This window comes from Methyloversatilis discipulorum (assembly GCF_018780585.1).
GTDB classification, from domain to species: Bacteria; Pseudomonadota; Gammaproteobacteria; order Burkholderiales; family Rhodocyclaceae; genus Methyloversatilis; species Methyloversatilis discipulorum_B.
The window spans coordinates 1-55,821 of sequence record NZ_JADMJL010000034.1 but is presented as its reverse complement, the minus strand read 5'-3'; the positions used below and the strand labels follow the sequence as shown (position 1 = coordinate 55,821).

The 55,821-nt window shown below is 65.5% G+C and carries 55 protein-coding genes and 1 pseudogene (1 of these 56 only partly in view); 34 read left to right on the top strand and 22 right to left on the bottom strand.

The features are described 5' to 3' along the window. On the top strand, positions 1-1,838 hold the 3' portion of the coding sequence (locus IV112_RS14930; RefSeq protein ID WP_304004535.1) for a cyanophycin synthetase. It extends 343 nt beyond the left edge of the window; only the last 1,838 of its 2,181 coding nucleotides appear in the window; its start codon lies off the left edge, out of view; it ends in the stop codon at positions 1,836-1,838. Positions 1,839-1,858: 20 nt separating this feature from the next. Next, on the top strand, positions 1,859-4,438 hold the full coding sequence (gene cphA, locus IV112_RS14925; RefSeq protein ID WP_304004532.1) for a cyanophycin synthetase: 2,580 nt from the start codon (positions 1,859-1,861) through the stop codon (positions 4,436-4,438). Here the strand turns inward: cphA and IV112_RS14920 are convergent. Together IV112_RS14920 and IV112_RS14915 are read right to left on the bottom strand one after the other, a co-directional pair. Then, on the bottom strand, positions 4,427-5,305 hold the full coding sequence (locus IV112_RS14920; RefSeq protein ID WP_304004590.1) for a nitrate- and nitrite sensing domain-containing protein: 879 nt from the start codon (positions 5,303-5,305) through the stop codon (positions 4,427-4,429). The two genes, cphA and IV112_RS14920, sit on opposite strands and share 12 nt — an antisense overlap. A gap of 93 nt (positions 5,306-5,398) precedes the next feature. Further along, on the bottom strand, positions 5,399-6,070 hold the full coding sequence (locus IV112_RS14915; protein ID WP_304004529.1) for a TetR/AcrR family transcriptional regulator: 672 nt from the start codon (positions 6,068-6,070) through the stop codon (positions 5,399-5,401). A 170-nt stretch (positions 6,071-6,240) separates the two neighbouring features. Between IV112_RS14915 and cobA the strand changes: the two genes are divergently transcribed. Together cobA and IV112_RS14905 are read left to right on the top strand one after the other, a co-directional pair. After that, the gene (gene cobA, locus IV112_RS14910; protein ID WP_304004527.1) at positions 6,241-7,023 is read left to right on the top strand and encodes a uroporphyrinogen-III C-methyltransferase; all 783 of its coding nucleotides are present in this window, start codon (positions 6,241-6,243) and stop codon (positions 7,021-7,023) included. Positions 7,024-7,481: 458 nt separating this feature from the next. Continuing rightward, positions 7,482-8,426, top strand: coding sequence for an IS110 family transposase (locus IV112_RS14905; protein WP_368500537.1), 945 nt, complete (start codon positions 7,482-7,484; stop codon positions 8,424-8,426). Positions 8,427-8,739: 313 nt separating this feature from the next. Here the strand turns inward: IV112_RS14905 and bamC are convergent, their stop codons facing one another. The 3 genes from bamC to IV112_RS14890 form a co-directional block, all read right to left on the bottom strand. Beyond that, positions 8,740-9,894, bottom strand: a complete 1,155-nt coding sequence (gene bamC / locus IV112_RS14900) for an outer membrane protein assembly factor BamC (protein WP_020163884.1) — start codon at positions 9,892-9,894, stop codon at positions 8,740-8,742. Between the two features lie 22 nt (positions 9,895-9,916). Continuing rightward, positions 9,917-10,795, bottom strand: a complete 879-nt coding sequence (gene dapA / locus IV112_RS14895) for a 4-hydroxy-tetrahydrodipicolinate synthase (RefSeq protein ID WP_029143586.1) — start codon at positions 10,793-10,795, stop codon at positions 9,917-9,919. Positions 10,796-10,898: 103 nt separating this feature from the next. Next, positions 10,899-11,777, bottom strand: coding sequence for a histone deacetylase family protein (locus tag IV112_RS14890; protein WP_304004587.1), 879 nt, complete (start codon positions 11,775-11,777; stop codon positions 10,899-10,901). A gap of 203 nt (positions 11,778-11,980) precedes the next feature. On the opposite strand from IV112_RS14890, the gene IV112_RS14885 reads away from it, so the two are divergent. The 8 genes from IV112_RS14885 to IV112_RS14850 all read left to right on the top strand — a co-directional run bounded on the left by IV112_RS14885 (position 11,981) and on the right by IV112_RS14850 (position 21,758). Next, positions 11,981-12,895, top strand: coding sequence for an AAA family ATPase (locus IV112_RS14885; protein WP_304004521.1), 915 nt, complete (start codon positions 11,981-11,983; stop codon positions 12,893-12,895). Continuing rightward, positions 12,895-13,848, top strand: coding sequence for a DUF58 domain-containing protein (locus IV112_RS14880; protein ID WP_304004519.1), 954 nt, complete (start codon positions 12,895-12,897; stop codon positions 13,846-13,848). The genes IV112_RS14885 and IV112_RS14880 overlap by 1 nt, the downstream gene beginning before the upstream one ends. After that, positions 13,845-15,848, top strand: coding sequence for a transglutaminase TgpA family protein (locus tag IV112_RS14875; protein WP_304004518.1), 2,004 nt, complete (start codon positions 13,845-13,847; stop codon positions 15,846-15,848). Before IV112_RS14880 ends, IV112_RS14875 begins: the two co-directional genes overlap by 4 nt. Beyond that, positions 15,845-16,873, top strand: a complete 1,029-nt coding sequence (mltB, locus tag IV112_RS14870; protein WP_304004516.1) for a lytic murein transglycosylase B — start codon at positions 15,845-15,847, stop codon at positions 16,871-16,873. The genes IV112_RS14875 and mltB overlap by 4 nt, the downstream gene beginning before the upstream one ends. Positions 16,874-17,368: 495 nt before the next feature. After that, positions 17,369-17,701 carry a hypothetical protein gene (locus IV112_RS14865; protein ID WP_304004514.1) on the top strand — a complete coding sequence of 111 codons (333 nt, stop codon included), beginning with the start codon at positions 17,369-17,371 and terminating at the stop codon, positions 17,699-17,701. Positions 17,702-17,860: 159 nt separating this feature from the next. Next, positions 17,861-18,346, top strand: coding sequence for a DUF4844 domain-containing protein (locus tag IV112_RS14860; RefSeq protein WP_304004512.1), 486 nt, complete (start codon positions 17,861-17,863; stop codon positions 18,344-18,346). 666 nt (positions 18,347-19,012) lie between these two features. Then, positions 19,013-20,326, top strand: coding sequence for an ATP-dependent nuclease (locus IV112_RS14855; RefSeq protein ID WP_304004509.1), 1,314 nt, complete (start codon positions 19,013-19,015; stop codon positions 20,324-20,326). A 97-nt stretch (positions 20,327-20,423) separates the two neighbouring features. Further along, on the top strand, positions 20,424-21,758 hold the full coding sequence (locus IV112_RS14850) for a ferredoxin reductase family protein (RefSeq protein ID WP_304004507.1): 1,335 nt from the start codon (positions 20,424-20,426) through the stop codon (positions 21,756-21,758). A gap of 36 nt (positions 21,759-21,794) precedes the next feature. On the opposite strand, the gene IV112_RS14845 is transcribed toward IV112_RS14850, so the two are convergent. Continuing rightward, positions 21,795-22,241: an HIT family protein gene (locus tag IV112_RS14845; protein WP_304004505.1), complete on the bottom strand. Its 447-nt coding sequence runs from the start codon at positions 22,239-22,241 to the stop codon at positions 21,795-21,797. 332 nt (positions 22,242-22,573) lie between these two features. Between IV112_RS14845 and IV112_RS14840 the strand changes: the two genes are divergently transcribed. From IV112_RS14840 to draG, 3 genes are all read left to right on the top strand, one after another. Further along, positions 22,574-22,726 (top strand): hypothetical protein, encoded by a 153-nt coding sequence (locus IV112_RS14840; RefSeq protein ID WP_304004504.1) that lies wholly within the window; start codon positions 22,574-22,576, stop codon positions 22,724-22,726. A gap of 88 nt (positions 22,727-22,814) precedes the next feature. Further along, entirely contained in the window at positions 22,815-23,756 is a 942-nt protein-coding gene (locus tag IV112_RS14835; RefSeq protein ID WP_304004503.1) for an NAD(+)--dinitrogen-reductase ADP-D-ribosyltransferase, read from the top strand. A gap of 20 nt (positions 23,757-23,776) precedes the next feature. Beyond that, entirely contained in the window at positions 23,777-24,712 is a 936-nt protein-coding gene (gene draG / locus IV112_RS14830; RefSeq protein ID WP_304004502.1) for an ADP-ribosyl-[dinitrogen reductase] hydrolase, read from the top strand. A 61-nt stretch (positions 24,713-24,773) separates the two neighbouring features. Here draG and IV112_RS14825 read toward each other — a convergent pair whose 3' ends face one another. Continuing rightward, complete coding sequence (locus IV112_RS14825) at positions 24,774-25,571, bottom strand: GlcG/HbpS family heme-binding protein (protein ID WP_304004500.1); 798 nt, start codon at positions 25,569-25,571, stop codon at positions 24,774-24,776. A gap of 103 nt (positions 25,572-25,674) precedes the next feature. Here IV112_RS14825 and IV112_RS14820 point away from each other — a divergent pair, with 103 nt between their 5' ends. Beyond that, positions 25,675-26,583, top strand: a complete 909-nt coding sequence (locus IV112_RS14820; RefSeq protein ID WP_304004498.1) for a LysR family transcriptional regulator — start codon at positions 25,675-25,677, stop codon at positions 26,581-26,583. Between the two features lie 304 nt (positions 26,584-26,887). After that, positions 26,888-27,796 (top strand): 2Fe-2S iron-sulfur cluster-binding protein, encoded by a 909-nt coding sequence (locus IV112_RS14815; protein WP_304004496.1) that lies wholly within the window; start codon positions 26,888-26,890, stop codon positions 27,794-27,796. Between the two features lie 125 nt (positions 27,797-27,921). Here IV112_RS14815 and IV112_RS14810 read toward each other — a convergent pair whose 3' ends face one another. Genes IV112_RS14810 through IV112_RS14790 form a run of 5 tightly spaced genes read right to left on the bottom strand, consistent with a single transcriptional unit; the run spans position 27,922 to position 30,680 of the window. After that, positions 27,922-28,401 (bottom strand): cupin domain-containing protein, encoded by a 480-nt coding sequence (locus tag IV112_RS14810; protein ID WP_304004494.1) that lies wholly within the window; start codon positions 28,399-28,401, stop codon positions 27,922-27,924. A gap of 44 nt (positions 28,402-28,445) precedes the next feature. Then, positions 28,446-28,787: an antibiotic biosynthesis monooxygenase family protein gene (locus IV112_RS14805; RefSeq protein WP_304004492.1), complete on the bottom strand. Its 342-nt coding sequence runs from the start codon at positions 28,785-28,787 to the stop codon at positions 28,446-28,448. After that, complete coding sequence (locus tag IV112_RS14800) at positions 28,784-29,224, bottom strand: PaaI family thioesterase (RefSeq protein ID WP_304004491.1); 441 nt, start codon at positions 29,222-29,224, stop codon at positions 28,784-28,786. Before IV112_RS14800 ends, IV112_RS14805 begins: the two co-directional genes overlap by 4 nt. Continuing rightward, on the bottom strand, positions 29,202-29,804 hold the full coding sequence (locus tag IV112_RS14795; protein WP_304004489.1) for a 2-hydroxychromene-2-carboxylate isomerase: 603 nt from the start codon (positions 29,802-29,804) through the stop codon (positions 29,202-29,204). The genes IV112_RS14800 and IV112_RS14795 overlap by 23 nt, the downstream gene beginning before the upstream one ends. 9 nt (positions 29,805-29,813) lie before the next feature. Continuing rightward, positions 29,814-30,680: a CmcJ/NvfI family oxidoreductase gene (locus IV112_RS14790; RefSeq protein WP_304004487.1), complete on the bottom strand. Its 867-nt coding sequence runs from the start codon at positions 30,678-30,680 to the stop codon at positions 29,814-29,816. A 142-nt stretch (positions 30,681-30,822) separates the two neighbouring features. On the opposite strand from IV112_RS14790, the gene IV112_RS14785 reads away from it, so the two are divergent. Further along, the gene (locus tag IV112_RS14785; RefSeq protein ID WP_304004485.1) at positions 30,823-31,833 is read left to right on the top strand and encodes a GlxA family transcriptional regulator; all 1,011 of its coding nucleotides are present in this window, start codon (positions 30,823-30,825) and stop codon (positions 31,831-31,833) included. A 103-nt stretch (positions 31,834-31,936) separates the two neighbouring features. On the opposite strand, the gene IV112_RS14780 is transcribed toward IV112_RS14785, so the two are convergent. Beyond that, positions 31,937-33,400, bottom strand: coding sequence for an efflux transporter outer membrane subunit (locus tag IV112_RS14780; protein ID WP_304004483.1), 1,464 nt, complete (start codon positions 33,398-33,400; stop codon positions 31,937-31,939). A 92-nt stretch (positions 33,401-33,492) separates the two neighbouring features. On the opposite strand from IV112_RS14780, the gene IV112_RS14775 reads away from it, so the two are divergent. From IV112_RS14775 to IV112_RS14755, 5 genes are all read left to right on the top strand, one after another. Further along, positions 33,493-34,110 (top strand): TetR/AcrR family transcriptional regulator, encoded by a 618-nt coding sequence (locus IV112_RS14775; RefSeq protein ID WP_304004481.1) that lies wholly within the window; start codon positions 33,493-33,495, stop codon positions 34,108-34,110. A 50-nt stretch (positions 34,111-34,160) separates the two neighbouring features. After that, positions 34,161-35,351, top strand: coding sequence for an efflux RND transporter periplasmic adaptor subunit (locus IV112_RS14770; protein WP_304004479.1), 1,191 nt, complete (start codon positions 34,161-34,163; stop codon positions 35,349-35,351). Continuing rightward, positions 35,348-38,473, top strand: coding sequence for an efflux RND transporter permease subunit (locus tag IV112_RS14765; protein ID WP_304004477.1), 3,126 nt, complete (start codon positions 35,348-35,350; stop codon positions 38,471-38,473). The genes IV112_RS14770 and IV112_RS14765 overlap by 4 nt, the downstream gene beginning before the upstream one ends. Positions 38,474-38,514: 41 nt before the next feature. Next, entirely contained in the window at positions 38,515-39,321 is an 807-nt protein-coding gene (locus IV112_RS14760) for an oxidoreductase (RefSeq protein ID WP_304004475.1), read from the top strand. Positions 39,322-39,400: 79 nt separating this feature from the next. Beyond that, on the top strand, positions 39,401-40,846 hold the full coding sequence (locus tag IV112_RS14755) for an MFS transporter (RefSeq protein ID WP_304004473.1): 1,446 nt from the start codon (positions 39,401-39,403) through the stop codon (positions 40,844-40,846). Between the two features lie 249 nt (positions 40,847-41,095). On the opposite strand, the gene IV112_RS14750 is transcribed toward IV112_RS14755, so the two are convergent. The 3 genes from IV112_RS14750 to IV112_RS14740 all read right to left on the bottom strand — a co-directional run bounded on the left by IV112_RS14750 (position 41,096) and on the right by IV112_RS14740 (position 42,457). Then, positions 41,096-41,749: a laminin B domain-containing protein gene (locus IV112_RS14750; protein WP_304004471.1), complete on the bottom strand. Its 654-nt coding sequence runs from the start codon at positions 41,747-41,749 to the stop codon at positions 41,096-41,098. 114 nt (positions 41,750-41,863) lie between these two features. Continuing rightward, on the bottom strand, positions 41,864-42,160 hold the full coding sequence (locus IV112_RS14745; protein WP_304004469.1) for a type II toxin-antitoxin system RelE/ParE family toxin: 297 nt from the start codon (positions 42,158-42,160) through the stop codon (positions 41,864-41,866). 15 nt (positions 42,161-42,175) lie between these two features. Further along, positions 42,176-42,457 (bottom strand): CopG family ribbon-helix-helix protein, encoded by a 282-nt coding sequence (locus IV112_RS14740; protein ID WP_304004467.1) that lies wholly within the window; start codon positions 42,455-42,457, stop codon positions 42,176-42,178. A gap of 373 nt (positions 42,458-42,830) precedes the next feature. On the opposite strand from IV112_RS14740, the gene IV112_RS14735 reads away from it, so the two are divergent. Genes IV112_RS14735 through IV112_RS14725 form a run of 3 tightly spaced genes read left to right on the top strand, consistent with a single transcriptional unit; the run spans position 42,831 to position 44,196 of the window. Further along, positions 42,831-43,190, top strand: a complete 360-nt coding sequence (locus tag IV112_RS14735) for a type II toxin-antitoxin system RelE/ParE family toxin (protein ID WP_304004465.1) — start codon at positions 42,831-42,833, stop codon at positions 43,188-43,190. Between the two features lie 28 nt (positions 43,191-43,218). Further along, positions 43,219-43,677: a helix-turn-helix domain-containing protein gene (locus tag IV112_RS14730; RefSeq protein ID WP_304004464.1), complete on the top strand. Its 459-nt coding sequence runs from the start codon at positions 43,219-43,221 to the stop codon at positions 43,675-43,677. A gap of 9 nt (positions 43,678-43,686) precedes the next feature. Further along, positions 43,687-44,196 (top strand): hypothetical protein, encoded by a 510-nt coding sequence (locus IV112_RS14725; RefSeq protein ID WP_304004463.1) that lies wholly within the window; start codon positions 43,687-43,689, stop codon positions 44,194-44,196. A 1,244-nt stretch (positions 44,197-45,440) separates the two neighbouring features. On the opposite strand, the gene merR is transcribed toward IV112_RS14725, so the two are convergent. After that, positions 45,441-45,875, bottom strand: a complete 435-nt coding sequence (merR, locus tag IV112_RS14720; protein WP_005798840.1) for an Hg(II)-responsive transcriptional regulator — start codon at positions 45,873-45,875, stop codon at positions 45,441-45,443. A gap of 71 nt (positions 45,876-45,946) precedes the next feature. Here merR and merT point away from each other — a divergent pair, with 71 nt between their 5' ends. The 7 genes from merT to IV112_RS21575 all read left to right on the top strand — a co-directional run bounded on the left by merT (position 45,947) and on the right by IV112_RS21575 (position 49,717). Continuing rightward, on the top strand, positions 45,947-46,297 hold the full coding sequence (gene merT, locus IV112_RS14715) for a mercuric ion transporter MerT (protein ID WP_005798838.1): 351 nt from the start codon (positions 45,947-45,949) through the stop codon (positions 46,295-46,297). 13 nt (positions 46,298-46,310) lie between these two features. Then, positions 46,311-46,586, top strand: coding sequence for a mercury resistance system periplasmic binding protein MerP (gene merP / locus IV112_RS14710; protein WP_018228484.1), 276 nt, complete (start codon positions 46,311-46,313; stop codon positions 46,584-46,586). A gap of 28 nt (positions 46,587-46,614) precedes the next feature. Then, entirely contained in the window at positions 46,615-47,040 is a 426-nt protein-coding gene (merC, locus tag IV112_RS14705; protein ID WP_018228483.1) for an organomercurial transporter MerC, read from the top strand. 38 nt (positions 47,041-47,078) lie between these two features. Next, positions 47,079-48,764 (top strand): mercury(II) reductase, encoded by a 1,686-nt coding sequence (gene merA / locus IV112_RS14700; RefSeq protein WP_018228482.1) that lies wholly within the window; start codon positions 47,079-47,081, stop codon positions 48,762-48,764. A gap of 17 nt (positions 48,765-48,781) precedes the next feature. Next, positions 48,782-49,147 carry a mercury resistance co-regulator MerD gene (gene merD, locus IV112_RS14695; protein ID WP_018228481.1) on the top strand — a complete coding sequence of 122 codons (366 nt, stop codon included), beginning with the start codon at positions 48,782-48,784 and terminating at the stop codon, positions 49,145-49,147. Beyond that, a complete protein-coding gene (merE, locus tag IV112_RS14690) occupies positions 49,144-49,380 on the top strand; it encodes a broad-spectrum mercury transporter MerE (protein ID WP_018228480.1) in 237 nt (78 codons plus the stop codon). The genes merD and merE overlap by 4 nt, the downstream gene beginning before the upstream one ends. 172 nt (positions 49,381-49,552) lie before the next feature. After that, entirely contained in the window at positions 49,553-49,717 is a 165-nt protein-coding gene (locus IV112_RS21575) for a DUF3330 domain-containing protein (RefSeq protein ID WP_438362243.1), read from the top strand. A 38-nt stretch (positions 49,718-49,755) separates the two neighbouring features. On the opposite strand, the gene IV112_RS14680 is transcribed toward IV112_RS21575, so the two are convergent. The 4 genes from IV112_RS14680 to IV112_RS14665 are packed head-to-tail and all read right to left on the bottom strand — an operon-like array spanning position 49,756 to position 54,238. Beyond that, complete coding sequence (locus IV112_RS14680) at positions 49,756-50,370, bottom strand: recombinase family protein (protein WP_018228479.1); 615 nt, start codon at positions 50,368-50,370, stop codon at positions 49,756-49,758. A gap of 60 nt (positions 50,371-50,430) precedes the next feature. Then, a complete protein-coding gene (locus tag IV112_RS14675; protein ID WP_026187900.1) occupies positions 50,431-51,648 on the bottom strand; it encodes a TniQ family protein in 1,218 nt (405 codons plus the stop codon). Next, positions 51,645-52,553 (bottom strand): TniB family NTP-binding protein, encoded by a 909-nt coding sequence (locus IV112_RS14670; RefSeq protein WP_018228477.1) that lies wholly within the window; start codon positions 52,551-52,553, stop codon positions 51,645-51,647. The genes IV112_RS14675 and IV112_RS14670 overlap by 4 nt, the downstream gene beginning before the upstream one ends. 2 nt (positions 52,554-52,555) lie before the next feature. Further along, entirely contained in the window at positions 52,556-54,238 is a 1,683-nt protein-coding gene (locus IV112_RS14665) for a Mu transposase C-terminal domain-containing protein (protein ID WP_011494284.1), read from the bottom strand. 183 nt (positions 54,239-54,421) lie between these two features. On the opposite strand from IV112_RS14665, the pseudogene IV112_RS14660 reads away from it, so the two are divergent. Then, positions 54,422-54,505 (top strand): annotated as a pseudogene (locus IV112_RS14660) (type II toxin-antitoxin system YhaV family toxin); the annotation flags it as partial. A 417-nt stretch (positions 54,506-54,922) separates the two neighbouring features. Here IV112_RS14660 and IV112_RS14655 read toward each other — a convergent pair. Further along, positions 54,923-55,735, bottom strand: coding sequence for a CAAX protease (locus IV112_RS14655; protein ID WP_296809816.1), 813 nt, complete (start codon positions 55,733-55,735; stop codon positions 54,923-54,925). Positions 55,736-55,821 lie beyond the last annotated feature (86 nt).

Genomic DNA, 55,821 nt, shown 5'->3' with positions numbered 1-55,821 from the left:
TGGTGGTGATCTCCGGCAACCACACGGTCAGCCGCGCCGCGATACTGGCCGCCCGCGAACTGGTGCTGTCGGCGATGGACGACCGCCCGTTCGACGTCAAGGCAGCCGTTTCGGAACTGCGCGATCTGGTCGACGAACACTGCCTCGGCCCGAGCACCGGCTGCATCGTCGAGGCGGCGCAGGACCGCCGCATCCCGTCGATCCGCCTGAACGACGGCAATCTGGTGCAGCTGGGCTACGGCCGCAAGCTGCGCCGAATCTGGACCGCCGAAACCGACCGTACCGCCGCCATCGCCGAAGGCATTTCGCGCGACAAGGACCTGACCAAGCGCCTGCTCGCCGGCTGCGGCGTGCCGGTGCCGGAAGGCCGCGAAGTCAGCGACGCGGACGACGCCTGGGCGGCGGCCGAGGACATCGGCGTGCCGGTGGTCGTCAAGCCGGCCAACGCCAATCACGGCCGCGGGGTGTCGGCCGAACTGACCACGCGCGAAGAAGTCGCCACCGCCTACGAACTGGCGCGCCGCTACAGCAAGTACGTGCTGGTCGAGCGCTTCATCCCGGGCAACGAACACCGCCTGCTGGTGGTCGGCAAGCAGATGGTCGCGGCGGTCGCCGGCGAAACCGTCTGGATCACCGGCGACGGGCGATCCACCGTCCGCCAGCTGCTCGACAGCCAGATCAACATCGATCCGCGCCGCGGACCGGAGCAGGAATTTCCGCTCGACCTGCTGATTCCCGAACGCGACGCCAAGCTGCGCTTCGAACTGGAGCGCCAGGGCTACAGCGCCGACGCGGTGCCGGCCGACGGCGCCCGCGTGCTGGTGCAGCGCAACGGCAACATCGCCTACGACGTGACCGACCAGGTCCATCCGGACACCGCCCGCCTGGTGGCGCTGGCCGCCCGTGTGGTCGGCCTCGACATCGCCGGCATCGATCTGGTGGTCGAGGACATCCGCCGCCCGCTGCGCGAACAAGGCGGCGCCATCGTCGAAGTGAACGCCGGCCCCGGCCTGCTGATGCACCTGAAGCCGGCCATCGGCGCGCCGCGTCCGGTTGGTCGCGCCATCGTCGATCACCTGTTCGCCACCGCCGACGACGGCCGCATTCCGGTCATCGGCGTCAGCGGCACCCGCGGCAAGACCACGGTCGCCCGGCTGATCGCGCACCTGATGCGCTTTTCCGGCCAGCGCGTCGGCCTCGCCTGCAGCGACGGCCTCTACCTCGACAGCCGCCGCCTCGAAGACGGCGACGCCGCCCGCTTCGAGCCGTCGCAGCGCGTGCTGATGAATCCCGGTGCCGAAGTGGCGGTGATCGAGAACAGCTTCGAAACGATACTGAAGGAAGGTCTGGCCTACGACCGCTGTCAGGTCGGCGTGCTCACCCGCATCGATCCGGAAGCGCATTTCGGCAACTACTACATCGACTCGTCCGACCGCGTGTTCAACGTGCTGCGCAGCCAGATCGACGTCGTGCTGCGCCGCGGCACCGGCGTGCTGAACGCCGACGATCCGCTGCAGGCCGAGATGGCCGATCTGTGCGACGGCGAGGTGATCTGGTACAGCACGCACGCCGACAACGGCATCGTCGCCAGCCACGTGCAGTCCGGCGGCCGTGCGGTCATCGTGCGCGACGGCCAGATCCGCCTGCTCGAAGCCGAGCGCACCGAAGTGCTGTGTCCGCTCGCCAGCCTGCCGCTGACCGACGGCGAACCGCTGCACGCGACCGAAAACCTGCTCGCCGCACTGGCGGCGGCGTGGTCGCTCGGCCTGTCGCCGGCGGCGTTGCGCACCGGCGCCGAAACCTTCGATCCCCCGGTGCCCGTCGCGGTACCGGCCTGAAACACCGCCCGAACGCTTTCATGGACATCACCCGCCTGCGCGCCCTCCGCGGCCCCAATCTGTGGAGCCGCCACACCTGTATCGAAGCCATCGTGTCGTGCTCCGGCGAACACTGTTCGCTGGACGCGATGCCCGGTTTCGCCGAGCGTCTGCGCGCCCTCTTCCCCGGCATCCGGCCGCTGCGCCCGACCGCACGCAGCGGTCCGCTGGCCATGGCCGACGCGCTGGAACTGGCCGCGCTCGGCCTGCAGGCCAGCGCCGGCTGTCCGGTCACCTTCAGCTGCACGATGCAGACGGTGGACGCCGGCGTCTATCAGGTCGTCGTCGAATACACCGAAGAGGCGGTCGGCCGCCTGGCCTTCGAACTGGCCGAACAGCTCTGTCGTGCCGCCGCCACCGGCGGCAGTTTCGACCTCGCCGGCGCGCTGCACCAGCTGCGCGAACTGGACGAGGATATCCGCCTCGGTCCCAGCACCGGCGCCATCGTCGAAGCCGCCGTCGCGCGCGGCATCCCGTTCCGTCGGCTGACCGACGGCTCGTTGGTGCAGCTCGGCTGGGGCAGCCGGCAGCGTCGCATCCAGGCGGCCGAGACCGACCGCACCAGCGCGGTCGCCGAATCGATCGCCCAGGACAAGGAACTGACCAAGGCGCTGCTGCACGCCGCCGGCGTGCCGGTACCGCTCGGCCGCACGGTGAGCGACGTCGACGAGGCGTGGGCCGCCGCGCTCGAAGTCGGTCTGCCGGTGGTCGTGAAGCCGCGCGACGGCAATCAGGGCAAGGGCGTGACGGTGAACATCGTCAGCCGCGAGCACATGGAGATCGCGTTCAACGCCGCCTACGAAATCAGCCGCGAAGTGATGGTCGAGCGCTTCATCCCGGGCGCCGACTACCGCTTCCTGGTGGTCGGTGACCGCGTGGTCGCCGCCGCCCGCCGCGAACCGCCGCAGGTGATCGGCGACGGCAGCCGCACAGTGCGCGAACTGGTCGACGAGGTGAACGCCGACCCGCGCCGCGGCGACGGCCACGCCACTTCGCTGACCAAGATGCGCATCGACGACATCGCGCTCGCTCGCCTGGCCGTCCAGGGCCACTCACCGGACAGCGTGCCGGCGCTGGGCGAACGCGTCGTGCTGCGCAACAACGCCAACCTGTCGACCGGCGGCAGCGCCACCGACGTGACCGACGACGTGCACCCGGAACTGGCGGCGCGCGCGGTCGAGGCGGCGCGCACGATAGGGCTGGACATCGCCGGTGTCGACATCGTCTGCCGCACCGTGCTCAAGCCGCTGGAGGAACAGGGCGGCGGCATCGTCGAGGTGAATGCCGCCCCCGGCCTGCGCATGCATCTGGCGCCCTCCTTCGGCAAGGGACGCGCAGTCGGCGAAGCCATCATGTCGACCATGTTCGGCCCCGGCGACGACGCACGCATTCCGCTGGTCGCCGTCGCCGGCACCAACGGCAAGACGACGACGGTGCGGCTGATCGCCCACCTGATGGCACAGACCGGCCTGCGCGTCGGCATGACCACCACCGACGGCGTGTTCGTCGGCAACGAATGCATCGATACCGGCGACTGCAGCGGCCCGAAGAGCGCGCGCAACGTGCTGGCCCACCCGGACGTCGATGGCGCGGTGCTGGAAACCGCGCGCGGCGGCGTGCTGCGCGAAGGTCTGGGTTTCGACCGCTGTCACGTGGCGGTGGTCACCAATATCGGCAGCGGCGACCACCTCGGCCTCGCCTATATCAATACCGTCGAGGACCTGGCGGTGGTGAAACGGGTGATCGTGCAGAACGTCGCGCCCAAGGGCATGGCGGTGCTGAACGCCGCCGACCCGGTGGTGGCGGCGATGGCCGAGCACTGCCCCGGCTCGATCACCTTCTTTGCGCAGGACCGCACCCATCCGGTCATCGCCACCCACCGCGCCCGCGGCCGCCGCGTCATCTACGTGGACGACGGCGCGCTGGTGGCTGCCGAAGGCAGCAGCGCGGTGCGCATTCCGCTGTCGCAGGTGCCGCTGACCCGTGGCGGCAAGCTGGGTTTCCAGGTCGAGAACGCGATGGCGGCGCTCGGCGCAGCCTGGGCGCTCGGTTTCGACTGGTCGTCCATCCGCGCCGCACTCGCCAGCTTCGTGTCGGACGCGGCGACCGCGCCCGGCCGCTTCAATGTATTCGACTACAAGGGCGCGACGCTGATCGCCGATTACGGCCACAATCCGGACGCCATCAGCGCGCTGGTGCAGGCCATCGACGCGCTGCCGGCGAAGCGCCGCAGCGTGGTCATCAGCGGCGCAGGCGACCGCCGCGACGAGGACATCCGCAAGCAGACGCAGATCCTCGGTGCCGCCTTCGACAGCGTGGTGCTTTACCAGGACCAGTGCCAGCGCGGGCGCAAGGACGGCGAGGTGATCGCGCTGCTGCGTGAAGGTCTGGAGGGCGCGAGCCGTACACGCGAGGTGTGCGACATCAATGGCGAATTCGTCGCCATCGACCACGCGCTCGAACGGCTGGAAGGCGGCGACCTGTGTCTGATCCTGATCGATCAGGTCGAGGAGGCGCTGGCCCACATCGGCCGGCGCGTCGCTGAAAGTTCAGCCGGCTGACACGGCCTGCTGCGCGAGCACACCGCGCAGCGCGTCTTCGCAGCTGGTCATCCAGGCGTAGATGGCGTCGATCGCCGCGGTGGCTTCGGCGAAGTACAGCTCCGCGGTCATCCGGTCGGTCGCGCCGAGCAGATCGCTGCGCAGCAGACCGAGCAGACGGACGATGCGCTCGGTGGCCGGCAGCGCGCCCGGCAGACGGGGCGTGTCGGCGATCGCCTGGTGCATCAGCGACTCGGCGCGCGACGCCAGATACATCAGACGCATGCGCTCGGCCGCCGTGCAGACCCCGCGGGCCGCGGCCGCGCTGCCGACCGCCCTCGCCTGACCCAGCTGCTCGCCCAGCGCCGGCAGCGTGCTGATCCAGGTGCGCAGCAGGCCGCTGCCTGACGACGCGGCAACCGGTGCGATACGGCGATTGCCGACGGCCGCCAGCCAGCCCAGCACGTGCGACACCAGCAGGCTGTGCCGCGTCAGATTCTCGTCGGCACTGATCGCAGCCGGACTGCCGTCCAGCGCGGCACACAACTCCTTCCACTGCGCGTCGAGCAGCGCCAGTTCGTACGGCGTGATGCACGGCCCCTCCAGCGCCATCTCGGCGCGTGCGGTCGTCTCCAGCGCTTCGATGTCGTGCTGCACGGCACGCCGCCGGGCGCGCATCGGCGATTCGAACAAGGCGTCGCCGGCCAGCCAGGCGGTACTCATGCCGCGGTGCTGCTGCAGCGAATGGACAAGCTGCAGCAGCCGCTCGCAATCGCCGAAAGCGCGCTGCGCGTCGTCGCCCGGCGAGCTGTCGCCCGCGCGCTCCGGGCGCAGGAACACCAGCGCCAGGGCGATGGCCAGCGCCAGCAGCACCATGACGAGGGGCACGCTCAGCAAGGCGGGTGATCCCGGGCGAATAAGGCGGACAGGAGTGCGCTCATGACGCAACACGAGCAATTCGCGCGCCAAGCATCGGCGGCCTCACGCCGACGGCGGGGCTTCAAGACCTCCGACGATGAAAGGCACCAGTGCGCGCAGCAGGCTTTCGGGGTCGTTGCGGGCGGCCGGTGAGCAGCGGCCGAGCAGATGCATCACGTCGCGCCCGGCCATCACGTAGGCCACGATGCCGACGAAGAAGTACATGCGGCGCAGCAGTTCGTCCTCGGGCAGCGCCGGCAGCGCGCGCATCAGCGCCTTGCGATACCAGTCCATGATACGGACGTACTCTTCGGGGATGAAATCGTCGCCCGGCTCGAAGTAGGCGCGGCCGATCAGCTGCTTGAACACGGCGCCGGACACCGTGTCCTTGCGCGACAGGCGCAGCGTCGACTCGACGAAGGTTTCAACGATGCGGGTGACGCTCAGCGGCGCCTCGACCGCCTCGCGTTCGAGCTTGGCGAGATAACCGGAGCGTGTGCCGTCGGCCCCAAGCACGCGCTGATACACGCTCTCCATCAGGTCGCGCTTGGACCCGAAGTGGTAATTGATCGACGCCAGCGGCACACCGGCCGCCGACGCGATCATGCGCATCGAGGTCGCCGCGTAGCCCTGCTCGGTGAAGAGCTTCTCGGCCGCCGCGAAAATGCGTTCCTTGGCATCGCCGCGCGTGCGCGCCTCGGCAGTTCGGTCGGATTTCAGGGTTTCGTTCGGCACGGCGCGTCATTTCCTGGGACACAGTCTGACTGTAGCACTGGCTGCACAGCGACGGTGCGCGTATGCACCCGTCGCGGGCATGGCAGGCGGCCGCAACGCCCGAGCGCGGTGAAATCGCGGCCTCGGCGCGACGTATCGGGGGCTGGCACCGGACTTGCAAGGTACTCGTCATGACGACTTACGCACCCCGGACCGGAAAGGTCTATCTGATAGGCGCCGGCCCCGGCGACCCCGAACTGCTGACGCTGAAGGCCGTACGCGCGCTCGGCCGCTGCGACGTACTGTTGGTCGACGACCTGGCCGACACCGCTGTGCTCGAACACGCGCGCAGCGACGCCCGCATCGTGCGCGTCGGCAAGCGTGGCGGCTGTCGCAGCACGCCGCAGGCCTTCATCGAACGCCTGATGCTGCGCTATGCGCGCGCCGGCTTCACGGTCGGCCGGGTCAAGGGCGGCGACCCCTTCGTGTTCGGCCGCGGCGGCGAGGAAATGCAGACGCTGCGCCGGGCCGGCATCGAATGCGAGGTGGTGAGCGGCCTGTCGGCCGGCATCGCGGTACCGGCCACGCTGGGCGTGCCGGTCACCCACCGCGACATGGCCTGCGGCGTCACCTTCGTCACCGGCCACGCACGCGAAGACGGCCAGCCGGGCCGCGAGCCCGACTGGGCGGCACTGGCCCGCTGCGGTACGACCCTGGTCATCTACATGGGCATGCGCAAGCTGGCGTCCATCGCCGAAGCGCTGCACGCCGGCGGCCTCGCCGCCGACACCCCCGCCTGCGCAATCCAGAACGGCACCCGCGACAGCCAGCGTGCCGTCGTGTCCACGCTGCGCGACCTGCCGCAGGCCGTCGCCGACGCCAAGCTGGGCAGCCCGGCCATCGTCGTCATCGGCGAAGTGGTCAATCTGGCCGAAGTCGCCGAACAGGCTGAAGCGCTGTCGATGAGGGCCTGAAGGCTGCCGACCGGGCCTTCACCCGGCGCGCCGCACTGCCCACCGCCGCTGTCGGGGTCAGAAGACCCCTCCCACAAAACCCCCCGCTCCAACCGCGGCTGCGGATCGGGCACGACTTGTTAGAGCGGCCCCTGTGGAAGCGGCGTTGGCCGCGACGCGCCTGTCGCTGGCTGTCGGCTTCGATCAAGGCCGCAATCGCGAGCAAGCTCGCTTGTATGTTCTGCCCTGGCAAGCGTAGGAATAGCTTGTCGGGCGGAGGGACCGAGCTCGGATCTGACGGCAAGCACGTACAGACAGTGGGAGAGATGTCCCGCCCTCACCCCAAGCACCGATCAGGAATCCATCGGACCGTGACCGCGGTACCGTCCATACCCTGCAAGCCAGTGCTGTGGTGAATCCCGACAAGCCTTTTGAACCTTAGTCGGGAGGGCCCCATCGTGACAAGTCAGAACGAGGCAGTGTGCTTTGGCATCGACGTCTCCAAGCATTGGCTGGACATCGCCGAGTACCCCAGCGCGCAGGTGACGCGCATCGACAACACCGCTGCGGCCATCCGCGGCTGGTTGCGCACGCTGCCGAGAGGTGCCCAGCGCATCGCCTGCGAATCGACCGGCAGCTATCACTGCACGCTCGTCGAGTTGCTCATCAAGGCCGGACATCAGGTGTTTCTGATCGACGGCTTCAAGCTGTCCAGGTACCGCGACACCGTGGGCCAGCGCGCCAAGACCGATCGGCACGACGCACGCCTGATCGCCCGCTACCTCGCGCACGAGGGCACGGATCTGCGCCCCTTCTCCATGCCAGCCCCCGCGGTCACCGAACTGCGCAGCCTGCTGCGTCGTCGCGCAACCGTGGTACGCAGCCTGGGTCGCATCCGTCAGAGCATGGAAGATCTGCCCGGCTTTGGTCGCGAAGTGCGTGTGGCTCTCGCGCGGCTCACCGCCTTGATCAAACGGTTCGAGCAGCGCATCGCCTCGCTGATCAACGAGAGCGGATGGACTGAACCGTACCGGCGCATCCTGAAGATCGAAGGCGTCGGCGCGCTCACCGCCGCTGGCCTGTGCGCGGCGTTCCATCGCGCTCCCTTCAGCGGTGCGGACGCCTTCATCGCCTTCCTTGGCATGGACGTCAGCGTGCGCGACTCGGGCAAGAAGACCGGACGCCGTGCGCTGAGCAAGAAGGGTGACTCGGAGATGCGCCGCCTGCTCTACAACGCCGCCATGGCGGCCAGCAGATCCACGACCTGGCAGCCGTTCTACCAGCGCATGCTCCAGCGCGGATTCAGCCGCACCCAGGCGCTGGTTGCGCTGGCAAGAAAACTCGCTCGCGTTGCCTTCTCGCTGATGAAGAACGCCGCCGACTATGTCCCGAAACAGCACGAAAACGCTTGCGCCGGAACATAGAATCTCCCACAACAAGCTCGGTCCCACAGTTTTCGGCGCAGGCCTGAGCAAAGTACCCTGGGGGAGGCGGGCATTGCTGCCGACGGGGCCGCAAGCTGGCGCCCCACACTGCCCGCCGCTGCTGTCGGGGTCGGAAGACCCCTCCCACAGAACCCCCAGGCTCCAGCCACGGCCGCGGATCGGGCACGATCCCTGTGAGAGCGGCCCCTGTGGGAGCGGCCTTGGCCGCGACGGGGCTTTGACGGGACGCGGAAAGAACAAAAGGCGCCGTGGGCGCCTTTTGTTCCTGCACGGGGCAGCGTTGCCGCGCCGCTTACTTCAGCTGTTCGTGCAGCAGCGACAGGATGCGTTTCGCGGTGCGGGTGTCGTCGAGGCCGCCTTCGCGGGTGAGCACCTGCACCGAGCTCTGCTTGCCCTCGCCCTTGACCAGGATGCGGTACTGGCTCTGGCCCGCCTTCGGATCCGGCTTGTCGTCCGGCATGAAGAACAGCAGCTTGGACAGGATGCCGCCGTCCTTCTTGCCCGTGGCGTCGACTTCCGGGTCGACGTAGCGCACGAAGTACACACCCTGCGAACGGTCGCGGTCCTCGACGGTGAAGCCGACGCGGTCCAGCGCGAGGCCGACGCGGCGCCAGGCGCGGTCGAAACCTTCGTACACCTGCAGCGTGCTGCCCTTGTCGGCCGACACCAGTTGCGCGCGCTCGGCCACCGGTTGCGCGGCCAGCAGCACCTTGGCGCGCTCGTTGTCGGCGCCCAGACGCACCATCAGGCGACGCAGCATTTCGGCTTCCAGCTCGGGGTCGGCCGGACGCGGTTGCCATACGGTGTTGTCGCTGCGCTCGTTGGTGTAGACCTCGACCACGCCGCGATGGCTGACATAGATTTCGGTGGTGCCGGGCTCGGCGCCCGGCTCCAGACGGGTGCGGAACTTGTCGCGCTCGGGCGTCGAGTAGAGCTGGTCGATCAGGCGGCCGATGGTGTTGCGGATGATGTCGTTCGGGAGCTTGGCGCGGTTCTCGTTCCAGTCCGTTTCCATCACGCCGGCTTCCGGCTGTTCGATGTCGATCAGGAAACCGGTTTCCTGCCAGAACTCCTTCACCTGCGGCCACAGATCGTCAGGGCTGGCATTGACCACCAGCCAGCGCTGGCTGCCGGCACGCTCGATGCGCATCTTGTCGACCTGCGGCAGCACGCCTGACGACTGCGGCTGCACCACACCGCCGGTGTTCGTGCGGTCGGCGTTGTAGGCCGACATGGTCGCCGTGCCCTTGCCGCCGGAATCCGGCACCGCGAAGCGGTCGGTCTGCTGCGGCAGCGTCAGGTCGGGCGGCAGGTCGAGGCGCGGCGTGCGCTTGGCCTGGGCCTTGTAATCGACCTTGCCGGAATCCATGACCTTGTCGAACATCGAGCAGCCGGTGAGCGCGCTCACCAGTGCCACGCACAGCGCGGAAAACTTCAGCAGATTCATCGAACGGGATACCAGAGGACGATCAGGCAAGCACGCCGGCCTGCTTCATCGCGGCGCGGACCTGCTCGTGGAATTGCGGCTGCAATTCGGTCAGCGGCAGACGCAGCGTCGGGCCGCACAGGCCCATCTGCTGCACGGCCCACTTGACCGGAATCGGGTTGGCTTCACAGAAAAGCTGACGGTGCAGGCCGATCAGCTTCGCGTTGATCGCGCGCGCCTTGACCGCGTCGGCGGCCAGCGCTGCGGCGTTCATTTCGTGCATCAGGCGCGGCGCCACGTTGGCGGTAACCGAAATCGAGCCGTGGCCGCCCATCAGGATGAAGGCGGCGGTCGAGGCGTCGTCGCCGCTGTACAGCGCGAAGCCCTCGGGTGCGCGGTTGATCAGTTCGCCAGCGCGGTCGAGATTGCCGGTGGCGTCCTTGATGCCGACGATGTTCGGAATTTCCGACAGGCGGATGGTCGTGTCGTTGGCCAGATCGGCCACCGTGCGGCCGGGCACGTTGTACAGGATGAAAGGCACATCGACCGCTTCGGCCTGGGCGCGGAAGTGACGGTACAGGCCTTCCTGCGTCGGCTTGTTGTAGTACGGCACGACGGTCAGGCAGGCATCTACGCCGACCGACTTCGCGTGCTGCGCCAGTTCGATCGCCTCGCGCGTCGAGTTGGCGCCGGTGCCGGCGATGACCGGGATACGGCCGGCGGTGTGCTCGACCGTGAAGCGGATCAGTTCGCAGTGCTCGTCGAAATCGACGGTGGGCGACTCGCCGGTGGTGCCGACGATGACGATGCCGTCGGTGCCTTCGGCGACGTGGAAATCAATCAGGCGACGCAGGCTGGCGTAGTCGAGACTGCCATCCTCGTTCATGGGGGTGACGATGGCGACGAGCGATCCGGTAATCATGTGCGAAACAGTGGCTTCGGCAGGAAACGCGCCATTCTACCGGAGCGCGGGTGCAAGCCCAACAGGCGCAACTGGATCAGTCTGTAACAGCCCCCCCGGCCACTCAAAGCTCGGCCAGCGCCCGGATGTGCTCGACCGCGCTGCGCCCCAGCGCCGACAGCGCGTAGCCGCCTTCCAGCATCGACACGATGCGGCCCTTGCCGTGCTTCCTCGCGACCTTCATCAGTTCGGTGCTGACCCAGGCGTAGTCGGCCTCGACCAGCCCGAGCGAGGCCATGTCGTCCTCGTAGTGCGCGTCGAAACCGGCCGAGATGAAAATCATCTGCGGCGCGAAGGCGTCGAGTCGCGGTAGCCACTTCGTCGTCACCGCCTCGCGGAAGCCTTCGCCGCGGGTGCCGGCCGGCAGCGGCACGTTGCACAGATTGTCGGCCAGCGGCTCCGCCCCGGAATACGGGTAGAAGGGGTGCTGGAAGATGCTCACCATCAGGATGCGCTTGTCGTGGGCGACGATGTTTTCGGTGCCGTTGCCGTGGTGCACGTCGAAATCGATGATGGCAACGCGCTCCAGCCCGTGCTTCTCCAGCGCGTGGCGGGCGGCGACCACCACGTTGTTGAAGAAGCAGAAACCCATGGCGCGGGCGTATTCGGCGTGATGGCCGGGCGGGCGCACCGCGCAGAAGGCATTCACCGCGGCGCCCGACATCACCAGATCGGTCGCGTGCACGCCGGCGCCGGCGGCGCGCAGTGCGGCGCGCAGCGAATTCGGGCACATCGCGGTATCCGGGTCGAGATGGACGATGCCGCTGCCCGGCACCGCGTCGAAGATCTGCCGCAGGTACTCCGGCGAATGCGCGCGCGCCAGCATGTCGATGTCGGCCGCGGGCGCGTCGTGGTGCTGCAGGTAGGCGTCGAGACCGCTGGCGATCAGGCGGTCCTGTATCGCGGCCAGACGGTCGGGGCATTCGGGATGGTGCGGCCCCATGTCATGCAGGGCACAGTCGCGGTGTGTAATGTATGCGGTCGTCACCGCCTCTCCTCCGGATTCCTGCAGTTATCGATGCAACCGGCCGTTCCGGCTCTGTGTCACAGGCAGGACCGCGCGGCTTCAGGGCCGGGCATGTACTGCCGTCATGTTTCTACAGTATCGCGCCGATCATCCCGCCACAACTTAACGTAGCTCAAGCCATGCCCACCCTCGCTCCCCGCGCCGTCGTCGAAGCCGCCTCCACCCTCATTCTCGGCAAGCGCAGCCGGCTCGAACTGGCGCTGACCTGCCTGATCGCCGGCGGCCACCTGCTGATCGAGGACGTGCCGGGCACCGGCAAGACCACACTGGCGCACGTGATGGCCCAGCTGTTCGGCCTCGACTTCCGCCGCGTGCAGTTCACCAGCGACCTGCTGCCGGCCGACATCCTCGGCGTGTCGGTGTTCGAGCGCGACAGCGGCGTGTTCCGCTTCCACCCGGGCCCGGTGTTCACGCAGGTGCTGCTGGCCGACGAGGTGAACCGCGCCACACCGCGCACGCAGAGCGCGCTGCTCGAAGCGATGGAGGAGCACCAGGTCAGCGTCGAGGGCGAAACCCGCCGCCTGCCCGAGCCCTTCTTCGTCATCGCGACGCAGAACCCGGCCAGCCAGATCGGCACCTATCCGCTGCCCGAATCGCAGCTCGACCGCTTCATGATGCGCATCACGATGGGCTATCCCGACCCGGCGGCCGAACGCGCGCTGCTGACCGGCCGCGACCGGCGCAGCCTGCTCGCCGATCTGGCGCCGGTGGCCGACGCCGTGACGCTGACGCAGTGGCGCGCCGAGGCCGAGTCGCTGCATGTGGCCGACGCGCTGATCGACTACGTGCAGGCGCTGATCGCGCACACCCGCAGCAGCGGCGCCTGGCGGCTCGGCCTGAGCCCGCGCGCCGGCCTCGCGCTGCTGGCCGCCGCCCGCGCCCACGCACGCGTCTTCGACCGCGCCCACGTGCTGCCGGAAGACGTGCAGGCGGTGCTGCCCGCCGTCGCGCTGCACCGCCTGCCGGCGCTCGAACAGGGCAGTCCGGACGACGCGGCGCGCGCGCTGCTGCAGGCGGTGGCGCTGCCGGCCTGATGCGCGACGCACTCCGCCGCTGGCTGGCCGCGCTCGGTGGTTCGCCGGCGCTGCCGCTGACGCTGGACCGCCGGCGCATCTTCGTACTGCCGACCCGCGTCGGACTGGTATGGGGCGTGGCGCTGATCGCCATGCTGCTGACCGCGATCAACTACACGCTGAGCCTGGGCTTCGCGCTGGTGTTCATGCTGGCCGGTCTGGGCCAGGTCGCGCTGCTGCACACCTTCCGCAACCTGCTCGCGCTGCATCTTCGCGAAATGCCCCCGACGCCGGTGTTCGCCGGCCAGCCGGCGCGCTTCACGCTGTGGCTGGAAAATGAAGCACCGCGCCCGCGCCCGGCGCTGCAGCTGGCGATGGCGGGCGCCGAACCGGCCGACGCCGCAGTCGACGCGAACGGCCGCTGCGCGGTGACGCTGTCACTGCCGACCACCCGCCGCGGCTGGCTGGCACCGGGCCGCGTCACGCTGAGCACCCGTTACCCGCTGGGCCTGATCCGCGCCTGGAGCTACGCCCAGCCGCAGCAGCGCTGCCTCGTCTACGTGCAGCCCGAAGCCGGCCGCCCGCCACTGCCGGCCAGCGACGCGGGCCGCGCAGGCCTGCGGCCGCAGGGCGACGGCACCGAGGAATTCGCCAGCCTGCGCGACCACCGCGCCGCCGACTCGCCGCGCCACGTCGCCTGGAAAGCCTGGGCACGCGCGCCCGACCTGCCGCTGCTGACCAAGCAGTTCGACGGCCAGGACGGCGGCGAACTGTGGCTGGATCTGGCGCAACTGCCGGCCGCCCTGTCGCTCGAAGCCCGACTCGCGCGGCTGACCGGCTGGGCACTCGACGCCGACGCGGCCGGTCTGCGCTACGGCCTGGCGCTGCCCGACGCGCGCATCGCACCGGGCAACGGCCCGGGCCACCGCGAGCGCGTGCTGCGCGCGCTGGCCCTGCACGGACTGCCCGCATGATGTTCCGTCGCAAGCGCTCCCCTCCGGCGCCCGCCATGCCGGCCGCACCGCTGACCAACACCCGCATCGGCTGGCTGATGGCGGTCGCCGCCTGTGCGCTGCTGCCGCACGCCGACCACCTGCCGGCCTGGCTCAACGCGGTGGCGCTGCTGCTGTTCACCTGGCGGCTGGCACAGTGGAAGCTGGGCTGGGCCGGCGCCAGCACGGTGGTCAAGGCGCTGGTGGTGATCGCCTGCTGCGCCGGCGTCACGCTCACCTTCGGCCGCCTGTTCGGCCGCGAGCCCGGCGTCGCGCTGCTCACGCTGCTGCTGGTGCTCAAGCTGCACGAGCTGAAGAGCGTGCGCGACGGCCACACCGTCGTGCTGCTCGGCTACTTCATGCTGCTGGCCGCCTTCCTGTATTCGCAGACACCGGCGATGGCGGCCGTGCTGTTCGGCTCGATGGTGGTGATCACCGCCGCGCTGATCGCGCTGACCGGCCCGCCGGCGCCGGTGCGCGCGCTGCTGCGGCAGTCGGCGTGGATGCTGGCGCAGGCGCTGCCCTTCATGCTGGTGCTGTTCGTACTGTTCCCGCGCGTGCCCGGCCCGCTGTGGGGGCTGCCGCTGGACGCCTTCGGCGCGCGCTCCGGCCTGTCCGACAGCATGTCGCCGGGCGACATCTCCCAGCTGAGCCTGTCCGGCGAGATCGCCTTCCGCGCCCGCTTCGACGGTGCGGCGCCGCCGGCGCGCGAGCTGTACTGGCGCGGCCCGGTGCTCACCTCCTTCGACGGCCGCACCTGGCGTCAGGGCGAAGCCGCGCGCCGCCTCAACGACGGCACACCGCACGCGGTCGACGGCCCGCGCATCGGCTACGAAGTGACGCTGGAGCCGCACGGCAAGAACTGGCTGTTCGCGCTGGAAACCGTGGCCGGCCTGCCGCTGGGCGCGCGCGTGTCCGACGACTGGCAGGTACTGGGCAGCGAAGTCGTGCGCGCGCGCCGGCGCGACCGTTTCGAATCGGTGCCGACGGCGCGCCCGGGCCGCGAAGAGTGGAGCGCCTATCTGGAGGCAGCGCGCCGCCTGCCGCCGGACGGCAACCCGCGCGCCCGCGCGCTGGCCCGCCAGCTGCACCTGGACGCCGGCAGCGACGCCGAAACGGTGGACGCCGCGCTGCGCCTGTTCCGCCGCGAAGCCTTCGTCTACACGCTGACGCCGCCACTGCTCGGCGAGGACGGCATCGACCAGTTCCTGTTCGACAGCCGGCGCGGCTTCTGCGAGCACTACGCCGGCGCCTTCGTGTTCCTGATGCGCGCTGCCGGGCTGCCGGCGCGCGTGGTGACCGGCTATCAGGGCGGCGAGCGCAACGAGGTCGATGGCTTCGTCGTCGTGCGCCAGTCCGACGCCCACGCCTGGGCCGAAGTGTGGCTGGATGGCGAAGGCTGGCGCCGGGTCGACCCGACCGCCGCCATCCTGCCGTCGCGCGTCGAACGCGGACTGGCCGACCTGCCGGCCGGCGAACCGGTGCCCTTCGTCGCCCGCGCCGACCTCGGCTGGCTGCGCGACTTGCGCCACCGCTGGGAAGCGGCCAACAACGCGTGGAACCAGTGGGTGCTGTCCTACGACCAGCAGAAGCAGCGCGAACTGCTGGCGCGCCTCGGCATGGCGCAGCCGGACTGGCGCACGATGACCGCATGGATGGCCTCGCTGTGCGCCGTCATCGCCATCGCGCTGACGCTGTGGGCGCTGCGCCGCCAGATCGCCGCCGACGCGCTGGCGCGCGCCTGGGCCGGCATCGACCGCGCGCTGCGTCCGGCCGGCCTGGGCCGCGAAGCGTGGGAAGGGCCGTTCGATTACGCCGACCGCATCGCCGCGCTGCGCCCGGATCTGGCAGCAGAATTGCGCACAGCGTGTACACTTTATGCAGACGCCCGCTACGGCCGCGCCGCCCATGCGCCGGCCGTGCGCGCACTCCGGACGCACGCCCGCGCGCTGCGCCGCCACCGCACACCGCCCCGAACATGACCGCCCGCTTCACTGCTCACTCCGCATCCCGCCGTCACTTCCTGACCGGTGCCGGCGCCCTGCTGCTGGCGCCGCAGCTGCCGGCACAGATCAGCACCACGCCGGACAACTTCGCCGAGCGCGACGACGTGCGCGCCTTCTGCGCCGAACTGGCCGCCGCGCACGGCTTCGACGAAGCGCAGCTGCTGGCGCGCTTCGCCGAAGCACGGCTGCTGCCCCGCGTGATCCAGCTCATCCGTCCGCCGTCGAGCCCGGCAGTGAAATCGTGGACGCGCTACCGCAGCCGCTTCGTCGAACCGCTGCGCATCCGCGCCGGCCGCGACTTCCTGGCCGAACACGCCACCACCTTCGAACGCGCCGAACAGACCTTCGGCGTGCCGCGCGAAGTGGTCGCCGCCATCATCGGCGTCGAAACGATCTACGGCCGCCACACCGGCGACTTCGAACTGCTGAGCGCACTGTCGACGCTGGGCTTCACCTACCCGCCGCGCGCCGAACTGTTCCGCCGCGAACTGGGCGAACTGTTCCTGCTCGCCCGTGAGCAGGGCCGCGACGTCACCGACTTCCGCGGCTCCTACGCCGGCGCACTCGGCTACCCGCAGTTCCTGCCCAGCAGCTGGCGCCGCTACGCCGTCGACTTCGACGGCGACGGCCGCACCGACCTGATGAACAGCCCGGTGGATGCCATCGGCAGCGTCGCCGCCTACCTCGCCGCGCACGGCTGGGAAAGCGGCGAACCGGTGGCCCAGCGCATCCGCATCACCGACGAAGCCGCCGCCCCGCTCGTCGCCGCCGGCGTCGAACCGTCGATCGACACCGCCACCCTCGACACCGCCGGCGCCCGCCCACTGCGCGGCGGCGACCTGATCGCCAAACCCGCCACCCTGGTCGACCTCGTCACCCCCGACGCCCAGACCGAATACTGGCTCGGCTTCCGCAACTTCTACGCGATCACCCGCTACAACCGCTCGTACTTTTATGCGATGGCGGTGTATCAGCTGAGTCAGGAATTGCGGCAGGGGTGAGGTGGCAGGCTGGTACGGCGCTCCTCGGAGAGTGCCGAACGGCATCCCCTCCCCGCCTGCTGTTGCCGACGGGTCGCACACCGCGGGGATGAAGTCATGCGAAGAGTCCTATGAAGGTAAGAGGATGATCGCCGCGTGCTTCGCAGCGTTTAAGCACTGTTCGGCAACATCCAGAAGACATGCAGCAGACCCTATTCACGCCGCATGGCCGGGAGAAAATGGATGGGCAATGGAAGCTGTATTGCCTGGCGCACAACATCGAAAAAGCCGGGCACTACGGATACGCGAATTAGGTAAGCTGGTGGGCGAGACCAATGCCGTTTCGAAAGCGCGCGGCGCCGGGTGGGGCAGACGTGCGGGGACGACGACGAAACGAAGATCGCGGAAGTGAAACGATGATGAAAGAGTTCGATCCGGCGAGCGCCGGGCACAACCGCTTGCCCCTGAATGGATTTTTTTGCAGCGTCGCTAGACAGCATTCGTATGGCGAGCGTCATGCCTGAGTGGATCGAAAATCTCCTGGCAGAAGCTAGACGAGATGTCGTCTACGTCTTCAACATTACTCAGGGCGCGTACGGTGGCCCTAAGCCCATGCCGTCAGAGGCTGAGCTGCCTGGCTTGATCGAGCAGGTTGCCGAAGCCTTGCTGCAGCGCGGGTGTGTCGTCGGGTTTGGAGATCCTGACTCCAACAAGTGGCGTGTGCCCAACGAGCTCCACGTGCCGTTCGAACACAAACCTTCGGCGATCTCCCGCTCGTGGGTGAAGAGTCCAGAAGAGTTCCAGTTCCTCGTGTTTGCCTTGAGGAGGCACAACGAACATGCCGCCTAACCGCGCATTCCCGCGGACCGCCCTCGGCGGTCAGTGAACTCAAACGTTAGCGCTCATGGAATTCACCGCACTTGTCGGCCAACGCCTGGTTTGAACCGCCCCGGGTTTTCCGGACTTGATGCGCACGTATGCGCTAGAAAATATCGTAGGCACCGGCTCATGAGCTCCGTCTTCGTGAAAGTACTCGTAGCACTGATTGCCACTGCGGCACTGGTCCTGACGCTGGGTCTGTCAGGCGCGCTGTTCTTTTTCTGGCCGACGAGCTTCCCCGACCAATCACTGAGAATCACGCCCGAAGTTCTGGCGGAACTCCAGGCGCTGAAAGACGAGCGGAAGTTCGGTAGAGACGAGAGCACTTTTTACCCGGGCGCGCCGACTGAAGCTGTCCGCGCCAGCGCGCAGGCCTCAGTCGATGCAATCATTCAATCGTTGGTCACAGAGTTGCCTCCTCACCCGAGACGTTCAGTTGTCCTTGCGACATTCAAGCGTGTCCTGATCGGGTTGGAGCAGCATGAATCAGAGGAACGTGACCAAGCCCTCGTCTATCTCCATCGCATCATGTCCATCGTCGGAGTCAACAACTCGGGCGAACTGCTGAATGTATGGCGTTACGGTTTCCCCTACGGATGGTTCTTGCGTACCTGACTGGACATTTAACGCCACGTCCGTCACTCCACTCGCCGCCGTCCGCCGTACCAACGTGCTGTTCATGGCTGTCTTCGCCGACAGATCCCCGCACTAACGTGCCGCCGCACACTTCATCAGCCGCTTGGGAGACGAAGTTACCGCCACCCTCGACACTGCACGGCGGCAACCTCATCGCCTAACCGGCCACCGTGGCCGACCTCGGCACGCCCGACGCCCAGACCGGATATCGGCTCGGCTTCCGCAACTTCTAAGCGATGGCCGTGTATCAGCTGAGTAAGGAATTACAGCGGGGGCGTCGGTAGCCCGTTCTTCTGAGTTACCCGCGTCTCGCATGGCGCTGACGAATCTCGCAACCCGCCACGTCCGATCGAGAGTGTCGGTCGCCAGGCGTGGAGCGCCCTGATGCTTATGGTGTAATGCGGTTCAGGTACTTGAGTTCTCGTCAGCGGAAGGACTCGCACTGGCAAGTCGGTTTCAGGAGCGGTCGCGCGAGGATAAGGTTTTCATCGCCGATTAACGTATGTAAATCTTCAGCCAAGGTCGAAGAAGCGAGCGTATCAAGGTCATTTTAGGCCGGCGTTTACCCAGCACCGGTCGGATTTTGGCGCCAAAAATTGCCCCAACTAACAAAGTTGGTCAGCCTGTCAGGTTAAGGGATATTCCATGTACCAATATGATCAGCGCCCAAGCACCCGCTTTACAGAAAGCGCCCAAGATTTAATTACAAAAATCCGCGAGAGCGAGTACGCAGTGTTGGTCGGCCGCAACAACTGCGGAAAGTCATTCCTACTGAAAACACTCACTCAACAGTGGGGAGCAACCGCCTCGTACCTCGGTCCGGCTCGCTATCAGAACTTCAACCTCCTCGGTTACTTCACTCCGAACAGGAATAAAAAAAATCAGCGTTATAACGAGTTCCTGAATCAGTGGAACCAGCAGCAACAGAACATCGACAACTCGCCAGTCAATCTTCAACAAGCGATTGCCGAGTTGACTGATTCACAACGCGATACGCTTGTCGAGATTATCGAACAACTTCTCGGGACCCGAATGGAAATAAAGGAGACAGTTCCTGGCAACTCCATGTCTCAGAAGTACATCTCCTGCAACGGACACAACATCTCTTACACCAGCTCTGGGTTCCGCCTGATCGCAACCTTACTGACCAGCCTACTTAGCAACGACTGTGACACTTTCCTAATCGACGAGCCCGAACTAGGCGTCAGTCCGGAGGCACAGGGAGTGCTCGCGGACTTTCTCTTCGACCGCGAACATCGAGCCAAGTACTTCCCTCACATTCGAACCATAGTTTTCGCAACACATTCAACTGTATTCTTGGACCGGCGACATATTGGCAATAACTATGTCGTATCAAAGCAGGGCGATGAGATCGACTTAAGGTCGGTTTCAACACTGGGAGAGCTAAACAAGGTTCACTTTTTCCTTTTAGGAAATCGTTTCGAAACACTCTACCTCCCATCCATCATCCTCCTTGTAGAGGGAAAATGCGATCACCGCTTCATTGAGAGAGCAACAAGTATCAGATTTCCAAACTCCCAGCTAAGCGTCATTTCAGCAAACTCGGATTCCCGAATAAAAGAAGTTCTAACAATTGCAGGCGGCCTGCTGACAGACATACAGCGGAGTCCCTATAGAGATCGAATATTTGTAGTCCTCGATTCTGTTCATTCAGCCTCATTGCCGGAGCAATTGGAGAAGATGGGGGTTTTTCGAGAGAACATAGTCAAGTGGCCATTAAACGGCATTGAGCACTATTACCCACCCGCACTGGTTGACAAGATATTTCCCGGCTCTGGAGAGCTCGATATTGTTGGCGATCGGGTGTCACGTGGAGGCGTTGAGTACAACAAGAACGACCTCGCCGAGAAGATTGTCACAATGCTTGAAGCTGCGACACCACATCACGCCGATTTTGAACGCCTTCTACTTGGACCGCTTGCACAAAAATCTGGTTAATTAGTCATTCCGCCAGACCTGCGCCAAGAGCCACGTCGGCGGGTGAATTGAAACATTGAGGTTACGGTCAAAATTACTCCAAGCACTTCATGAAATCATGAAACGCCTCCGCCTCGCATTCCTCGCAACCCTGCTGCTGCCCACCGCGCTCTGGCTCGCCACCGACACGCTGCTGCCCGAGCCGTTCACCTATTTCTCGTTCCGCTCGGTGTTCATGCAATACAGCGGAGTGATCGGCATCGTCGTGATGAGTGTGGCGATGCTGCTGGCCTTGCGTTCGAAATGGCTGGAGTCGCTGCTGGGCGGGCTGGACAGAATGTATCGGCTGCACAAGTGGCTGGGCATCGCGGCGCTGGTGGTGGCCGTCCTGCACTGGTGGTGGGCGACCGGTACCAAGTGGATGGTGGGCTGGGGCTGGCTGGTGCGGCCGGCACGCAAGCCGGTGGCCGGCGAAACGCTGGGTGCGGTCGAAGGCTGGCTGCGCGGCCAGCGCGGGATGGCCGAAGCCGTCGGCGAGTGGGCGTTCTATGCGGCGGTGGTGCTGATCGTGCTGGCGCTGGTCAAGCGCTTTCCCTACCACTGGTTCGCCAGGACGCACAAATGGATTGCGCTCGCCTATCTCGCGCTGGCCTATCACACGGTGGTGCTGACCAAGTTCGCGTACTGGTCGCAGCCGGTCGGCTGGCTGCTGGCGGCCTTGCTGATCGGCGGCAGCGTGGCCGCGCTGCTGAGCCTGGGCGGGCGGATCGGGGCCGGTCACAAGGTGCAGGGCCACATCGCGGCGTTGACCGAATACCCCGGCGTGCACGTGCTCGAAGCGGCCATACAGCTGGAGGATGGCTGGCGCGGACACGCGCCGGGGCAGTTCGCCTTCGTCACGTCGGACAGGCGCGAAGGCGCTCACCCGTACACGATCGCGTCGGCATGGAATCCGGCTGAGCGCCGGCTCGTGTTCATCGCCAAGGCGCTGGGCGACCACACCCGCCGACTGCGTGACACATTGAAGATCGGCATGCCGGTGACCGTCGAGGGGCCGTACGGCTGTTTCGACTTCGAGGATACGCAGCCGCGGCAGATCTGGGTCGGGGCCGGCATCGGCATCACGCCCTTCATCGCCCGCATGAAGCAGCGCGCCGCCAAACCGGACGCGCGGGCGATCGATCTTTTTCATCCGACGGCCGACTTCGATCAGAGCGCCATCGACCATCTCACCGCGGATGCCGCAGCGGCCGGCGTGCGACTGCACCTGCTGGTCGACGCCCGGGACGGACGCCTGAATGGCGAACGCATCCGCGCCGCGGTGCCCGACTGGGCGTCTGCCAGCATCTGGTTCTGCGGCCCGCCGCGCTTCGGTGAGGCGCTGCGCGCGGACTTCGTCGCCCACGGCCTGCCGCCCGACCGTTTCCATCAGGAACTGTTCGAGATGCGCTGATCGCCGCCGGGATACGGTTCTTCCGGCGAGCCTGCCTCAGCCCCGCGTCAGCACATCGGCGAGCTGCGCCGCATACCCACGCAGCACCTCGGCACCCGGTTCCTTGCGCGGCCAGATCAGGCCGACGCCGTCGTTCGCGTGGCGCGGCAGCACGTGCATGTGGAAGTGGAACACCGTCTGTTCGCCTTCCTTGCCGTTGGCCTGCAGCAGATTCAGCCCCGGCGGGTCGAAGGTTTCGCGGATGGCGGCGGCCACGCGCTGCGCGGTATTCATCACCGCGGCGCCCTCCTCCGGCGTGATGTCGAACAGCGTGACGGCGTGCCGCCGGGTCGCCACCAGCACGTGACCCGGATTGACCTGACCGAGGTCCATGAATGCCAGCGTCAGATCGTCCTCGAACACGCGCGCGGCGGGCAGTTCGCCGGCGACGATGCGACAGAAGATGCAGACGCCGGGCGGCGAGGTATCGACGAATTTCGGCATGAGGGGTCGGGCTCCGTTTGCGCAGGAAGGGTCGGGCGCGGTGCGACGTGCAGGCAGCGCGCGGTCGGGGCAGACGATACACGAGGCCCGGCGGCCGGCCATCGACGGCGGGCGCGCGGTTTGCTGCGACGCTGAACATCGCTGTAGCGGTGGGTGGGCCGGTGCGGATGGTGAGCATCGGCGCCGCGTAGCGCAAACCACTGGACCGGAATGGCTCAGCGCCCGTCCTACGTGCAGCGGTACTGCCGGCCTACAGCGAGCGCTGCCGCCCCGGCCCACACTGAACTGACAGGTCGCCGCGCCCGGTGACCCCGCACCTGGAGGAAATATCGATGATCAAGCTGATTGCAGCCTCGCTCGCCCTTGCACTTGGATATGCATTTGCCCATCGCAAGAAGACGCCGGTCGACCCGGTCGGCGACTGGGAACGCACGCACGACAGCACTGAAACCGCCTATCCGGAAAGCCAGCAAAGCGCGCCCTGAGGCGCGTCCGGCCTGACCGGGCAGCGATCTGCATCATCCTTGACCACCGTGCTTGACGGGCGGCGAAAAGGCCTCGAATACTGGCCGGATGCCGATCGAATCTGCTCTTCCGCATGGCACCGGGCCGCGACACGCGCAACCCGGAACGCTGTCGTCACCCGCATCCGCGCTGGATGCGTCCGTCGTCTCGCCTGACACGGGCGGGACGGCGGACGCCCAGCCGCACCGCTGGTACAGCACCAATCTGGTCGGCGTGCCGGCGCCGGTGCTGGCCAGCCGGCTGTTCAACGAACATCCGGTGCCGCTGCACATCGCCGGCACGCGCGAGGCGCACCGCGGTCTGTTCGCGTTGCTGGATCGCTGCGCGGATCTGCCCGAAGCGCGCGACGTGTTCGAGCACTACGTCGCCATCGCCTTCGGCCTGCAACCGGCCGACGCGCCGCGCGACAGCGCCGAGGCGCGACGCTGGCGCTGCAGCTGGCGCCGTCTGTTGCAAGGCTGGGGTGGCGACGCCAACGGCCCGGCCGGCGCCGTGCTGAAAGGCTGGGTCGAAAGCCGCTTCGGCCTGGTACCCATGTTCCACAAGGCAAGGCTGGAGCGCTTCCCGTCCCCCGCCTGGGTGAGCTATCTCGAAGAGAAGGCCGCCAGCCGCTATCACGGCAACTGCATCCACCAGCAGCTCGACCTGCTGTACGAATTCAGCCAGTGGGCACTCACCCGCTTCGGCCTGCCGCGCCATACCGGCGACGACACGCATGTGCGCCTGTGGCGCGGCAGCACGCGCTGCGAAGAGCAACTGGTGGCCGGCCGGCTGCAGGACCGCGAATGCACCGTGCGCCTGAACAGCATCGCGTCCTTTTCGCTGTCGCGCGACGAGGCCGGCTGTTTCGGCGACTGGGTGTTCGAACTGCAGGTGCCGCGCTGCAAGCTGCTGGTGTGGCCCGGTCTGCTGCCCGGCCCGGTGCTGCACGGCGAACAGGAAGTGCTTGCCCTGGGCGGCGACTACCCGGCACAGGCAAGCTGCCAATGAATCCGCTTTCTGAACCGCATATGACTGACGACTTCGACACGCTGTACGACCGCGCCCTCGGCGCCTACCTGGGTCTGGCCATCGGCGACGCACTGGGCGCCACGGTCGAATTCATGCGCCCGCGCGAAATCCGGGCGCAGTATGGCGAGCATCGAGACATCGTCGGCGGCGGCTGGCTTAGGCTGGCGCGCGGACAGGTGACCGACGACACGACGATGTGCCTGGCGCTGGGTGATGCGCTGCTGGAGGTCGGCGGCGCGCGTCTGGCCAGCGCGGCGCAGGCCGGCGACGACGAACTCGCCGGCATGACGCGCGTGATCGCCGATGCCTTCGTCGGCTGGCTGCGCGGCAAGCCGGTGGATTGTGGCAACACCTGCCGCCGCGGCCTGCAGCGCTACCTTGCCGACGGCAGCCTGAGCGGCCTGCAGAACGAGCGCGATGGCGGTAATGGCGCGCTGATGCGCAACCTGCCGACGGTGCTGGCGCTGTGGCACGACGCCGCAGCGCTGGAACGCGTGAGCCTGGCGCAGGCGCGCATCACCCACCACCACCCGCTGTCCGATGCCGCCACGGTGGGCTTCGCGCGGCTGCTCGCCCGTCTGCTGTCGGGAGCATCGCACGACGATGGCGCGGCCTGGGTGGCGGATTGGGTGCAGACCCACCCCGCCTTCGCCTTCCAGCCCTACCCCGGCCGCGCCACCGCCTATGTGGTCGATACCGTGCAGACCGTGCTGTACCACTTCGTCAGCCACGCCGATTTCGAAACGGCGCTCATTGCCACCGTCAACATGGGTGACGACGCCGACACCACCGGCGCCCTGGTCGGCATGCTGGCCGGCGCCCTGTGCGGCGCGCGCGCCCTGCCCGAACGCTGGCTGAGCCGTTTGCAACGCGACGTTGTAATGGCGATCACCGACCAGACCAGCGGACTGCTGGCGATGAGCCGTCGAGGATAGGTCGCTCCGCTGCCGACCCGGCGCCGACAGAGGGCGCCACCAGGGACGCCCTCGATACCGCTCAGTCCTGCGTCGTCGCAGCCAGCCCGTCGCGGCGGCGGGTGGGCGGCAAGGCCTTCACCACCGCCTCTTCGGTCGCGGCATTGACGCAGTGCGGCTGCTTCCAGTCGCCGTCGAAGCTGATCTGATCGACGCCATCCGGGCCAACACCGGCCGGCACGTAGTCGAGCCGCAGCAGGTTGCGCGTACGCCAGGCGATGGCGTGATCGGCGCAGGAGCTGTCGCCCGACACGCCGAGCGCGCCCAGCAGTTCGCCCTGTGCGCTGTACAGCGCCAGCCCGCCGCCGAACACATTGACGCCGCCCATGCGCTGGCCCACCAGCGGATCGTTCGCCTGCCCCCAGGCCGTTGCAGGTCCGGCATACGCCAGCGCTGCATTGACCGGATTGCTCTCCTGCAGACCGAACAGGCTGCCGCCCGGCTGCGTGGCGCTGTACAGATTGGCGGTGGCCAGTGCCAGCGTGGGCAGGCTGAAGGCATTGGCGGTATTCGCCTTCTGCGCCGAAATGGCCCGGCTGCCCGGCCACTGGCTGGCGTTACTTTCGCCGGTGAAGGCCACCGCGCACACCGTGCCGCTGCGGCTCACGACAGTGCCCCACATGTCGAGATCGAAGCCGCCGTTGTCAGCGCGCCGGGCACGGGTGAGCGCCTCGCGCAGTTCGGCATGGCCGGGCAGTGCCGCGCACTCGGCGGCGACCGCCTTGCTGTCCGCGCCCTGCGGCGAAGCGAAGGCCGGCGTGGCGGCCAGACCAGCCAGCACTGCGAAGGAAGTAACGATGGAAGTGTGAAGGGCTTTCATGACTGCATCCTCTGTTGAATGGGTGATGTAGCCAGTATCGGGATGCGGGGAGTGGAAATAAATGGAATGATCCGGATTTCAGTATTCCACTTTTCGGCAGACCATGAATTCACTGCAGGACGCGCTGCGCATCTTCGTCGCCGCCGCCGACGCGAAGAACTTCCGCGAGGCCGCAACCCGGCTGGGCCTGTCGCCGCAGGCCGTCACCCGGGCCATCCGCCGTCTCGAAGATCACTTCGGCGAAACGCTGTTCCACCGCACGACGCGGCAAACGCGCATCACCGAGTTCGGCACCGCCAAGGCAGCCGAAGCCGCAGCGACGCTGTCGCAGCTCGACGAAGTGCTGCGGCCCGCCGAGAAGCGGGCAGCCGCGGCGATGGCCGGGCGCGTGCGCATCACCGCGCCGCGCGCGCTCGGTCGACTGCTCGTGCTGCCCGTCCTGACCCGGCTCGCGGTGGAGCATCCGGGCATTGCCATCGACATCCGGCTGTCGGACGAACTGAGCGACGCCGTGGACGAACAGATCGACATCGGCGTGCGCATGGGCGTGTTGAGCCACGCGCGCTCCGTGATGCGGCGTGTCGGCAAGGTGGCCTTCGGCGTGCATGCAAGTCCGGCGCTGATCGAACGCGTCGGCGTGCCGCCCTCGGTCGAAGCGCTGCACGCGCTGCCCACCAGCGCGCTGATCAACCGCAACACCAACCGCCCGTGGCACTGGTTCTTCAGCCGCGAACGTACGCTGCTGCCGCAGCAGCCCGCCTTCTTCACCGACGACCCGGCGGCCGAGTGCGAAGCCGCGCTGGCCGGCATCGCGTTCGCGCAGCTGCCCGACTATCTGGCGCGCGCACACGTGCGCGCCGGGCGACTGGTCGAGGTGCTGGAGAAGGACGCACCGCCGCCGTGGGACGTCATGGTGTATCGCCCGCAGCGCGGCCCGGTGCCGGCGCGGGTGCGTCTGGTCTTCGACGCCATCGTCGCCGGCCTGAAGGACGACGGCCAGGATGGAAGTTGAACTGCACGCGGTGTTCGGCGATGCGATTTGTGTCGCAAACACTGCGTAGCCGACAGGTCTGTCCACAAGGCGCCACGCCCCTGCAGCGCAGGCGTTAGCACAGCACTTTCAAACCGCCTTGAAGCAGATCAAACCCGTCGTTCATCCACCTTCGTGAAAGCGGGACAAAACGCAATTTCATGATGTGGATCAATGACTTCATGGTATGCACTCATGTCATGAAGGTTACACGGAGGCGCCATTCACGCGGCATGCAACTTGCAGTCAGACCGGGTCCGATCCGGACACAACCTGGAGCCCCGAAATGGCTAACGTAACCTTCTCTTCTCCGTTGATGCCGCGCGATCTCACGGTCTATGCGGTGGCCGGTGAACGCGGCACTCTGCTCGCCCTCGCCAAAGCCAACAACATCCCGATTCCGTTCGACTGTCAGGACGGTGAATGCGGCTCATGCCTGGTGGAGGTCGTGCACTACAGCCCGACCGTGCGCTATGGCATCGCCCTGACTGAAAAGGAAAAGGAAATCCTGCGTCAGCTCGGCAAGATCACCAAGCAGGAGATCATGGACGCCGAAGTGAATGACATGCCGCCGCGTCACCGGCTGGCCTGCCAGTGCTTCGTTCGCGACGAGGATATCGCCGTCGTGTTCGAAGGCGATGTGACCAAGCCGGTGAAGGGACCGGCGTTGTCGATCGCCGCCGCGATCTACAAGGGCGGTGTCGGCATCCAGACGCTCGACCAGTTCCTGAACTATGCGGTCAAGGTCGAAGAAGACGCTGCCGTGCACTTCGAAGAACTGGCGGAGCGCATGAACGCCTGTGGCAACAGCGACGTGGCTGCGCTGTTCGCGCAGCTCGGCAGCTATTCGCGCCTGCATCTGGAAGAGGCCAAGGCCAGGTGCGCGAAGTACGAAGTGGTGGAAAGCCTGCCGGCCAGTTCCGCCTGGCCCGACAACACCACCCCGGAAAAGACTGCACTGTGGGCAGGCGATCCCGCCCTGACGCGTCTCGGTGCGCTCAAGGCCGCGTTGCAGGGCGAACGCCGTGGCTACGAGTTCTACTACGCGATTGCCAACACCACGCGCGACGCGAACATCCGCAAGGTGGCGAAGGAGTTCGTGCGCGAAGAAGCGGAACACGTCGAGAAGCTGAAGCAGTGGATCGAGCAGGAAGAGGCCGCCCTGCGTCGCGCGGCGGAAGCGGTCGCCGGCTGATGCAGGCGTGACGGACGAAGGGGCGGCAGCCTGGCGCCCCTTCACGCCACGCAGATGGCGAATACCGGCCCGTTCATTCCGTTCCATCCCAGGCCCACCGCACCGTGTGCCGACCCTTCGCCCCCTCAGTACGGTCGCCCGTCCTTGTGGCTGAACACCCAGTGCCCGTCGATCAGTTCCGCCCGCAGATCGTCGTCCGGGTAGCTCGCCTGATCGTCCCGACTGCGGTCGCCGATCTCCAGATAAAGCACGACTTCCGTTGTGTCATTGACGAGACGATGGCCGTTGTCGCTGCCCGCTGCGAAACCGGCGCACATGCCGGGTGACAGGCGGGTCAGTCCTTCGTCGGTGTGCAGCCCCGGCGCGCCCTGCAGCACGTAGATGAATTCGTCCTGCCGGCTGTGCGCGTGGCGCAGCGCAGACACCGCGCCGGGTTCGAGCCGCGTCAGGTTCACGCCGAAATTCTGCAGGCCGAACAGATCGCCGAGCGCACGCTTGGTGCGACCGCGCATGCGCGACGCGAACGGTTCCGGGTAGGCGGACGGCCGGTTGCGCGGGGCCACGTCCGCGGCAAGCACGGCAATCGGGCGCGGGGGTGCAGACATACAGGACTCCTGTGATGTGGAGGGCAAGGCAAGGACGGGCGACGTCATTTCCGCAGCGTCGTCCCGTACGCGCGCTCGACCCGCGCCACGCGCAGCGAGAACTGCGCGTACCAGCGTTCGCGGCCGGTCTGGCGCGCGAGTGCGTGCTCGGCGTGATTGCGCCACGCTGCGATGGCCTCCTCGCTGGCCCAGTAGGACACATTGAGGCCGAAGCCGTCCGGGTTGCGGGCGCGCTCGATGCCGAGAAAGCCTGGCTGCCGCGCGGCCAGCTCGACCATGCGCTCGGCCATGTCGGCATAGCCGTTGTCGCCGGGCGTGCGCTGCGCCGAGAAGATCACCACGTAGTAGGGCGGTTCGGGGGTATCGGCAAAGCAGGGATTCGTCATTGCGAAGCTCCGGTCTCAGGAGTGATGGCGCAGCTCGCCTTGATCAGCGCAACCGTCCGCTCGCCGACGCGGAACTCGCCGGACGCGACGCACTGGCGGCGACCGATGCGGTGCGCATGAATGCGGCCGAGCAGCCAGTCACCCGCGCGGCTCGGGCCGAGGTAGTCGACGGACAGGCTGGCGGTCACCAGCCGTGCGGGCGCCGGCAACTGCGCGGCGATGAAGCCGACCAGGAAGATGTCGGCCAGCGTGGCGATGACGCCGCCGTGCGTGATGCCCAGCCCGTTGCAGTCGTCGCCCGTGATGCGTGCCGCGAACAGATCCGTGAGGACGCCGCCGGTGAACACCGTGCGACCGCCGAAGAAGGGGCCGCGCAGCACGCGCGGCACGAAGCCCTCCGGCGCGCCGCTGTGCTCATCGACGGTGGATGGCGGCATCGAGTGCGTCCTCCAGCTGTTCGTTGCCCCAGTACAGCGCATCACCGACGAAGAAGCTGGGCGCGCCGAACAGGCCGCGCCGCGCCCCCTGCTCGGTCTGCGCGCGCAGCGCCTGCTTCACCTCGGGCGACTGCGCGCTCGCGAGCGCGGCATCCGCCGGCTGGCCCAGTTCGGCGAGCAGGCGACGCATCGCATCGACGTCGTCGATGTCCGCGTCATCGACGAAGTTCAGTTCGAACACGCGGGTGCAGAAAGAGGCGATCCACGGCGCTTCCGCATGCGCGAGCGCGATGCGGGCGGGCAGCACGCCGTTGCGTGGAAACTGCGACGGCTTGCGCCACGGCAGCGCGTGCCGCGCGCACTGGCGCGTAAGGTCGGTCCACATCCAGGCGAACTTGGCCGGCTGCTGCAGGAAGGGCGAGGCCTGCCAGCCAGCGGCACGGAAGATGGGGCCGAGCAGCAGCGGGCGCCACAGCACGCGCACGCCGCGCAGCCGGGCCAGCGTGTCGATGTGCGCCGTGCTGAGGTAGCTGTAGGGGCTGGCGAAGTCGAACCAGTATTCGATGAACGGGTCGTTCATGACGCGCCCTCAGTCGAACAACACGAGGCAGCGCGCCTCGATGCTCGCGCGCAGCGGCGCGTCGGCCGGTGCGGCCGGGTCGAGAAAGGCGGCGTGCGGCGTGAAGCGCGATACGCCGCTCGCCTGCGAGTCGTACTGCTTGAACACCAGCACCTCGCGCTTCGTCATGTGCGGGAAGTAGTGCCAGCGGTGCTGCGGCGCGTGCTTCAGCACATAGATTTCGCCGCTGCGTCCGGGGTAGCGGATCTCCGCCGCGACCAGGTCCTGCGCCATCACCGAGCGCGCATCGCACATCGCCAGCGGCGCGTCGAGCACCGGCTCGATCAGTGGGCGCCACACGTTCACCACCGCATAGCGCCGGATGCGCGCGCGGTCCGCCTCGTCGGGCAGCACCAGCGCGAGGCGGCGCAGACCGCTCGCCTCCGAATAGTCGTTGTGCACGCGCCCCACCGCCGAGGCTTGGGCGTTCTGCCGGCCGAAGGTGAGCTGCTGTTCGTCGCGGCTGCGCCGGCGGATCTGGTGGTCGAAGCACAGCGCGCGAACACCGCCGGCGGCCTCGCAGGCGATGGCCTCGACCTCCGGGTAGTAGCGACTGCGGATGCGCGCGTCGTCATCGAAGTCATCAACGCAACTCGCCACCTCGCGCAGTTCGAAGCCTTGACGGTGGAGCAGGAAGTGCTGCGCGCCCGGGCGGGCGTCGATGATGTCGACCACGTGCGTGCGGTAGCTGCAGTTCTCCCACGGCTCGCCGTCGGGCGGCGGGTACATGTAGTTGAACGGCGTGCCCGCGCTGTCGTGCAGGTAATCCAGTCCGCCGGTGGTGTGCGCCAGCCGGGAAGTGCCGGCACGCAGGAAGCGTTCGTCAGGGGTATTCACGTGAGGCTCCTCGGTGATCGTCGGGCGGACACCCGCCGCCACTGTTGCCGTGCGGCCTTGGATGTCCGGGTGTCCATGCTGCGGTCCGGGAGCCTTCCGATCGAGTGTCTGGATCGACATCAATCGGGCTAATATGGACATCATGAAAACCGCCGTACTGATCCTGCCCGGCGTGCTCGACATCAGCCTGGGCATCACGCTGGACGTGATGAACACCGCCAACCGCCTGTGTCTGCAGGCCGAACGACCGCCGCTGTTCGAGGTGACGCTGGCCGGCACCGGGCGGCGGCGCGAGCGCAGCGGTTCCGGGCTCGAAGTCGGCCCGCTCGCGCGCATGGTCGATCTGCCGGCGCCCGATCTGGTGCTGCTGCCGGGCGCCAATCGCGCCCAGCGCGAAGCGCTGGAAGAATGGCTGGCGACGCGCGACGTGGTGAAGGCGATGGCGCGTGTGGGCCACTGGCTGGAAGGGGGCGCCGTCGTCGCCGCATCCTGCGTCAGCACCTTCGCGCTGGCGCAGGCCGGCCTGCTCGACCGGCGCGTCGCCACCACCAGCTGGTGGCTGGCGCCCTTGTTCCGCGAACGCTTTCCGCAGGTCGATCTCGACATGACGCGCATGGTGGTCAGCGACGGCCCGATCAGCACCGCCGGCGCCGCGCTGGCCCAGGCCGACCTGATGCTCGCGCTGGTGGCGCACCACGGCTCGGACGAACTGGCACGCAGTTGCGCACGCTTCCTGATGCTGGACCACCGCGTATCGCAAAGTCAGTACGCCATCGCCTCGCATCTGGCACGGCAGACACCGACGCTGCAGCGCGCCGACCGCTGGCTGCAGACCCGCCTCGGCGAACCCGTCACGCTCGCCATGCTGGCCGACGCGCTGCACATGACGCCGCGCACGCTGAGCCGGCACTTCGCGTCGGCGGTCGGCATGTCGCCCATTCAGTACGTGCAGAAACTGCGCGTCGAGCGTGCCACCCAGTTGCTCGAAACCGGCCACGCCTCGCTCGAATCGGTGGCCGCCCAGGTCGGCTATGCCGACCCGTCGATGCTGCGCAAACTGCTGCGCCGCGAGCGCGGGGTTACGGCGCGGGGCGTGCGGGCACGGTCACGTGCGGCGGGCAGCGGAGACGAGCGTCCGCAAAACCCGGGGTGATTCACGCCGCCTGTCAGAATGACGGCGACGTTCTTCGTGACGCGCTTGTGGGCGTTAGCAGACACCACGCGCGAACCCCCGGGCGCGACGGGCCTCCCGGCGACTACCTGACTGCCAGCGCGTCCGATTCACGTGCTTGCCACCCTCCACCCAGTGCCTTGAAGGCAGCGACCGCTGCGCGTACGGATTCAGTTTGTGCTTGAACGCGCGCGTCGGATGCACGAAGGAGACTTTCGTCCGCTTGCAGGACTTCAATCAGGCTGACGACACCCTTCTGATACGCCGCAAACGAGGCGTCCCGTGCGCGCCCGAATGAGTCCACACCTTGAGTCAGCACAGCGGCCTGCTCTTCGCGCCTGACCAACGACGACAACGCGTTCTCGACGTCTTCCGTTGCCCGCAGGACAGCAAGCCGGTACGCGGACAGCATTTCCGCTTCGTATCCTTTCGCCTGATCGATCTGCGCGTCGATGCGGCCGAAATCGAACAGACGCCAGCGCAGACCCAGCACGCCTGCAGCCTGACCCGCACCACGGGTGAACAGATTGCCGCTCGCGACCGATGTCGCGCTGCCTATCAGTCCACTCAGAGAGAGTTTCGGGTAGTACTCGGCGATAGCGCCGCCAATACGCGCGCTGGATGCGGCGAGGCGACGTTCGGCCGCGATCAGATCCGGCCGCCGGCGAAGCAGTTCGGCCGGCGCCCCCATGGCCGCGATCTGCGGGGCTGCCGGAATATCACGGGGGGCGGCCAATTCGGCCCGATGCGTGCCCGGGTGAGAACCCAGCATCACGTCCAGTGCATTCATGGCGGCGTCCAGACCCGCCTCAAGCACCGGCACCGAGGCCTGAGCCTGGGCAAGCGCACCTTCGGCCTGCCTCACTTGAAGCTCGGCCGCCAGCCCTTTGCCGTGCAGAAGCTTGATGGTGCTGAGCAGTTCCTGCTGCGTCCTGACCTGTCGCCGGGCGACATCCAGCCGGGCCTGCAATCCACGGATGGTGATGTAGATGTCGGCAGTCTGTGCCGTCACGGCCAGGCGCGTCGCAACCGCGCCCGCTTCCGAAGCCTGGTATTCGGCCCACGCCGCTTCCCGTCCGCGGCGCAGACCTCCGAACACGTCCAGCTCCCAGCTCGCAGCGATATTGGTTTCGTAGGCTCTGCCGTCGCGGTCGAAATCGGGCGTCGAGTTCAGGATCTGGCCCAAGGGCGTTTCGACGGAGCGATAGGCCCTGGCCGCTTCACCGGCGACGTGGCCCGAGGGCAGCAGTGCGGCGTTGGCCGCGCCAAGGCCGGCGCGCGACTGGGCGACACGGGCCGCCGCTTGCGCGATGTCCAGGTTCTGCTCCTGCGCCAGGGCCACGAAGCGCTCAAGCTGCGGATCATTGAAGGCGGCCCACCAGATCGTGAGGTCCGCCTGCTGCCGTACCTGTCGGCGCTCGACAGCTTCCTGACCGATGAATACCGGCGAAAGCGCGATCTCAGGCTGCCGATACTCAGGACCCACGGCGCAGCCCGTCAAGACACCGGCGCTCAGAAGTAGGACGAGAGAGCGGGGATAGGCGAACATTAAAGTCTCCCGGAAAGTTGAGTTCACGCGGTGACTATAATCCGTAGTGGTCACTCATTGTCAAGCCATCATCGACGCGGTATTGTTTTTCCATGAGCGAAATCGACACTTCTACACCCCACTCGCGCGGCCCCGCCGACCACAGCGTTCGAGAGCAGATCGTCGCGGCGGCCGGAGAACACTTCAGCCACTACGGCTACGAAAAGACCACCGTTTCGGATCTGGCCAAGGCAATCGGCTTTTCCAAGGCCTACATCTACAAGTTCTTCGATTCCAAGCAGGCGATCGGCGAGGCCATCTGCGCCACCACCTTGAGCGCCATCATCCTTGCGGTCGAGGAGGCGGTGGCTGGCGCACCCACGCCCACCGAAAAATTCCGCCGCATGTTCAGGACCTTGGTATCAACCGGCGTGGGCCTGTTCTTCAACGACCGCAAGCTGTACGACATCGCCGCGCACTCGGCCGGCGAGGGCTGGCCGTCCGCACGCGCCTACTGCGAGCGCATCCGGCAGATCCTCACCGAGATCGTCCGCGAGGGCCGGGAAAGTGGCGAGTTCGAACGCAAGACCCCGCTGGACGAGACGGTGCAGGCGATCGATCTGGTCATGCAGCCCTACGTCAATCCGCTGCTGCTCCAGTACAACCTGGATGTGGCCGACGAGGCACCGACGCAGCTTTCCAATCTGGTGCTGCGCAGTCTGGCGCCTTAGAGCGTTCCCACGTCCGCACGTAGTGACTATTGACAACCATAGTCACTCGAATGAAGATGGAGGCCTTCGTGTTCCCGGAGGTCGCCATGTTTCAGCGTTGCAATATTCCCTTCCTCGCCGCCGTCGGTCTGCTGCCCCTGACGCTGGCGGCGTGCGGCGAGGCCACGTCCTCGATCGACGCGCGCACCCAGATTCCGCTGGTGCGGGTGGGAGCGGTTGAGGCCGCGGTGCAGGCTGACCGGTCCTTCACCGGCGTCGTTGCGGCGCGGGTGCAGAGCGACCTGGGCTTCCGCGTTCCGGGCAAGATCCTGGAACGTCTGGTCGACACCGGGCAGACCGTCAAGCGCGGCCAGCCGCTCATGCGCATCGATCCCACCGACTTGCGGCTTGCCACGCGCGCCCGTGACGAGGCGGTGACCGCTGCCGCAGCGCGGGCGCGCCAGACCGCGGACGACGAAGCGCGATACCGCGATCTCGTCGCGACGGGCGCCGTATCGGCCTCTGCCTACGACAAGATCAAGGCCGCCGCCGACGCGGCGCGGGCGGAACTGGAGGCGGCCAAGGCTCAGGCCGACATGGCCCGCAATGAAACCGGCTACGCCGTCCTGCTCGCCGACGCGGACGGCGTGGTGGTGGACACCCTGGTGGAGCCGGGCCAGGTCGTCGGCGCCGGGCAAGTGGTCGTCCGTGTGGCCAATTTCGGGCGCCGCGAAGCAGTCGTCAATCTCCCGGAAACCTTGCGCCCGGCGGTCGGCTCGGCAGGGGTCGCGACCCTTTATGGCAGCGGGCTCACCGGCCCGGCCCGCTTACGCCAGTTGTCTGACGCCGCCAACCCACTCACGCGCACCTTCGAGGCACGCTACGTGCTGGAAGGCCGCCTGGCGGAAGCGCCTCTGGGCTCGACCGTCTCGATCCAGATCTCCCGCGACCGCTCCGGCCCCGCAGTGCAGGTACCGATCGGTGCGATCTTCGACCCGGGCAAAGGGCCTGGCGTATGGGTGGTCGAGGAAGAGGGACGCCAGGAACAAGGGGGAAGCCAGGAACAAGGAACCCGCGTCACCTGGCGTGCGGTGCAGGTGACCGGCCTCGGTGAGGAAACCGCTGCGGTCACCGGTGGCGTCTCCGCCGGCGATCGCATCGTCGTGCTCGGCGCCCACCTGCTGCAGGAAGGCGAGCACGTGCGAGTGGCCGACAGCAAAACCCCCGCACGTGTGGCGGCGTCCAGCGGAGAGCGGCAATGAGCGCTCCGACGCACTCGACCGAGGGGGCGCACCCTTCCCGCCATGAGGGGGGTGATTCGACCAGCGCCTTCAACCTCTCGGCCCTTGCCGTACGCGAGCGGTCGGTCACCCTGTTCTTGATGATCGTGATCTTCGTCGCTGGCGCGGTGGCGTTCCTGACGCTGGGCCGGGCGGAAGACCCGGCCTTCACGATCAAGCAGATGACCGTGGTGACGGCCTCGCCCGGGGCCACGGCAAAGGAGATGGAAGAACTCGTCGCCGAGCCGCTCGAAAAGCGCCTGCAGGAACTGCGCTGGTATGACCGGTCCGAGACCTATACGCGACCGGGCCTGGCCTTCACCACGCTGACCCTGCTCGACAGTACGCCGCCGGCTGACGTCCCCGACGAGTTCTATCAGGCGCGCAAGAAGCTCGGCGACGAGGCACTCAAGCTGCCGCGTGGCGTCATCGGCCCGATGGTCAATGACGAATACGCCGACGTGACCTTCGCGCTGTACGCCTTGAAGGCGCACGGCGCTGCGCATCGGCAGCTGGTGCGCGATGCCGAGACCCTGCGTCAGCGTCTGCTGCACGTGCCGGGCGTCAACAAGGTGAACATCATCGGCGAGCAGGCCGGACGGATCTTCGTCGAGTTCTCCCACGACCGCCTCGCGACCCTGGGCGTCTCCCCGCAAGCCCTCTTTGCGGCGCTGAACGGGCGCAACGTCATGACGCCCGCCGGCTCGATCGAAGCCAAGGGACCGCAGGTGTTCATCCGGCTGGACGGAGCGATCGACGACCTGGAGGCGATCCGGAACACGCCGGTCGCTGCGCGCGGACGTACGCTCAAGCTCGGCGACGTTGCCGAGGTGAAGCGCGGCTACGAAGACCCGGCCACCTTCCTCATCCGCAACAACGGCGAGCCGGCGCTGATGCTCGAGGTCGTGATGCGCGAGGGCTGGAACGGCCTCGATCTTGGCCGCGCGCTGGAGGCGGAAGCCGCTGCGATCAACGCCGAGCTCCCGCTGGGCATAAGCCTTTCCAGGGTCACGGACCAGTCGGTCAACATCAGTTCGGCCGTCGACGAGTTCATGCTCAAGTTCATTGCCGCGCTCGGCGTGGTGATGCTGGTGGGCTTCCTCAGCATGGGCTGGCGTGCCGGCATCGTGGTCTCGGCCGCAGTGCCGCTGACCCTGGCCGCAGTCTTCGTCGTCATGGCTGCCACCGGCAAGAACTTTGACCGCATTACCCTGGGTTCACTGATTCTGGCCCTGGGTCTTCTGGTCGACGACGCGATCATCGCGATCGAGATGATGGTGGTGAAGATGGAGGAAGGCTACGACCGCATCCGTGCAGCCGCCTATGCGTGGAGCCATACCGCGGCGCCCATGCTGTCGGGGACACTGGTGACGGCGATCGGCTTCATGCCGAACGGCTTCGCCAAATCGACGGCCGGCGAATACACCAGCAACATGTTCTGGGTGGTCGGCATTGCCCTGATCGCATCCTGGATCGTCGCCGTGGTGTTCACGCCCTACCTCGGGGTCAAACTGCTGCCCGATTACACGCCGCGCGAGGGCGGGCACGGTGCGATCTACGCGACGCCGAACTACCAGCGCTTCCGCCGCCTGCTGGGATCGGTGATCCAGCGCAAATGGCTGGTGGCGGCGAGCGTGATCGGCACCTTCGCCATCGCCGTGCTGGGCATGGGCGTGGTCAACAAGCAGTTCTTTCCGACTTCGGACCGGCCCGAGGTGCTGATCGAAGTACAGATGCCCTATGGCACCGCGATCCAGCAGACGAGTGCGGCGGTCGCCAAGGTCGAGGCGTGGCTGGCCGCGCAGCCGGAAGCGAAGATCGTGACCGCCTACATCGGCCAGGGAGCACCGCGCTTCTACCTGGCCATGGCGCCGGAAATGCCCGATCCGTCCTTCTCGAAGATCGTCGTCCTGACCGACGACCAGGCTGCGCGCGAAACACTCAAGCTGAAGCTGCGGCAGGCGGTGGCCGACGGTCTGGTGCCGGAGGCGCGCGTGCGGGCGACCCAACTGGTGTTCGGCCCGCCCTCGCCCTTCCCGGTGGCCTTCCGCGTGATGGGGCCGGACGCCGACACGCTGCGCGAGATCGCTGCAGAGGTGCGTGCCGTGATGCAGGCCTCGCCCCAGATGCGCACGGTCAATACCGACTGGGGAGAGCGCGTGCCCACGCTGCGCTTCTCGCTCGACCAGGACCGGCTGCAGAGCCTCGGCCTCACCTCCAGCGACGTGGCGCAGCAGCTTCAGTTCCTGTTGAGCGGCATCCCCATTACCGAGGTGCGCGAAGACATCCGTTCGGTTCAGGTCGCTGCCCGTTCGGCCGGGCACACCCGGCTGGATCCGGCCCGGATCGGCGATTTCACGCTGGTCGGCGCGACCGGCGAGCGGATTCCGCTGTCGCAGGTGGGCACCGTGGAGGTCCAGATGGAAGACCCGATCCTGCGTCGCCGCGACCGCACGCCGACCATCACCGTACGCGGCGACATCGCCGAGGGCCTGCAGCCGCCGGATGTGTCCACTGCGGTGTGGCAGGATCTTCAGCCCATCATCGCCAGACTGCCTGCCGGTTACCGGATCGAACTGGCCGGCTCGATCGAGGAATCCGCCAAGGCCAACAGCGCCTTGCTGCCGGTCTTCCCGGTCATGATCGCGCTGACGCTGATCACCATCATCTTCCAGGTCCGCTCGATCTCGGCGATGACGATGGTGTTCGCCACTGCGCCGCTGGGCCTGATCGGTGTCGTGCCCACCCTGCTGCTGTTCAACCAGCCCTTCGGCATCAACGCGCTGGTCGGCCTGATTGCGCTGGCGGGCATCCTGATGCGCAACACGCTCATCCTGATCGGCCAGATCCACGACAACGAGAAGGCGGGGCTGGGCCCCTTCGATGCGGTGGTGGAAGCCACCGTGCAGCGCGCGCGTCCGGTCATCCTGACCGCCCTCGCCGCCATCCTGGCCTTCATCCCGCTCACCCAGTCGGTGTTCTGGGGAACGCTCGCCTACACCCTGATCGGCGGCACCTTCGCCGGCACGGTGCTGACACTGGTGTTCCTGCCGGCCATGTATTCCATCTGGTTCAGGATCAGGCCAGCACCGGCGCAAAGCTGATCAGTCATCACTCCACTCGCCTCATACAGAAAGGAACTGCCATGTCGCACTCCGAAGTCGTCATCGTCACCGGCGTGTCATCGGGCATCGGACGTGCCGCCGCCATCAGGCTGGCCGCGCTGGGTTGCCGGGTGTTCGGTACCGTGCGCAACGCCGCGCAGGCAGCGCCGATACCCGGCGTTTCATTCATCGAGATGGACGTCCGTGACCAAGCGTCGATCGAGCGCGGAATCCGGACCGTCATCACGCAGGCCGCACGCATCGACGTGCTGGTCAACAGTGCCGGCGTGACCCTGCTGGGCGCAGCGGAGGAGACGTCGATCTCCGAAGCCCAGACGCTGTTCGACACCAACCTCTTCGGCCTGCTGCGTACGATCAAGGCCGTGCTGCCCCACATGCGCAAACAGGGGTCCGGTCGCATCGTCAATGTCAGTTCGGTGCTGGGCTTCCTGCCGGCGCCTTACATGGCGCTCTATGCGGCATCCAAGCATGCCGTCGAAGGCCTGTCCGAAACGCTGGATCACGAGGTCCGCCAGTTCGGCATCCGTGTGGCGCTTGTCGAACCCTCCTTCACCCGGACCAATCTGGATCTCAACGCGCCGCAGGCAGCGTCCAGGATTCCCGACTACGAAAAGGAACTCGGCACCGTTTCGCAGGCCATCCGGAGAAATGTCCAGAAGGCGCCCCAGCCTGACGGGGTCGCGGCGGTGATCGTCGACGCCGCGCTGGGGGCATGGAAGATGCGCCACACCCCGAAAGGCGAAGCCTCGCTGCTGGCCAAGCTGCGCCGCTTCATGCCCGCTGGTCCGGTCGAGAAGGGCCTGCGCAAGACGTTCGGGCTCGCCTGAATCGGCCCCGATCTTCCAGCCCGTGCAAGAACTGCAGGCGCACGGCCATCGGGGATCGCCACATGACTGAGAGCGCCCCATGACGGTCCCGAAAAGCCCGACGATCACACCGTCGCCTGCCGTCGCGGCAGCGGCACTCCCCGGCTCGCCCCCCAACACCGCCTCTCCATGGCCGGTGTTCTGGGTGGCCAGTCTGGCGGTGTTTCTTGTCTCCATGGACGGCACCATGCTGTTCGCGGCCTTCAGCGCCTTGCGGGCCGGCTTTCCCGACGCCACTGCGGCAGACCTTTCGTGGGTGCTCAATGCCTACACGGTGGTCTATGCCGCAATGCTGATCCCGTCCGGCGGATTGGCAGACCGACACGGGCGCAAGCGGGTGTTTCTCGTCGGTGTTGCGCTGTTTCTGGCGGCATCCGCCGCCTGTGGCCTGGCGGTCAGCGTGGAGTGGCTGGTCGCGGCAAGAGTGCTGCAGGCTCTCGGTGCTGCGATGCTGACGCCGGCCTCGCTCTCGCTCGTACTGGCAGCGTTCCCGACAGACAAGCGCGCTGTGGCCGTCAGTCTGTGGGGCGCGGTCGGCGGACTGGCCGCGGCGGTGGGCCCCAGCCTGGGGGCGTTCGTGGTGGCTTCGTTCGGCTGGCAATGGGCTTTCTACCTGAACGTGCCTTTGGGCATCCTGGCCATCTGGCGTGGTGCAACGCTGCTGACCGAAGCAAAGCAGCCGACACGGGGACGTCCGCTCGATCTGGTGGGAATGAGCGTGCTCGTCGTCGGCATCGGCGCGCTGGCGCTGTCCATCGTGCAGGCCGACTCGCCTGCCTGGTCACGTCGTGAACTGCTGGCAACGGCCGGCGCCGGCGTGGCGAGCATCCTCGGATTCGTCGCCTGGGCGCGGTTTGCGGAGGCGCCGCTGGTGGACCTCAAGCTGTTTCGCAACCCCACGTACCGCTACGTCAATCTCGCAACGCTGAGCTTCGGCACCGCGTTCTCGATGATGTTCTTCGCATTCTTCTTCTACATGAATTCGATCTGGCGCTATCCGCTCCCACTGGCCGGCTTGGCGATGGCACCCGGGCCGCTGCTGGTGGTTCCGGTGGCCGCGCTGTCGGGTCGCCTGGCCGGTCGGCACGGTCACCGCCCCGTGCTTATCGCGGGTTGTCTGATCTACGCGGCCAGCGCGCTGTGGTTCCTGATGGTGCCCGGTATCGAGCCCGCATATCTGACGCATTGGCTGCCGGGCATGTTGTTGAGCGGTACTGGCGTGGGCATGGTCCTGCCTTCACTGTCAGGCGCCGCGGTCAGCCGTCTGCCGCCCGCCCACTACGCCGTCGGCAGCGCGGTCAACCAGGCGATACGGCAGATCGGCTCGGTCATGGGCGTCGCCCTCACCGTGCTGCTGCTGGGCGGTGCAACGCTGCATCGTGGCGATTTCGATGCTATCTATCTATGCCACATGAGCCTTGCACTGCTGACCGCGGCGCTGTGCCTGCCCGTCAACACCGCGCCCACAGCCATCGCAGAAAAATGAGCAGGTCCTGCGCCAGGCGCTTCGTGCAATGGCATTCATCGACTGCGGGGTAACCGCGCAAGGCGTGCGGTCACGGTTACGCGCGGCGGGCGACGGAACCTGACCACGCCGCCGCGTCCGCGTCTTTTACGCAGCTGGCGTGTCCCGTCCGTCGCGAGGCGGCGATCCAGGCCGACGAACGGGCACTGCGAGCACGCAGCTCATAACCGGCCGCCCACGTCGCATGAAGGCTCGAAACGCGTGCTCGCCTCAATCCACCGCGCGCCGCTTCCGGCGTGCAGCGAACGCGACGCAGCCGATGCCGGATAGCAGCATCAAGACGGTGGTCGGCTCCGGCACGAGGGCGACGTTGTCCAGATGACCGACGTCGGCACCGGTCTGATATTCCGCCCGAATTCTCAGCGAACTCAGGTTCGACAGTACGGCGAGAAACTGCTCGTCCGTCGGCGCGCTGCCCGACAGGGTGTTCAGTCGCCAGCCGGCCGCCGACAGCGGAACCGAATACGACGTCCAGCCGTTGTTGACCGGATTGTTCGCTGTGTCATAGACGACGGTGAGGCCGCCGCCCGACAGGATCACGTCCTCGTCGTCGAACTGGTTCGGCCCGCCCGGATAGCGCTGCATCAGGTCGAAGGTGAGTTGCGAACCGAAAGCGCCGGCGAAGTTGCCGAGGAACTGCGAGGGAGCGACGAAGTAGGTGACGCCGCCGGTGGTCAGGTCGTCGATGAACACATTGCCGCCCGGATTGCCGCCGATGGCACTCCAGGTCAGCGGCCCCTCGATGTCACCCTGGGCGCTCCAGCCTTCGGCATCCGTGTCAAAGGTGCTGGTGACGGCCAGCGCGGGGAGCGAAGCGGAGAAAAGGAATGCAAGCGCGGAAATACGAAGTGTGGTGCCTTTCATTGTCGTAAGCCTCCAATGGTCAAGCAGATCCGGGAACGTATTCAACCCGCCGACATGGTGACCCTGAGGCGGTCGGGACTGCAAGCGTCACCTTCGGAGGCCAACGCGCGGGGTTCAAGCGCCGTATCCCCCCCGCTGATGCCGTACGGCAAGCACGATGACGACATCGCGACCGGCGTCGTAGTCATACAGGCCCACGTAACCGGTTCGGCCGCGTGAAATGACCAACTCCCGGAGGTCGTGCTCGACCTTGCGTCCGATCAAAGGATGCTCGCGCAGCACCGCGAAGCCGGATTGCAGGATGGGCAGCGTCTCGGCAGCAGTTGCAGGCGCATCGGCCTGCAGCAGGAAATCGGTCAGACGTTCCAGATCTGCCAGCGCGCGCGGCGCCAGCACTACACGGGTAATCACAATGAGGCCCGCTGCTTAGATCGACGACGGATCGGGCTTGCGGGCGCCTCTTCCTTCGGCGCGCGCCTTCAGGTAATCGAACACCTCGTCGGCATCCACCACCAGTCCGTAACGCGCAACCTCTTCACGCGCCAGCAGCGCATCGGCCACGAAGGCTGTGCGACGTTCGGCCAGTTCGGTCTGCAGTTCGAGCGCCTCAACCATGAAAGCATGCGCACTCTTGCCGGACTGTTGCGCCACCGCAGCGATGCGCGCCTTCAGTTCGTCCGGAAGTTTCAGCGTGGTCGTAGCGGTCATCGCGACCTCCTGAATATGGGTAGCACCATGGTAGCACCTGCCAGACATCACAGACGTCCCCAGCGCAACCTGCAGCACTCGAGCGAGGCGCTGGCTCATACGTGAGCATCAGAACGCAACTCATCCTTCGAGTCCTAGGGGCGCGAGAAACGTGGTCTGTCCCCTATTACCATCGTGCGGGATTGTTGCTGCGTCCCTTATCGTTGTTAAATCGCCGTGAAGAGCATGCAACTGCCGGGGGGCTTCCATAAGAACCTGGCCGACCGCATCATCGTCGCCACCGCGCGCAAGTTCGCCGCTCTGCTGGTTGTTACGTGAAATTCGCCTCGTTGAAATGTAACAACCACGCCACAACTTAACTTATAGGTTAATCTTGAAGCTAAGAACGATCAGCCAAAAGTGCTTCCGGGTTGCCGCGGTCGAGGATCACAGAGGCAAGTGCGCGACTACAGATTTTCTGAAGGTCGACAACCCCGCAGTGAGGGGGCTGAGAGTTCTGCTCGAGCGAGTCGCCACCGAAGGCCTCGCTCGATTTTCGTCAACGCTTGCCCATCACGTAGGGCAGGAAATCTACGAGTTCAAGAAGGGTGACTACAGGCTGTTGTGGTTCAAAGGACACGGCGAGACGGTCGTGATATGCAGCCACGGTTTTGTGAAAAAGTCTCAGAAGACGCCAACGAGCGAGGTCGACGCTGCAGCAGCTTGGCGCAAAGCCTACTTTGATTCGAAGTGAAGCCAAGACCTGACGATAGAGGACTAATGTGAAATCCAACCAATCTGTGGAGTGGAATGCCGAGCTGGCTCCGATCGTCGCTGCCGAGCGCGAGTCATTTGAGTGGGAACTCGATTCGCTCAAGCTCGACATTGCCCTTGCTTTTGAAGAGGAACGGCAGTTCCGCGATATCAGCTACAAAGAACTAGCGGAGCGCATTGAGACCAGCCCTGCCTATGTGACAAAAGTATTCAGAGGGGAGTCGAACCTGACCATTGAGTCCATGCTCAAGTTCGCGCGGGCCTTGAAGGCAAGGCTCAACTTTTCCTTAGATCGGGAAGACGTTGGCGTTCAGAACCACGTCTGTGGCCTTTATCCACGCGTGGCGGCGAACGGTTTACCCGTGATGATTCACAGAGCACCGGCCATCAGCGGTGTTTCGGAACCCGTCGTCGATAGCGCCTGGTGGACGGAGAGCGTGCTCAACAAGAAGGCAGTCAATTGCTGAGGTTGCATCGTGAGCGCTGAGAGCATCCTGCTGGTTAACTACTTCTTCCCGAAGTTGCACATCGATGCGAACCCGCGGTTCGATTCCGGTGCTCATGCGGAACTGCTGAAAAAGCAGGAGATGCGTCAGGCAACTTTGGAAGAGGAAGACATTCCACTCCCAGAATCGAAGATTGATGTCCGCCAGATCAATGCGGGCGAGAATCACCCAGCTTTCATCGCTCTCCAGAAGATCACGCTCGAAAGCGGTTTACACCCATGCGTACCGTATTCGATCGACATCGAGTGTGTCGGCCATTTTGAGTGGCCAGGCCCGAAGCTGTCAGACGAAGAAATGACCGCCGGCGTCACACGTGTTGCACACAGCGTACTGTACGGTGCCTGCCGCGAAGTGGTGATGAACCTTACAAGCAGAGGTCCGCACGGCGGCTTTCTGCTGAGCATCGCCATACTGAGGCCACACACGCCGACCGATCAGCCCGCAGCAGCGGTAGCTGCCGCGAGGTCGCGATCTTCATGAGCAAGCGAGCGTCTATCTCCATACTGGTTAGCGTCCGAGCCCCCCGAACTTGCATTTGCCCTATCAGCGTTGCGCGTTGATCTCGTCGGAATCTGGGCCGGTTGAGTGCAGGTCGCTTGCCGAGGATCTCTGCTCGTTAACCTGAAGGCATATTGGGGAGAGGCCACGTTCTCACCCCCCGCTTGATCACTCTCTCAGCGACGCGATAAAAAAACCGTCATCCGCCGGCTTTTTTATCGTAGATTCTCACTAGAGACGAGAACGTCCTTCGAGCGATCTCAATGACCTACCCGCACCGGTCTCACTTCAGAAAGTCACGACATCTCATTAGAGACAAGAGCAGCATCCTTTCGTCTCAGTAGAGACGAGATTGGCCGGCGAGTGGCTAATCAGGGGGATCTTGGCACGTCACGCAGAAAGGAATCGAACCCGCGACCGCCGCGCCTTTGACGGTCATTTGGCCGGTTCTTCGCGATTAACAGGCGATTGGTAAGTATGCGAAAAATATGGACAAATTTACTCAATTGGCGATTTTGGCCGCTTCTTTGGCCGGTCGTGTGGCTGATGCTCGACAACTGGTTGAAGGATATCCCCGACGAACGTAGATTCCTGCTAGAGACACGAACAGCGCCCTTTCGTGTTGGTAGAGTCAAGATTGGCTGGCAATTGTCTTGAGGACGAAGAGAGCCGCACAATGAAAAGCTCCCCCCGTAATGGGAGGAGCTTGAGTGGATTTGGAGCTTAAACTCCGTGGGTTGCGAGGGTTCTCAGCGCCTTGTCGGGATCGTCATCGGACATTACGACCAATTCGTTTCGGATCAACAGGGAGTCATCACCCTGCTTGGCCCAAACGTAGATTCTCACTAGAGACGAGAATGTCCTTCGAGCGATCTCAATGACCTACCCACACCGGTCTCACTTCAGAAAGTCACGACATCTCATTAGAGACAAGAGCAGCACCGTTTCGTCTCAGTAGAGACGAGATTGGCCGGCGAGTGGCTAAACAGGGGGATCCTGGCACGTCACGCCGGAAGGAATCGAACCCGCGTCCGCCGACCCGACCAAAAGCACACCCATTTTGCACCCCTTCGAGCTGGGCAAGTACGACAAGATCCACTACGCCATTTGTCATTTTCAGAAGGCGATAGCACGAATTATCAAAAGTCGGCCGCACGGTTTTTTCTGACGGTTGACGTCACCTCAGAAAACGGAAAATAAAGCACGCTTAGGCGTAGTTCCCTTGGCTACACCGCGTCGGTACTGCGCGGTTCTTTCTTCCCTTGCAGTGAAGCAATCAGCGGGCAAGAAACATTCCCCTGCCGCAGGTGGCAGGCACACACAAGTTCGGAAAGCACCGACTCCATACGCGCCAAGTCAGTCATTTTTTCGCGCACGTCCTTGAGCTTGTGCTCGGCCAGACTACTGGCTTCCTCGCAATGGGTGCCATCCTCCAGCCGCAGCAGTTCGGCTATTTCATCCAGACTGAAGCCCAGCCGCTGGGCTGATTTCACGAACCGCACCCGCGTTACATCCGCCTCGCCATAGCGGCGGATGCTGCCGTAAGGCTTGTCCGGCTCCGGCAACAAGCCCTTGCGCTGATAGAACCGGATGGTCTCTACGTTGACCCCGGCCGCCTTGGCGAAAACGCCGATGGTCAGATTTTCCAAATTGTTTTCCATATTGCTTGACTCCGTACATGACTACGGAAGTAAGGTTACGCTATCCAATTTAAATTCGAAAGGACACGCGCATGTCTGAACCACAAAACGGGCGCGGGGCGCTCTTCGCCGGCGGGCTGGCTGCCATCCTCGCCTCGGCCTGCTGCCTGGGGCCGCTGGTTCTGGTCACCTTGGGGTTCAGCGGCGCTTGGATCGGCAACCTGACGGTATTGGAGCCGTATCGGCCGATCTTCATCGGCGCGGCGCTGGTTGCACTGTTCTTTGCCTGGCGGCGCATCGTCCGACCGACCGCAGCCTGCAAGCCGGGCGAGGTGTGCGCGATTCCGCAAGTGCGCACCACCTACAAGCTCATTTTCTGGTTCGTCGCCGTGTTGGTCTTGGTCGCGCTTGGTTTTCCCTACGTCATGCCATTTTTCTACTAATCAGGAGTTCATCATGAAAAAGCTGTTTGCCTCCCTCGCTCTCGCCGCTTTCGTTGCCCCCGTGTTCGCCGCCACTCAGACCGTCACGCTGTCCGTGCCTGGCATGACCTGCGCCTCTTGCCCGATCACTGTCAAGCACGCGCTTTCCAAGGTCGAGGGTGTGAGCAAGACCGACGTAAGTTTCGACAAGCGCCAGGCCGTCGTCACCTTCGACGATGCCAAGACCAACGTCCAGAAGTTGACCAAGGCGACCGAGGACGCGGGCTATCCGTCCAGCGCCAAACGCTGATCCGTTGAACCGAATTCGGGAGCGACACATGGGACTCATCACGCGCATCGCTGACAAAACCGGCGCGCTCGGCAGCGTCGTTTCCGCGATGGGTTGCGCGGCCTGTTTTCCTGCCATCGCCAGCTTGGGCGCGGCCATCGGACTGGGCTTCTTGAGCCAGTACGAAGGGCTATTCATTGGCATCCTGCTGCCGATGTTCGCCGGCATCGCGCTACTCGCCAATGCTATCGCTTGGCTTAATCATCGACAGTGGCGACGCACGGCGCTCGGCACGATAGGCCCGATCTTGGCGCTGGCAGCGGTGTTTTTAATGCGGGCTTATGGCTGGCAGAGCGGTGGGCTGCTCTATGTCGGCCTGGCCTTGATGGTTGGGGTGTCGGTCTGGGATTTCATCTCGCCAGCACATCGCCGCTGCGGGCCGGACAGCTGTGAATTGCCAGAACAACGTGGCTGACGGCAACAGCCGTAGCCACCACAGAAAAGGAAAAATACATGACCACCCTGAAGATCACCGGGATGACCTGCGATTCGTGCGCTGTGCACGTCAAGGATGCCTTGGAAAAAGTACCCGGCGTGCAGTCGGCGATGGTGTCCTATCCGAAGGGCACAGCGCAACTCGCCATCGAGGCGGGCACGTCACCGGATGCGCTGGCTGCGGCCGTGGCCGGACTGGGCTACAAGGCAACGCTTGCCGATGCTCCGCCGACGGACAACCGCGCCGGATTGCTCGACAAGGTGCGCGGATGGATGGGTGCCGCCGATAAGCACAGTGGCAGCGAACGCCCGTTGCAGGTCGCCGTGATCGGCAGCGGTGGAGCCGCGATGGCGGCAGCACTGAAGGCTGTCGAGCAAGGCGCGCACGTCACACTGATCGAGCGCGGCACCATCGGCGGCACCTGCGTCAACGTCGGTTGCGTGCCGTCCAAGATCATGATTCGCGCCGCTCACATCGCCCATTTACGCCGGGAAAGCCCGTTTGATGGCGGCATTGCGGCGACCATGCCTGCGATTGATCGCAGCAAACTACTAGCCCAGCAGCAGGCCCGCGTCGATGAACTCCGCCATGCCAAGTACGAAGGCATCCTGGATGGCAATCCGGCCATCACCGTTCTGCGTGGTGAAGCGCGTTTCAAGGACAACCAGAGTCTTGCCGTCCGTTTGAACGATGGCGGCGAGCGCGTGGTGGCTTTCGACCGTTGCCTGGTCGCCACGGGTGCCAGCCCAGCCGTGCCGCCGATTCCGGGCTTGAAAGAGTCACCCTACTGGACTTCGACCGAGGCCCTGGTCAGCGACACCATTCCCGAACGCCTGGCCGTGATCGGCTCGTCGGTGGTGGCGCTGGAACTGGCGCAAGCGTTTGCCCGGCTCGGCAGCCAGGTCACGATCCTGGCGCGCAGCACCTTGTTCTTCCGCGAAGACACGGCCATCGGCGAGGCCGTGACGGCCGCCTTCCGTGCCGAAGGGATCAAGGTACTGGAACACACGCAAGCCAGCCAGGTCGCGCATGTGGACGGCGAATTCGTGCTGACCACGGCGCACGGGGAATTGCGCGCCGACAAGCTGCTGATCGCTACCGGGCGGACGCCGAACACGCGCAGCCTGGCACTGGACGCGGCGGGGGTCGCCGTCAATGCGCAAGGGGCCATCGTCATCGACAAGGGCATGCGCACCAGCACGCCGCACATTTATGCCGCCGGCGACTGCACCGACCAGCCGCAATTCGTCTATGTGGCGGCAGCGGCGGGCACCCGTGCCGCGATCAACATGACAGGCGGCGACGCGGCCCTCGACCTGACCGCGATGCCGGCCGTGGTGTTCACCGATCCGCAAGTGGCAACCGTGGGCTACAGCGAAGCGGAAGCGCATCACGACGGAATCGAGACCGACAGTCGCACCTTGACCTTGGATAACGTGCCGCGTGCGCTCGCCAACTTCGACACGCGCGGCTTTATCAAGCTCGTCATCGAGGAAGGTAGCGGACGGCTCATCGGCGTGCAGGTCGTCGCCCCGGAAGCGGGCGAATTGATCCAGACGGCTGTTCTCGCCATTCGCAACCGCATGACGGTGCAGGAACTGGCCGACCAGTTGTTCCCCTACCTGACGATGGTCGAGGGGTTGAAGCTCGCGGCGCAGACCTTCAGCAAGGACGTGAAGCAGCTTTCGTGCTGTGCCGGATGAGGAAAAGGAGGTGTTCGATGAACGCCTACACGGTGTCCCGGTTGGCCTTTGATGCCGGGGTGAGTGTGCATATCGTGCGCGATTACCTGCTGCGTGGATTGCTGCGGCCAGTCGCCTGCACCACGGGTGGCTACGGCCTGTTCGATGACGCCGCCTTGCAGCGACTGTGCTTCGTGCGAGCCGCCTTCGAGGCGGGCATCGGCCTGGACGTACTTGCGCGGCTATATCGGGCGCTGGATGCTGCGGACGGCGATGAAGTGGCCGCGCAGCTTGCCGTTTTGCGCCAGTTCGTCGAGCGTCGGCGCGAAGCGTTGGCCGATCTGGAAGTGCAGTTGGCCACCATGCCGACCGAGCCGGCACAGCACGCGGAGAGTCTGCCGTGAACAGCCCCGAGAACTTGCCGTCCGAGACGCGCAAACCGATCACCGGCTACCTGTGGAGCACGCTGGCCGTGCTGACTTGCCCCTGCCACCTGCCCATCCTTGCTGCCGTGCTGGCCGGCACAACCGCCGGTGCATTCCTTGTCGAGTATTGGGTCATCACGGCGCTCGGTTTGACCGGCCTGTTCCTTCTGTCACTGGCGCGGGCGTTGCGGGCATTGAGGGAAAGATCATGAGCGCTTCCCGGCCGGATGGATGGACTACGGCGGAACTGGCCCAAGCGTTCGAGCGCGGGCAAGGCTTTCTGTTCGCAAAGCCGATGCCGGCGGCGGCATTCGCCGTCTTCGTCAGTCAATGGAGGGGTGCCACCATGAATGCAAATGATCCGACCGCCACCAGTTGCTGCGTGTGCTGAAGGAAATCCCGCTCGATGCCGCCTTCACACCGGAAGGCGCGGAGTACGTCGAGCACTTCTGCGGGCTGGAGTGTTATCAACGTTTCCAGGCGCGGGCCAGCACTGCGACCGAAACGAACGGCGAACCGAACGCTTGCGGTTCGCCGCCGTCAAATTGAGACAAACCACGCTTTCGCTACGTCGCCTCATGTCGGCATCAAATTCGGCTGAGTAGCTTCTCGCCATCTGGACGTAGCTCGCCCTTGGGTGAAATATGCCGATACAGGGTCTGTCGCGTGACGCCAAGTTCCTGGCACAGGTCGCCGACCTTGGTCTCTGGCTGCCCCATTGCCGCCATCGCCAGCCGCAGCTTGGCGGCGGTCATCTTGAACGGCCGGCCGCCTTTCCGGCCGCGTGCCCGTGCTGAGGCCAGGCCCGCCACAGTGCGCTCGGCGATCAACTCACGCTCGAACTCGGCCAGCGCGGCGAAGATACCGAAGACCAGCTTGCCGGCGGCGGTCGTGGTGTCGATGGCCGCGCCGTGCCCGGTCAGCACCTTGAGGCCGATGCCGCGTCCGGTCAGGTCATGGACGGTATTGATCAGATGGCGCAGGTCGCGCCCGAGCCGATCCAGTTTCCAAACGACCAACGTGTCGCCTAGCCGTAGTGCCTTCAGACAGCTCGCCAGACCGGGACGATCCTCGCGTTTTCCGGACGCTTGGTCTTCATAGAGATGCGCCGGATCAACACCGGCCGCGACCAGCGCATCGCGCTGCAAGTCCGTCGCTTGGGAGCCATCCGCCTTCGATACTCGCATGTAGCCAATCAGCATCTTGTACCTGTCACATATACGTTCGATTATGTGACAGTGTGCACCGGAAAGTTCGGGCCGTCAAAATTTGTCACTTAACCCGTCATTCTGTCTAAGACATGCAAAGGGTCCATCAGGCTCATAATGTGACAGAAATTCAGGGAGGATGCCTTCCTTCGCGAAGGTGGTGCGCAACCGTTCCAGGGAAGCGGGGTCGCGCCGACCAAAGGAAGCCAACGCGAACAGCGAGCGGGCCGTCTCGGGGTCGTGCCGCGCTTCAATGATCGCCTCATCAATGGCCTGGACCGCCCGTTGCCAGTGATCGACAGGTTCGGGCTTCGGCGCTCTCGCTGGCAGTCCACTGGTGAACCCGGTTTGGGGCTCGGACCAGAATAGCTTTGCCTGCTCGCCCGGCGGGCTTATATCCCTCACTTCAATCAAGTGGATCGCCGTTGCCGCCGCCTCCAGCGTCTGCAACCGTACTGCCGGGTTCAGGGTTTCATACGGTCGCCACAGACTTTGCCCTGCACGCAGCGGATGCCCGCAGCCTTCCCAGACTTGGCGGAGATACCCCGCGTAGGTGCCGCACGCCGAAAGCGGGGTGTTCAGCTCGTCGAGCAGCGTGCGTAGCAGCCGAAACCACAATCCGGCGTGGATGCGTCGGCGCGGCAGTTCCACATGGCCGGTCGTCAGTGCCTGCCAGGTACGCTGGTCCATCGCCGCAATCGCGTCGCTGGCAGTGCGCGGTTCGGCGTCGGCGTTCTCCCAGCCGAGAAACCGCCCTGGCACGCCCCAATAGGATTCCAGCCAGCAGCCATGCAGTGGGCAGCTCAGCATCAGGGGCAGCTTCCACGCGAGCAGTACGGCTTGGTTCTCCGGATCGTTCAGGCAGAGCTGACAGGCGCGGTGTATCGGTTGGGTGGGCAGCCAGGCACGCCAGCTCGTGATGGATCGCGTCTGACGGCGGAGTCTCGGCAGCAGTACCGAGAGCTGGAACGCATAGGTTTCCAATGCGGCTGGAATCTGATCATCAAGGCTGTCCAGTAGCCAAGGCACCCAGCCGGCGAAACTCATGCAGCGCAGCCGATCCAGCTCGATACCGCTCCGCTGGGAGAGCATCGCCAGCAGCGCCAGTGGTGGCGCGGTGTCCAGGTCATCAACCTGGCCGTGACCAAGATCGTGCTCCAGCAGCTCGGACACTTCCATGTGATAGCAAAGGGCCACGCGGTTGAGCCACGAAGACAGGGCTTCGCCTTCCCTGGGAGCCGGATGCAGTGGCCAGCGTGGCGCTGGCTTCACATCAGTTCCCGCTCGAATTGCCGCCGCCGCTCGCTGGGGCCGGTGTAATCGGCCATGCTGAGCGTGCGGTTGTTGATCGCTTCCTCACCGCTCTCCACGGCAGCGACGGCCGCCGCCATCAACAGGTGCGCCAGCTCGCCGATGGTGCCCTCGCTGCGCGTGAGCAGGTAGCGGGCCATATCCAGCGTGGCAATAGACGAGGGGCGCCGCAGCGGGAGCGAAGCCGCGAAGCTGGCCAGCAGTGAGCAGCAATCGTCGTTGGCTTCCCACACCGGCAGCATCATGGGCTCGAAGCGGTTTTCCAACTGGTCATCCGAGCGGATGGCCAGGTAGGCATCGCGCGTGCCCACACCGACCAGCGGGATGCGCAATTCGTTGCCGAGGAAGCGCAGCAGGTTGAGGAATTCCCGGCGGTTGACGCTGTTGCCGGCCAGGACGTTGTGCAGCTCGTCGATCACCAGCAAACGCACACCGAGCTTGCGCAGCAGTGTCAGCGCCAGTTGCTCTATTTCCGGCAGCCGTGGGCGCGGTCGCAATGGTGCTCCCATCGCCGCGAGCAGCGCGACGTAGAAGCGGATCACCGACGGCTCGGACGGCATCTGCACGACCAATACCGGGGTGTGCTCCTGGTCGGCGTCGGAGCTGGCCGGGTGGGCGCGGCGGAACTTCTCGACGATCATCGACTTGCCGTTGTTGGTTGGACCGACCAACAGCAGGTTGGGCATGCGTTGTTTGTTTGGCCACGTATACAGGGCTTCCAGCCGGTTCAACGCCTCGACTGCTCGCGGATAGCCGATCCAGCGGTCGGCGCGAAGGCGATGGATGCGCTCATCCGCCGGGAGACGGGCCAAGCCCTGGGCCGCCGGCAGCAGGTGGGACAGGTCGATGATGGGATATTCGTCCACGGCTACCACTCCTCAATCTGGTCGAACGGTTTGGCAGGTGGCTGGTTGTCCGCCTGCGGGTCTGCCATATCCGTGTCCGCTGGTGGCGTGGTTTTGACAGGTTGTTCCGTTGACTTGAGATGCTGGCGTCGATCCGCGTCGCGCCGCGCCTTGCGCGTGGCTTTCTGCGCAGTGGTCACGATTTCGCGCATCTGCCCGATCATGCGGAACAGCGCCGACTCATCCACCTGTTCGCGCCCTTGCTGCCGCAATTTCGCCAGCGCCTGCCGTTGTTCCCAGAGGGTGACAGCCGGGTGCGACAAGGTACGGTATGGAATTTCCAGATAGTGCTGCCCCTCCGGCTCCAGCACCCAAATGCGGCTGATGTCGCGTGGGTCGCGCCGGATCAGGAACGCAGGCAGGCGGTCGCGCCGAGCTATCCACGGCTTGAGCGCATCGGCGTAGTAGTGGATGTGGTCGATGACGAAGCCAGTGCGGGTCAGGGTGCGGCGGAGGACGGGCAGGAAATCGACCAGAAAAGCCGTGGTGCGAGTGATGACGGTTGGAACGCCGGTACGCGCGACAGCTTCGGCCCAGCGTGCGGCCGGCGGTTGGAGCAGGCCGTTGTGCACGGAGCCGTGATAGGTGCCAACCGCCAATGCGAGCCAGCGTTCCAGCTCGCGCAGTGTCAGGGCGGCCATCTTCTCGGAGGCGTATTCCCCGCGCTGGTCAGGGTTGGAGAAGGTCGTCCCCGGCAATTCGTCGTGGATCATTTGCATCGCCGTGCCGATGATCCGTTCCACGATGCCGCCATAGTGCGGCTGCCCGAGAGGCCGATAGTCCAACCGGATGCCATGCTGCTCGCAGCCACGGCGTAGCGCCTCGCTCTTGAATTCGGCCGCGTTGTCCAGGTAGAGCAGCGCGGGCTTGCCGCTCATCGGCCAGTCCATTTCCACGTCCAACCTTTCCAACCAAGGGCGCTTGTCGCAACCGGCGTGTGCGAGGCACAGGCCGACCGAGACGGCAGATGGCGCTTCTAACGTGACCACCATGCCAACCACGCAGCGGGTGAACACGTCGATGGCGAGGGTCAGGTACGGACGGCCAATCGGTTGCCGGTCGCGCTCGTCCACCACGATCAGGTCGATGACTGTGTGGTCGATCTGTACCTGCTCCAGCGGTGCGGAGACTGGCGGAGGAACACCGCCAACACCTTGCAGGATGCGGGACGCATCCTGGCCTTCCCGAAGTCGAGTGGTCTTGAGTGGATCAAGGCTGGCGATCCGCAACGCGACCGTGTTGCGCGCCGGCATCCGCAGCTTTTGCAGCTTGCACACCCGCGCAACTTCACGGTGGAACGCCGCCAAGCTGCGCTTCTGCTTGGTCAGGAAGCGCTTTTGCAGTAGCTCGCGGATGATTCGTTCGACCGACTCCGGCAAGCGGCCTTTACCTTTGCCACCGCTCGACTGTCCAAGAGCCAAATCAGTGACCAGCCCCGAACCTTGCCGGGCACGGCGGATCAGGACGTAGACCTGCCGCCGGGACAGACCCAGCGCCTGGGCTGCTGCGTCGGCCGCTTCATGCCCGACCGTCTCCGACTGCGCCAACGGCCCAATGATCTCCGCGCGGCAGCGAGCACGCTCCCATGCCTGTTCTGACAGGGTGGCTACGCCGCGCTCGGCAATCGGTACGGTATCGGTCGCCATGCTCGCCTCGCTTTGGTGCACACGAGTATTGAGCATAGACGAGTTTCGTGCAGAGGAGTCCTGATATCGGGCTGTCAGGAGCCGTATGCACAGCAGGCTTCATGTCTCGTTGATTGGTGCAGTCGTCTTCTGAAAATGACACCATTCGCCCCAGCGGAGAGGTGGTGCTGACGCGCCTACGAAAGCAGCGACGTCACCTACCCGGTTTTTCGCAAGATGCTGGAAAGCGGACATCCGCCAGATGACTGGGATCGGCTCCGGGCATAAGCCCAGTGATGGGCGCAGCGTGCGACAACTCGTACCCATCTTGAACTCCCGGGCCTGAGCAACCAGATCATCCAAGGCCTGATGTCGCTCAGCGTGGCTGGCGTGTTGATAGCAGCCCCTGCTGCGCAAAAGCCCGTCCGTCGTCAGGTCGATCGCCGACGATTTCGAAGGTCATGGAATTTTGGATTTTTTGGATCTAGACCCAAATTTGGCAACTCATGCAAAGCTTGCCATGTTCTTTCTCAGGGCCTACGAACGGAGCCCGGAAAGCGAGAACTATTTCGAACTTGGCGCCCCCGAAAAACTCAGGTTACTAGCTCCTTGACCGGCATGACTACACGGCTAGTGAATCCCAAGATTGGCTGCGGAGAGGCAAGAAGACTCCCTTGTCGGATCCTTTGAACACAGCGCGTCGCACTAACCGGGCGTCAGCAGGAAGCGGCGCTGCCTTCCCAGGTAGATCCTCGCTGAAATCACGCTATCGTCGAACCCACATTGATCAACGAGCATCTGGAGTTTCCCGAGAGACCTCACCTTGTAGGTCTGCGTCAAATGCTGGAAGCGCCGGATTTCATTTGAGGTACATGCACGCCGTGCAGTAGCCAGAAGGCCGTTCCTCTCCAGGAGTCGGAGATTCTCGGGATGGATCAGGGCCATCAAGCTTTCGATCTTTCCGATCTTTTCTAACAGATGAGCCAGCGCGTCAGATTCTGTAAGCACGCCGAACCGTTTCCATGCGGGCTCGTGATGGAACAGTCGATTGCGAAAATCCCTTACCGTCGAAACAAGGTCATGAACGTGGGAAAGCATGACGGCTGCGTGGGAGCTGGGCCAAGAACCAGCGAAGACGGTGCCCAGTCGGCTCGGCCAGATCAAGCCATTGCCCATAAACTCGTGATCCAGCATGAATCCCCACGTCGAGAATTCCGTCTTGGCCATCACACCGTGGTGGTTTGGGGTGACATGACCAGTGACACCGTATCGGCTGCGTTGCTCGGCAACGAATTTCCGCGTGGCCTTCGCAAAATTATCCCGTACGGCTTGGACTGGATGCGGAGGGGGCGAGCCCCGGACGAAAGATCGGTACCGAAGTTTGGCACCCGACCACCAGAAGTTCCCCAGATGCGCACGCAGTGCCCGGTCGATGGCATTGCGCAGGGCGATCTCGGCAGCCCCAATGATGGGGTAGATCGCACCGCTCACATGGGCATTCCACAGGTAAACACCCACCAGTTCAATGTCGTTCGCGGGTTGGAATACGGGGTAAGCGGATTAAATGGTTGATCTTACCTTTGCATGAGAGTGAGACAGACCGG

What these genes read in the sequence shown, in the direction of transcription:
- IV112_RS14840 (WP_304004504.1), top strand. Translation starts at nt 22,574, where the DNA reads ATGATCAAGCTGATTGCAGCCTCGCTCGCCCTTGCACTTGGATATGCA.
- merC (WP_018228483.1), top strand. Translation starts at nt 46,615, where the DNA reads ATGGGACTCATCACGCGCATCGCTGACAAAACCGGCGCGCTCGGCAGC.
- merD (WP_018228481.1), top strand. Translation starts at nt 48,782, where the DNA reads ATGAACGCCTACACGGTGTCCCGGTTGGCCTTTGATGCCGGGGTGAGT.
- cobA (WP_304004527.1), top strand. Translation starts at nt 6,241, where the DNA reads ATGACGACTTACGCACCCCGGACCGGAAAGGTCTATCTGATAGGCGCC.
- IV112_RS14665 (WP_011494284.1), bottom strand. Translation starts at nt 54,238, where the DNA reads ATGGCGACCGATACCGTACCGATTGCCGAGCGCGGCGTAGCCACCCTG.
- IV112_RS14860 (WP_304004512.1), top strand. Translation starts at nt 17,861, where the DNA reads ATGAGCTCCGTCTTCGTGAAAGTACTCGTAGCACTGATTGCCACTGCG.
- IV112_RS14825 (WP_304004500.1), bottom strand. Translation starts at nt 25,571, where the DNA reads ATGAAAGCCCTTCACACTTCCATCGTTACTTCCTTCGCAGTGCTGGCT.
- merR (WP_005798840.1), bottom strand. Translation starts at nt 45,875, where the DNA reads ATGGAAAACAATTTGGAAAATCTGACCATCGGCGTTTTCGCCAAGGCG.
- IV112_RS14795 (WP_304004489.1), bottom strand. Translation starts at nt 29,804, where the DNA reads ATGAACGACCCGTTCATCGAATACTGGTTCGACTTCGCCAGCCCCTAC.
- IV112_RS14875 (WP_304004518.1), top strand. Translation starts at nt 13,845, where the DNA reads ATGATGTTCCGTCGCAAGCGCTCCCCTCCGGCGCCCGCCATGCCGGCC.
- IV112_RS14885 (WP_304004521.1), top strand. Translation starts at nt 11,981, where the DNA reads ATGCCCACCCTCGCTCCCCGCGCCGTCGTCGAAGCCGCCTCCACCCTC.
- dapA (WP_029143586.1), bottom strand. Translation starts at nt 10,795, where the DNA reads ATGATTACCGGATCGCTCGTCGCCATCGTCACCCCCATGAACGAGGAT.
- cphA (WP_304004532.1), top strand. Translation starts at nt 1,859, where the DNA reads ATGGACATCACCCGCCTGCGCGCCCTCCGCGGCCCCAATCTGTGGAGC.
- IV112_RS14845 (WP_304004505.1), bottom strand. Translation starts at nt 22,241, where the DNA reads ATGCCGAAATTCGTCGATACCTCGCCGCCCGGCGTCTGCATCTTCTGT.
- IV112_RS14775 (WP_304004481.1), top strand. Translation starts at nt 33,493, where the DNA reads ATGAGCGAAATCGACACTTCTACACCCCACTCGCGCGGCCCCGCCGAC.
- draG (WP_304004502.1), top strand. Translation starts at nt 23,777, where the DNA reads ATGACTGACGACTTCGACACGCTGTACGACCGCGCCCTCGGCGCCTAC.
- merT (WP_005798838.1), top strand. Translation starts at nt 45,947, where the DNA reads ATGTCTGAACCACAAAACGGGCGCGGGGCGCTCTTCGCCGGCGGGCTG.
- IV112_RS14750 (WP_304004471.1), bottom strand. Translation starts at nt 41,749, where the DNA reads ATGAAAGGCACCACACTTCGTATTTCCGCGCTTGCATTCCTTTTCTCC.
- IV112_RS14855 (WP_304004509.1), top strand. Translation starts at nt 19,013, where the DNA reads ATGTACCAATATGATCAGCGCCCAAGCACCCGCTTTACAGAAAGCGCC.
- IV112_RS14865 (WP_304004514.1), top strand. Translation starts at nt 17,369, where the DNA reads ATGCCTGAGTGGATCGAAAATCTCCTGGCAGAAGCTAGACGAGATGTC.
- IV112_RS14810 (WP_304004494.1), bottom strand. Translation starts at nt 28,401, where the DNA reads ATGTCTGCACCCCCGCGCCCGATTGCCGTGCTTGCCGCGGACGTGGCC.
- merP (WP_018228484.1), top strand. Translation starts at nt 46,311, where the DNA reads ATGAAAAAGCTGTTTGCCTCCCTCGCTCTCGCCGCTTTCGTTGCCCCC.
- IV112_RS14765 (WP_304004477.1), top strand. Translation starts at nt 35,348, where the DNA reads ATGAGCGCTCCGACGCACTCGACCGAGGGGGCGCACCCTTCCCGCCAT.
- IV112_RS14680 (WP_018228479.1), bottom strand. Translation starts at nt 50,370, where the DNA reads ATGCTGATTGGCTACATGCGAGTATCGAAGGCGGATGGCTCCCAAGCG.
- IV112_RS14785 (WP_304004485.1), top strand. Translation starts at nt 30,823, where the DNA reads ATGAAAACCGCCGTACTGATCCTGCCCGGCGTGCTCGACATCAGCCTG.
- IV112_RS14760 (WP_304004475.1), top strand. Translation starts at nt 38,515, where the DNA reads ATGTCGCACTCCGAAGTCGTCATCGTCACCGGCGTGTCATCGGGCATC.
- IV112_RS14800 (WP_304004491.1), bottom strand. Translation starts at nt 29,224, where the DNA reads ATGCCGCCATCCACCGTCGATGAGCACAGCGGCGCGCCGGAGGGCTTC.
- IV112_RS14890 (WP_304004587.1), bottom strand. Translation starts at nt 11,777, where the DNA reads ATGGGGCCGCACCATCCCGAATGCCCCGACCGTCTGGCCGCGATACAG.
- IV112_RS14820 (WP_304004498.1), top strand. Translation starts at nt 25,675, where the DNA reads ATGAATTCACTGCAGGACGCGCTGCGCATCTTCGTCGCCGCCGCCGAC.
- IV112_RS14850 (WP_304004507.1), top strand. Translation starts at nt 20,424, where the DNA reads ATGAAACGCCTCCGCCTCGCATTCCTCGCAACCCTGCTGCTGCCCACC.
- IV112_RS14740 (WP_304004467.1), bottom strand. Translation starts at nt 42,457, where the DNA reads ATGACCGCTACGACCACGCTGAAACTTCCGGACGAACTGAAGGCGCGC.
- IV112_RS14835 (WP_304004503.1), top strand. Translation starts at nt 22,815, where the DNA reads ATGCCGATCGAATCTGCTCTTCCGCATGGCACCGGGCCGCGACACGCG.
- IV112_RS14880 (WP_304004519.1), top strand. Translation starts at nt 12,895, where the DNA reads ATGCGCGACGCACTCCGCCGCTGGCTGGCCGCGCTCGGTGGTTCGCCG.
- IV112_RS14770 (WP_304004479.1), top strand. Translation starts at nt 34,161, where the DNA reads ATGAAGATGGAGGCCTTCGTGTTCCCGGAGGTCGCCATGTTTCAGCGT.
- IV112_RS14805 (WP_304004492.1), bottom strand. Translation starts at nt 28,787, where the DNA reads ATGACGAATCCCTGCTTTGCCGATACCCCCGAACCGCCCTACTACGTG.
- merA (WP_018228482.1), top strand. Translation starts at nt 47,079, where the DNA reads ATGACCACCCTGAAGATCACCGGGATGACCTGCGATTCGTGCGCTGTG.
- IV112_RS14815 (WP_304004496.1), top strand. Translation starts at nt 26,888, where the DNA reads ATGGCTAACGTAACCTTCTCTTCTCCGTTGATGCCGCGCGATCTCACG.
- IV112_RS14755 (WP_304004473.1), top strand. Translation starts at nt 39,401, where the DNA reads ATGACGGTCCCGAAAAGCCCGACGATCACACCGTCGCCTGCCGTCGCG.
- mltB (WP_304004516.1), top strand. Translation starts at nt 15,845, where the DNA reads ATGACCGCCCGCTTCACTGCTCACTCCGCATCCCGCCGTCACTTCCTG.
- IV112_RS14780 (WP_304004483.1), bottom strand. Translation starts at nt 33,400, where the DNA reads ATGTTCGCCTATCCCCGCTCTCTCGTCCTACTTCTGAGCGCCGGTGTC.
- bamC (WP_020163884.1), bottom strand. Translation starts at nt 9,894, where the DNA reads ATGAATCTGCTGAAGTTTTCCGCGCTGTGCGTGGCACTGGTGAGCGCG.